We start from the raw sequence: 57,671 nt of genomic DNA on the forward strand, positions 1-57,671 counted from the left end.
CGCAAGTCGCCGAACTAATTTTTGGCTTAGTTAACAAAATTTAAACAAGTGTTTGAGTGTTTCGTGCTCAAGCGCTTTGGCTGTGCTGTAATAGCGCACATAAAAATATCGCCGTAGAGCAGCCGCCAATAACGAGGAGTATTACCGTGGAGAAACCTTGGCTTTCACGCTATCCAACTGACGTACCTGAATTCATCAACCCTGATCAGTACCTCTCTTTGGTCGAAATGTTTGAGCAATCGGTTCATAAATATGCCGATCAACCAGCCTTTATGAATATGGGTTCGGTCATGACTTTTCGTAAACTGGAAGAGCGCAGCCGAGCATTTGCCGCCTATTTGCAAAATGAGCTAAAGCTGAAAAAAGGTGATCGTGTCGCCTTAATGATGCCTAACCTATTGCAGTATCCGGTCGCGTTATTTGGCGTATTACGAGCCGGGTTGATTGCGGTGAATGTTAACCCGTTGTACACCCCGCGAGAGCTTGAACATCAACTGAATGACGCCGATGCAAAGGCGATCGTCATCGTCTCGAATTTTGCCAATACCTTAGAGCAAATTGTTGAAAATACCTCGGTAAAACATGTGGTATTGACCAGCCTTGGACAGATGTTACCTAGAGCAAAAGGGACGTTGGTTGATTTCGTTGTGAAATATGTGAAAGGGATGGTGCCAAAATATGACTTACCAGGTGCCATTTCCATGCGTAAGGCGTTGCACAAAGGTCGCCGTTTACAGTATGTGAAGCCTTTTATGTCTGGCGACGACATTGCATTTTTGCAATATACCGGTGGTACAACCGGTGTGGCAAAAGGGGCAATTCTGACCCACCGCAACATGATTGCGAATGTGCTCCAAGCAAAAGGGGCATATGGCCCAGTATTGGCCGAAGGCCGCGAACTGGTTGTGACGGCATTACCGCTTTATCACGTATTTGCACTGACCGTAAACTGTTTACTGTTCGTCGAAATGGGTGGGCGTAACCTATTGATTACTAATCCACGCGATATTCCAGGCTTTGTCAAAGAGCTGCAAAAGTACCCATTTACTGCCATTACGGGGGTGAATACGCTGTTTAATGCGTTGGTCAACAACGAAGATTTCCATGAACTTGATTTCAAAAATCTTAAGCTTTCTGTTGGTGGTGGCATGGCGGTACAGCGCGCGGTGGCCGATCAGTGGAAAAAAGTGACGGGTATCCACCTGCTTGAAGGTTACGGTTTGACTGAATGTGCACCACTGGTGACAGGTAATCCTTATGATTTAAGTGATTATTCGGGAGCCATTGGTTTACCCGTTCCTTCAACCGAAGTGCGTATCGTTGATGATGAAGGCAAAGTGTTGGCTTATGATCAAGTCGGTGAGTTGCAAGTGCGTGGCCCACAAGTGATGCAAGGTTATTGGCAAAGACCGGAAGCGACGAAAGAAGTGATTGATGCCGATGGTTGGCTCTCTACAGGCGATATCGTCAAGTTTGATGAGCAAGGAATGGTCTATATTGTCGATCGCAAGAAAGACATGATTTTAGTCTCTGGATTCAACGTTTATCCTAATGAGATTGAAGATGTGGTTGCACTGCATGGCAAAGTATTAGAAGTGGCCGCTATCGGCCAGCCTCATGAAGTGTCTGGTGAAATCGTCAAGATTTATGTGGTTAAGCGTGATCCGAGCTTAACCAAAGATGAAATCATTGCCCATTGCCGTAAACATTTGACTGGCTATAAAGTGCCTAAGTTGATTGAGTTTAGGGAAGATTTACCAAAGAGTAATGTGGGTAAAATTTTACGCCGCGTACTTCGTGAAGAAAATGATGCGGCAATTGAACAAACAAAACGTGCCTAAGCATCAAGTCAGTATGAAAAAATAGTGCTAGAATGCCGACTCAAACCGTCGGCATTTTTATGTCCCCTCTAGTAGGGTTGCCCAAAGTGAGCCATTAGTGAACTACCAAATAATTACCCAGCCTAACGACCTACAACGTGTATGCCTTGCCGCGCGAGATGCCGATGTGGTGATGCTCGATACCGAGTTTGTCCGAGTGCGTACCTTTTACCCACAGCTCGGATTGATCCAGCTTTATGATGGTGAAAACCTCTCTTTAATCGACCCACTTGCCTTTGATGACATGGCCCCTTTTGTCGAGCTACTGCAAGACACCTCCGTGCTCAAAGTGCTGCATGCGTGTGGTGAAGATCTCGAAGTGTTTCATAATGCATTTGGCTGCACACCGTTTCCAATGGTCGATACACAAATAATGGCAGCCTTTCTCGGCCATGGACTGTCTACCGGATTTGCCGCATTGGTTAATGAATTCTTAGGGATTGAAATTGATAAAAGTGAATCGCGTACTGATTGGTTAGCAAGGCCTTTATCGCAAAAGCAGTTGGATTACGCTGCCGCCGATGTGTTTTATTTGCTGCCGATTTACGAGAAATTACTTGATAAAGTGACGCAGGCGGGCTGGTGGCAAGCGGCGCAGCAAGAATCTGAACTATTGAGCGTCAAACGCATTAAACAGACTAATCCCGATTTGGCCTATTTAGATATCAAAGGGGCATGGCAACTAACACCGCAAGAATTAGCGATTCTCAAACCCTTAGCTACTTGGCGCTACGAAGAGGCGGTACGCCGTGATTTGGCGCTCAATTTTGTGGTCAAAGAAACAGACTTGCTGACTATCGCTCGTTTGGGATTGACGAGTGCAAGCCGTATGATTGATGAAGGGGCCGATCCGAGATCGATTCAACGTCACAGTGCCAAAATCATTGCATTGGTGAAAGCGGGCCAGCAGACTCCGGCTGATCAATACCCACCTAAAATCGACCCTTTGATGGACTATCCCGGCTATAAACAGTTGTTTAAACGGTTGAAAGATGAAGTTAAATCAGTGTCTCAAACCACGGGTTTAGCGACTGAATTTTTAGCCTCTAAAAAACAGCTCAACCAGCTATTGAGTTGGGTGTGGAAGAAAGAGAGAGATCCCGCGCAATTGCCGGATGTGATGCAGAGTTGGCGCTTACCTATTCTCGGTGAACGGCTCAACAAATTGGTTGAGTAAAATTGGTTAGTAAAGAGAAAGAGCCTGCAATTTTGCAGGCTCTTTTATCATAAGGATTACTTTTCTTCGTCTGGCAGTTTCACGTTCAATTCCAGCACAGAGATATCATCATCTTTGTGCTCAAAAGAGACTTCAACCATCGAAGGGTCAACCGCGACGTATTTGGCGATCACCTTGAGAATGTCTTCTTTCAATTGAGGCAAATAGGTCGGTGCAGGGTCATTTTCACTACGACGTTCGGCGACGATAATTTGCAAACGCTCTTTGGCAAGGCTTGCTGAGGTCGTTTTCTTTTGTGGTCGGAAAAACTCAAGTAGAGACATAATATTAACCCCCGAAAAGTCGTTTAAAGATGCCCTTTTTCTGCTCCGTTAGAAAACGAAACTCGACTTCTTGCCCTAATAAGCGCTCGACAGCGTCAGTATAAGCTTGGCCTGCGTCTGATTGATCGTCAAAAATAACCGGAACACCTTTGTTGGAGGCATTAAGCACCGCTTGGCTTTCTGGGATCACGCCAAGTAAAGAGATATGTAAAATCTCTTCAACATCTTCCACGCTCAACATTTCACCTTGTGTCACGCGAGTAGGGTTATAACGGGTCAATAAAAGGTGCTGTTTAACGGGCTCTAACCCTTGCTCTGAGCGCATTGATTTGGAATCCAAAATCCCTAAAATGCGGTCCGAGTCGCGCACGGAAGAGACTTCAGGGTTCGTCGTTACAATCGCTTCATCAGCAAAGTACAAAGCCATCAACGCGCCTTGCTCAATACCTGCTGGTGAGTCGCAAATGACGAAATCAAAGCCCATTGTATCGAGTTCATCCAAAACGCGCTTTACGCCCTCTTTGGTGAGCGCATCTTTATCACGGGTTTGTGAGGCAGGCAGGATAAACAAGTTTTCGGTGCGTTTATCTTTGATCATCGCTTGGTTAAGTGTCGCCTCACCGTTGATGACGTTGACAAAGTCGTACACCACGCGGCGCTCACAACCCATGATTAAGTCAAGGTTACGCAGACCGATATCAAAATCGATGACCGCTGTCTTTTTACCTTTTAAAGCCAAGCCAGAAGCAATTGCTGCGCTTGAGGTTGTTTTACCAACGCCGCCTTTTCCTGACGTTACAACAATAATGCGTGCCATTATGTTTTCCTTGTTAATTTTAAATCGTGAGCGTTTCAAAATGCAGTGAATCATCAACCATGCTGAGCATCACTTTCTTCTGCCAAAACTCACTTTCAATTTGATCGCTAAGCCAATAATTTCCAGCAATGGAGACCAGCTCTGCTTGTAAATCGTGACAAATAATTTTTGCTTCCGTTTGGCCGCTGGCACCGGCAATGGCCCTTCCGCGCAGTGAACCATGAATGTGAATTGAACCATCGGCGATCACTTCGGCCCCCGCGCTGACGTGATTGAGGATCACTAAATCGCTATCTTTGGCATACACTTGCTGGCCAGAGCGAATGGGCGTGCGAATCACCTTGGTTGGCGCGATTTGAGCGGGAGCTTGAGAAGGCGACTTGCTTGCTGCCATCACGGCAAAGCCAGCTTCTGAGGCTAAGTTTTGGCTGCGTTTATCACGGCAACCTGTCACACCGACCGGGATCATTCCCGCTTCAGTGATGCCTTGTTTAAGTATCGCAAAATCAATATCGCCAATCACTTTAGCAATATTGATCACTACAGGTGCAGAGGCAAAAAAAGCAGGAGCTTGGGCGACTTTTTCCTTGAGAAACTCAACGGTATTGGCAACTTCACTGTCGCAAAGGTGTAACACTGACAAAGTAAAACTGCTACCTTTTAGGTCAGGAGTATTCGACATCTTATATTGACCTCAATAACTAATGGCTTCACTAGAAAGGGCGTTGCCTGAAACTAGGGTTGTCATGTTATATTCCCTGACTTAGCTCAGCAAGTTATCTTGCGGTCAAATGTTTGTTTTAATCTCAAATTTGGTAAAAGTTTAACGTTTCTAACTTAATTGGCTCGAAAAGCCAGTTTATTACAATAAAAGGTTTGTCATGCTTTGCTCTATCTACAAAAGCTCTAAAAAAGAAGGTACCTATCTCTATATCCCCAAAAAGGATGACTTTTCACAGGTTCCTGACACATTAATGGCGATGTTCGGTAAACCTACTTTAGTCATGGTAGTGAAACTGGAAGGGCGTACACTTGCCCAAGTGAACATTGAAAAAGTAAAAGAGTCTCTAGAAAATGAGGGCTTTTTCCTACAGTTACCGCCACCGCCACAAAATTTATTAGAACAATATAAGCAGCAAAAGGCTCAGCAAAAAGATAGCTAAGTTTTCAGCTCAAGGAGGACGATTTGAGAAAGTTATTGTCAGTCGTATTGGGATTAAGCCTCTCCACGCCATTGATGGCGAATGAGGTTAGTTTTGAACACTATGTCGAAGGCTTGAAGCAGCAAGCACGAAATGAAGGCATTTCAGAGCAAATTTTAATCGATGCGTTTAAAAATGTGGAGTACAAGCCACGTGCTGTGACGGCCGATCGCAATCAACCAGAAAAGAAACTGACGCTGGATGAATATATCCCACGCGCGGTTCCAGAATGGAAAGTGAACCAAGCAAAGGCGCTGTATGAAAAGCACTATGCAGAGCTTAGCCGCATTGGCGAACAATATGGCGTACAGCCGCGCTTTATCGTGGCTTTGTGGGGCGTAGAAAGTAATTTTGGTGCGTTGACCGGTGGTTTTAGTGTTATTGATGCGCTGACGACTATGGCTTATGACGGTCGTCGAGAAGAATTTTTCCGCAAGGAGACGATGGCCGCGTTGCAAATTCTACAGCAAGGTCATATCCAAGCCGATGAGATGAAAGGCTCATGGGCTGGCGCGATGGGACAATGCCAGTTTATGCCGAGTTCGTTTTTGGCGTTCGCTTCCGATGGTAATGGCGATGGCAAAAAAGACATTTGGCGCTCAAAGGAAGATGTATTCGCGTCGACGGCCAATTATCTCAGCCAATCGGGATGGGATGATAAATACACTTGGGGCCGTCAAGTTAAAGTTCCGCATGGCTTTGACCGCACTTTAGAAGGGCGACAACCCGAAAAAGGGAAGTCACTGAGAGAGTGGAACAAGCTCGGTATTACCCGTTACGAAGGTAAACCACTGCCTAATTTAGACAACGTTCAAGCTTGGCTTATCATGCCAGATGATGAAAATGGCCGCGTTTACTTGGTATACAACAACTATAATGTGTTGATGAAGTGGAACCGTTCATATTATTTCGCCCTCGCGGTGAGCCATTTGGCGGATAGAATTACCTATTGATTTGAACCTTAATTGAACGCAAAGGGCTCATCATGAGCCCTTTGCTATTTCTGGAGAGTGTGTGCTAGTTGAACGTGCAGGGCAAATGGTGATATTTGCTGCGTTAATCAAACATCAAGGCTTTACCGCTGCGGCCAAAAGCTTAGGCGTATCAGTATCGCATGTTAGTAAGCAGTTGGCCTTACTGGAAGCCTCGCTCGGGGTGAAGCTCGTTCAGCGAACCACTCGCAGCTTCACCACAACCGAGGCTGGAGAGGCTTTTTATCGCCATTGTATTGCGGTCGTTGGGTTGATGGATGCTGCGCAGTCTGAAATGGAAAGCCAGCGTGATGAGGTGTCTGGGCTGATTAAGCTTGGTCTTTCACAGTCGTTTGGTTCTTTGCACATTTTGCCAGCACTGGAGGCGCTTCGTCAGCGTTATCCAAAACTGCAAGTGGAAGTGCATTTGTTCGATTATCGAGTCGATATGCTCGAAGAAGGGCTTGATTTGTGGGTGACCAACAACGAGCATCTACCCGAAGGTTACGTGGCGCAACGTCTCGCCGATTGCCAGTTTGTGGTTGCCGCGTCACCGGAATACTTATTAAACCATTCAACCCCTCAGACACCCGGTGATCTGTTAGGTCACAACTGTCTTATCTACCGTAGTTGGGAGCGAGATTACACCAGTTGGTCGTTTGCCAATCCAGAGCAAAAGGTCAACATCAATGTGTCGGGTAACTATTCGGTGGATTTAGCCGAAGCCGTCCGTGACGCCGCCGTGGCAGGGTGGGGTGTTGCTTACTTGGCGACTTATTTAATTCGAGATGAATTTCGAACTGGTAAACTGATCCAGTTGTTGCCAGATTGGCACGCAAATCAAAGTATGCCTTTTTATGCGGTTTACCCGAGCCGACAACATATGCCGAAGAAAACCTCAGCCGTGATTGAATTTATCAAGGCTTTAATCGGTACACCTTGCTACTGGGATACTCAGTTAGAGCCTTACATCCGTTTGACAAAAGTGTAATGAGTACGAATTATTATTTCCAAACTCAGAAACATCTTTTCTATATGGAAAATATAAGCCTAGGCAATCGTTTAGCTTGTTACAAATCAACAGCTTGAAACAAGAGGCTTAAGGCTGCTATTTTTAAGCACACCTCTGTAACATTTGCGACTTGCGCATTCGTTTTCGCACGATAGAATGCGCGCCTTTCCTATCCCCGTTATCTGGATTGACAGCAAATGAACTCATTACTTGGCGTCGTCGCCATCTTATTTACGGCTTGGCTACTTTCTACCAATAGAAAAAACATCCAACTTAGAACCGTGTCGCTCGCTTTTTTATTGCAAGTAGGCTTTGCACTATTGGTTCTGTATGTCCCTATGGGGAAAGAAGTGCTCAACAGTGTCACGGGTGCGGTGTCGAATTTGATCAATTATGGGCAAGAGGGAATTGGCTTTCTCTTTGGCGGTTTAGCCAATGGTAGCGTTGGTTTTGTGTTTGCGATTAATGTGCTTGGCATCATCATTTTCTTCTCCGCTTTGATCTCCGGTTTGTACCACATTGGTTTGATGCCTAAAGTGATTAATTTGATTGGCGGTGGTTTGCAAAAATTATTGGGTACGGGGCGTGCAGAGTCACTGTCGGCCACGGCGAACATTTTTGTCGGCATGATTGAAGCGCCGTTAGTGGTTAAGCCCTATTTAAAGCACATGAGTGATTCGCAATTTTTTGCGGTGATGACGTGTGGCTTAGCCTCGGTTGCGGGCGGTACGTTAGTCGGCTATGCCTCACTGGGCGTTAACCTTAACTATCTTATTGCGGCGGCATTTATGTCAGCTCCAGCTGGTTTGTTGATGGCGAAAATTTTGCTGCCGGAAACCGAAGCGCAAAGTCAGCAGGTGGCCAACGAAGAGGTTGAGATACCAAAAGCAACCAATGTGGTTGAAGCCGTAGCTGATGGTGCAATGTCTGGGCTTCGTATCGCGGTTGCGGTTGGGGCAACATTACTGGCCTTTATCAGTGTGATTGCGCTACTCAACGGCCTATTGGGCTGGGTGGGCGGTTTGTTTGGCTTAACTCTTAGTTTTGAGTTGATTTTAGGCTACCTATTTGCTCCAGTTGCGTGGCTGGTGGGTATTCCATGGAGCGAAGCGATGACGGCAGGCTCACTGATTGGTAATAAAATTGTCGTGAACGAGTTTGTCGCTTTTATCCAATTGATGGACGTAAAAGATTCGCTCAGTGAACATTCTCAAGCGATTGTGACTTTTGCTCTGTGCGGCTTTGCCAATGTTTCGACTATGGCAGTATTGATCGGTGGTTTGGGCAGTTTGGTGCCAGAGCGTCGCAGCTTCATCTCTCAATATGGTTTTCGAGCGATCAGCGCTGGCGTGCTGGCTAACTTGATGAGTGCTGCGCTTGCTGGGGTTATTTTGTCGCTATAAACGTAGCGTTTCTATTGGTTACGAAAACCCACCATACATTTTGTATATTCGATGCCGGCTAATAGAGCCGGCATTTTTATCCATCCACCTCACCAAAATAATATTGGCCATATCAATTTCTCAACGACGTGTGATTAGGTGAGTTCGTGAAGTCCGCCGAAAAAGATTTGCAAGCGGTGTTGATGTTAAAATCATGCCGTGATTTTGAGCTGAGATAATTAAAATTATCAGTTATTTAGAGTGCAATTCTCGTCCTCTAGCTTATTAGTTATATACCCTGCCTACTTGATGTTGCTTTGTCTCGCGTATTGCAGGCCACCACGTCAAGTTACTTGGGAACGGGTTAATTATTCATAAGCAAAGGAGAGAACAATGAGTTCTTATCTACTCAGAGCCGCCATCATTACAACGTTAGGGATAAGCTACCAAGCTCAAGCCTATAACTGTGATGGCTTGGGCTCTTGGGATACGGCCGCCATTTATACGTCCGGTGATAAAGTGACGCAATCTAACGCAGCCTATCAAGCTAACTATTGGACGCAGGGAAATGATCCTGCAAGCAATAACGGCCCTTGGGCATTTTGGCTATCACTCGGGCAGTGTGACAGCGGTGGTGGCAATGTTCCACCCACGCTAAATCTCGTTTCTCCTGCCAATAATGCACAAATCCCACAAGGCAGCTTAATCACGCTGCAAGCCACGGCGTCTGATAGCGATGGTAGCGTGGCACAGGTTGAATTTTTGATTGATGGCGTGTCGATCGCCGTCATCACACAAGCGCCTTTCCAAACCGATTGGACTGCCGCTTTAGGCGCAACCCAAGTGACTGCAATTGCCACTGATAATCAGGGTGCGACTACATCAACAGCGTCAACCATCTCGGTTACGCCTGTTGGTGGTTTAGTACCTCCTTCCATCTCCTTAACCAGCCCAACAGGTGCTGAGCAGCTAGCGGCTGGTGACTCATTGACGCTAAGCGCTAATGCCACCGATTCGGATGGAACCGTCACGCAAGTTGATTTTTATGTGGATGGACAACTCGTCGCTTCAGATACTTCAGAACCTTATGCCCACGATTGGACTGCTGTCTCAGGCTCTCACACCTTTAAAGCCAAAGCGACGGATAATGATAACCAAACGACTCATAGCCAAGAGGTCGCCTTAGTTGTATCTGGAGGCTCAAGTGGTGGTTGTGCAGGTTTAGCAACCTATATGGCGGGTAGCAGTTACGCTGCGGGCGAATTAGTGCAAAACAATAATCAAAAGTTCCGTTGTGATATCGCAGGTTGGTGCTCTTCCAGCTCAGCGTGGGCCTATGAGCCGGGCAAAGGAGGTTATTGGCAAGAAGCGTGGACAGGAATGGGCGCGTGCGCCACGCCACCTACCGTTTCATTGACAAGCCCTGCTGATAATGAAGTGATTCTGGCTGGTTCTACCATCCTGCTCAGTGCACAAGCTAATGATGCCGATGGCAGTGTAGTACAAGTGGAATTTCTTGCTGATGGCACGAGCCTTGGCGTAGTAAACCAATCGCCTTATTCGGTTGAGTGGGTTGCGAGCAAGGTCGGAAGTACCACACTCAAAGCCATCGCAACCGATAATGACAATAATAGCGCTGAAAGTCAGATTAACGTTTCAGTGAGCGATCAAGCGTTAGTGGTGTCGTTAACATCGCCAACGTCAGGGCAAACCGTCGGTTTAGGTAAACCAGTCAATATTGCTGCCAATGCGACGTCACTCACTGGTGCTGTTTCTAAAGTCGATTTCTTAGTGAATGGAGCGGTGGTCGCAACTGATACTAGTGCGCCTTATGCCTACACTTGGACACCTACGGCTATCGGCGAATACACAGTGGCTGCGCAAGCTTATGATGCAGGCAGTAGTGTATTGTCAGACGCAGCTGCCGTGAAGGTGGTTGAACAGACACAGAAAAAGCACAAATTGATCGGTTACTGGCATAATTTTGTCAATGCTGCTGGCTGCCCAATGCGTCTCGCTGATATGTCTGATGCGTGGGATGTGATCGATATTGCATTTGCCGATAATGACCGCAACAGTAATGGAACCGTGCATTTCAATCTTTTCGCAGGCGATGCGCATAGTAGCTGTCCCGCCTTAGATGCTACCCAGTTCAAGCAAGATATGGCGGCCTTGCAAGCCAAAGGCAAAGTTTTTGTTTTGTCACTTGGTGGCGCTGAAGGCAACATTACGCTCAATACTGACAGTGATGAAGCGCACTTTGTTGATAGTTTGACGGCGTTGATCAAAGAGTGGGGTTTTGATGGCTTGGATGTTGATTTAGAAAGTGGTTCTAACTTAATGCATGGCTCGCAAATTCAAGCGCGCTTGGGCCGGGCATTAAAGCAAATTGAAGCCAACATCGGCGGTGATATGTACCTGACCATGGCACCAGAACACCCTTATGTTCAAGGAGGAATGGTGGCTTATAGCGGCATTTGGGGAGCGTATATTCCTATCATCAATGAGGTTCGTGACACACTCGATCTACTTCATGTCCAGCTCTATAACAACGGTGGGTTACCAAACCCTTATCTACCGGGTGCAGCACCTGAAGGTTCGGTGGATATGATGGTCGCTCAATCAAAAATGCTGTTAGAAGGGTTTGATTTGGCCGATGGTTCACGCTTTGAACCACTGCGTGACGATCAAGTTGCAATCGGTTTGCCTTCTGGCCCGAGCTCTGCCAACTCTGGGCAAGCGCCCACGCAAAACATTCTTGATGCGTTGGACTGCTTAACCAAGGGAACCTCTTGCGCGACGGTGAAACCGAGTTTCAACTACCCTAACTACGGTGGTGTGATGACATGGTCTATTAACTGGGACGAACACGACGGCTACAATTTCTCTACGCCAATAGGCAACAAACTGACGCAAATGAATAATGCCCAATAAAGGCTAAGTTGGTTTATAACGCAAGAACCCCAGCGCAGTGCTGGGGTTCTTTTTGGCTCGCTGATCATAGCTATCAATAACCACTAGCAATAATCAATAACAAGATCAGTTGTTGGGGTGAAATTGCTCGCACGCCAACAGGGTGTTTTCAATCAAACTGGCCACCGTCATTGGCCCGACACCACCCGGAACAGGGGTGATCAAGCTTGCTTTGGTGCGCGCTACATCGTACTCGACATCGCCAATCAGCTTGCCTGACTCCAAGCGGTTGATGCCCACATCAATCACCACGGCACCTTCTTTAATCCATGCACCGGGAATGAAATTGGGTTTACCAACGGCCACCACCAACAAATCAGCTTGGCGAACATGGTGCTCTAAATCTTTAGTGAAGCGGTGGCATGTGGTTGTGGTACAACCAGCCAGTAGCAGCTCTAACGTCATTGGTCGGCCGACAATATTGGATGCGCCCACAATCACCGCATGTTTACCACGCAGTTGAACGTTATAGCGCTCAAGCAAAGTGATGATCCCTTTGGGCGTGCAAGAGCGCAGTTTAGGAATGCGTTGGGCTAAACGGCCCACATTGTAAGGGTGAAAACCATCGACATCTTTTTCAGGAACAATGCGTTCAAGCACATGGGTTGTGTCAATCCCAGCAGGTAAGGGCAGTTGCACTAAAATGCCGTCAATTTCAGGGTCGGCATTGAGCTCATCGATTAACGCCAGTAGCTCCTCTTCACCTGCAGTGGCTGGAAGATCATAGGATTTAGAAACAAAACCTACTTCTTCACAAGCACGACGTTTGCTGCCGACATACACTTGTGACGCAGGATCTTCTCCCACCAGCACCACCGCTAGCCCCGGAGCTCGAAGACCCACTTGAGTGCGAGCTTTTACCCGCGCCGCTACTTCAGAGCGAACCGTCTGGGAGATGAGTGTCCCATCAATATTTTGAGCAGTCATGGCTTTCCTTACACATTGGTCGCAAATATTTTTGGGCGCATTGTCGCAGATATTTAAAGTAACATCTATAAGCAAACGTTTGCTTTGTTCTGTTTTTCGTCACATGGTTAGCGAATGGCAGTTTTTTAGGCATTTGAAACAGAATGTTAGAGAAAGCGATTGATTTACGGAGTTCAACTCGTATAATCCTGTCCCTGTAGCGCGCCCTTAGCTCAGCTGGATAGAGCACGTCCCTTCTAAGGATGTGGTCGTAGGTTCGAATCCTACAGGGCGCGCCATTTATTCAAGAAAGCCCCGATAACTCAAAAAGTTGTCGGGGCTTTTGTTTTTCATGTTCATCCGTTCGGTTTTTTACTCCGATGGTACTTTTGTGCAGAGTGTTGATAATTTCATCGCTTTCATCTTATTACATCTTGCTCCCACTGGCTTCGCAAAACGCACCTTCTTAGCTATCCCACGAATATTTTGTGCCACACTCTGTATGAAATTTAATTCATATGGAGGGCGCGTAATGAATCTAACCAAATCTTCTTTAGTGACATGGTTTATCTGTTTTAGCCCAATAGTGGTAAGCCATCAGTTGTATCCTGATGTCGATACTCCACGACTTAACGAAGAGCAGCTTGCAGAGAGCCAACTGCCATTTTCTCTGATTAGCGATGATGAGTTTGTTTTTCGACCTCATCAACGTCCTTTCAATATTGAAGATTTTATTGGTATCCATCAGCCACATTGGCTTGAGCTTGTCGAGTCGATTAGCCATTGGGCTGGGGCAACGGGGGTTGATCCTCGAGTGTTATTGACCACTTTAGCGTTATTAGAACAAGAGAGTGCTTTGGATCAAAGCTTGGACGATAGACAGCGGCAGATCAAAGATATTGCGAATCAACTGTCTCAGCGTTTCTATCACTATCAAGAAAGTTCATCGGCTCTTCAATACAATGCTGCGACGTTAGCGGTCATGCAGCAATTGAATCGGGTGGATGATTGGGCGTTATGGAAATCGCAATATGAGCTTTGGTTTGGTGCTTTCAGCGAGCCACAAAACACACCAGCTCCTATGCGTATGGGAAACCTCATTGCTTCGCCTAGCGAGGGGTTTATGCAGTGGCCATGGCGCAAAGGGTATCAGTGGATACCTAACGGTACGCATGCGCACAGTGGCTCAGGTTTTCCGCTTTCTTCGATCGACGTTTCTTACGATTGGCCAGCTTGGGGCGCGCCAACTTACAGTGTAACGGCCGCGCATGATGGCTACGTGTCGGTGATGTCTCGGTGCCAACTGCGCGTGACGCATCCAAACGGTTGGGCGACGAACTATTACCATATGGACGGAATCCAAGTCGCGAATAATCAGTGGGTGACGAAAGACAGTAAGTTGGGTGTTTATGCTAATCAGCGTTCCATTGCTTTGTGTGAAGGTGGATCGTCCACCGGCCCTCACTTGCACTTCTCATTGCTTTATCAAGGGCGTTTTCAATCTTTACAAGGTGTGAGTTTTGGGCCATATAAGGTTCAGACTGGGCGATATAGTTACGATAATCATTGCCAATATACATGGCTGTATGACCAACGTAAGCAACAGAAAGTCTGCTTATGGCAACCTATTTATAATTAAGGTTCACGCTGAAATGTTGTGATGGAAAATGTTGGTGCAAGGTTCTCTTACACCAACATTCATTTTGTGCTCAACCGATTTGTTGTGTCGTGAGCCGATCACTGACTTATCGTTCTTTAACGACGAAACGAACGGTTACGTGCGGAACGCTCTTTATGGGCAGAAGCCGCTTTAGCCTGTGAGTTTAAAATGGAATCAACCGTCAGCTCCATTGGCTCTTTAGGTTTGAGGCCATGTGGGAAAGTGCGCGCGCGCGGTGGCAGATCATATTCTTCAGCTGAAGCGCGTGGCATACGTTTAAAGCGATAGAGGTAGAAGTTTTCTACTTTCTCTCTCGCCCAATCGGTTTTATTGAGATATTTCACGCTGCTGGCAACCGATGGGTTGGTATGGAAGCAGTTAAAACGCATTGCCGTATCGAGAATATCCCAACCGTAAAAATCCACTAGTTCTTGCAGTAATGTTTCTAACTTAAGACCGTGTAATGGGTTATTTCTTTGTAATTCAATTCTTTCTTCTTCAGTCATCATAACGAGTTCCTAAGTAGTTCACTAACCGAGGCCAGCAGGGGTGTATGGTTTTCGTTGGTTTTTTATTCAAACAACGTGGCATCACGAATGATCATCTCTTAACACGCTAGTTTAAGGGGCCGCATTCTAACAGAATTCAGTGGCCCTCCCTAAGATTATCGTGCGGAAGATCAGCGTTGTTTGATTGGTCAGATTTTTCTGCGTTCAATAAAAAGGACATAGCGCTTAAAGAGCTTGGATTGTCGTCTTTACACAGATTTACTTGTTACTTCATCTACTTTACGTTGTGATTGTTACTCTTAGATAACCTTTATATTTAAGTGGTTATTGTGATGAGCAGAGTAAGCAAAACGGTATTGATTGTGATGGTGGTTGTCTCGGTATTATGGATGCAAGCCGAGCCAACGCTTTTGGTGTCTGAAAACCTCTTCAAGTGGCGATCGGCTTTTATCCAGTGGTCAGGCATTTTGGCCATTGTGGCGATGTCATTGGCTATGGTGCTGGCGCTTCGTTTGCCCCTTGTTGAACAGTGGACACAAGGAATCGATAAAGGTTATCGGATACACAAATGGCTGGGCATTTCGGCCACGTTGCTTGGTTTATTTCACTGGCTTTGTTACCAGATACCGAAATGGATGATCGCACTTGAGCTCCTGACTAAACCTAATCGGCTCAATGGCTCTGGCCCACAGGGGAACTTGTCGGGTTTTGCGCTTTGGGTAAAAGAGATGCGCCCGATGGGGTTAGCCATTGGCGAATGGGGGTTCTACTCATTATTGCTGCTGGTGGGTGTATCACTGTGGCTAACCATTAAATACAAACCGTTTCGCTTATCGCACCGTTTGATGGCGGTGGTGTACCTTTTGCTGGCTGGGCATTCGGTATTATTGTTGAAAAAGGCGTATTGGGGCTGGCCGATTTATTGGTTAGTGTTGATGTTTATTGCGCTTGGCTCCGCGGCAGCAGTCTACAGTTTGCTTGGATTTGTGGGCCGAAATGCACGTTATTCAGCGAAGATTAGCGCATGCCACTACTGCGCAGCGAGCCAAACGTTAGATTTAAGAATTAAGATGGAGAAACCTTGGCCCGGACACAAAGCAGGGCAGTTTGCCTATTTGAGTTTTGTTGGCGAAGAGCCACATCCGTTTACTATTGCTTCGTACAATGAGGCTAATGAGCTGCGATTTTTGATCAAAGAGCTCGGCGATTTTACCACAGGCCTTTATAAGAGAATTACCGTGGGTGAGCCGATTGAGGTCGAAGGTCCATATGGACGATTTGAGTTTTATAGTGATAGGCCACAAGTCTGGATTGGTGGCGGTGTCGGCATCGCTCCATTTATGGCTGGGTTAGATTATTTACACACGGTAAAAGCGCATCCGGCTACTTATCTGTTCTTCTGCTGCCATCATGCAGAGCAAGCCCTGTGTGATGAGCTTAAGCAGAAAGCATTGCGTGCAGGTGTCTCCCTCACAGTGATTGATTCAAGCATTGCTCCGCATTTGTCTGCCGAGACTATTGCTCGCCAGTGTGGTGATTTAAGCGGTTTTGAGTTTTTCTTTTGTGGCCCTGTTGCGTTTTCACGGACTTTAAAACAGGCGTTGAAGCCTTACCATGTAGACGTTGAAGCTCAGTTCCATGAAGAGTTGTTTATGATGCGTTGAGCATTTGTTGTGAAATGACCAAGCCCCATGTTTTCTAAGAATTACAGCACGAATAACAGCCTGAACAACAGATAGTGGCCTTGCGAAAAAGAATAGATAAATCAAGTCACTTACTTGAATAAAATTCATATTGCAGTTCAATGTTATTCACTATGATCTTGCTCACGGTATGCTTCAATGGCACTGACCAATAAAGCATTATGGATACGATATTATGAGCAAATTAACCCTTCTTGATGGTGGCATGGGGCGCGAATTAAAAAGAATTGGTGCTCCTTTTTCTCAGCCACTTTGGAGCGCGCAAGCGCTGATTGAATCTCCACAACATGTCCGTTTAGCTCACCAAGGATTTATTGATAGCGGTGCCGACATTATCACGGTGAATAGCTATGCGTGTGTCCCTTTTCACTTGGGCGAGTCACTATATCAAACCGATGGTGCAAGGTTAGCGAACTTAGCCGCGCAGATTGCTGCGGAAGTAGCACAACAGTCAGAACGTCCGATTTTAGTGGCGGGTTCTATGCCACCGGCTATGGGAAGCTATCGGCCTGATCTCTTTCAAGCCGAAGTCGCACGAGCGATTTCACTCACTTTGTATCAAGCACAAGATCCTTATGTGGACGTCTGGTTAGCGGAGACGATTGCCAGTTTAGAAGAGTTGAGCATGGTTCAATCGGTGTTTGCCTCATCAACGAAGCCTTGCTATTACGCACTGACTCTGAAAGATGACTCTAATATCGCACAATTGCGTTCTGGGCAGTCGGTCTCTGAAGCGGCAGAACAAATCTGCTCTGCGGGTGGGGCGGGCATTTTCTTTAACTGCTCAATACCTGAGGTGATGGCTGATGCCATTCAACAGGCGAAAACCGTGTTGGAAGGCCGAGCGCAAAAGATTGAAATCGGCGTTTATGCAAACAGTTTTACGCCGATTAAATCGGATCACGCTGCCAACGAAACCGTACAAGCCATGCGTGAGTTTAGTGCAGAAGATTATCTCGCATTTGCCAAGCAGTGGTATGCCCTTGGTGCAACCGTGATCGGCGGATGTTGCGGCATCACCCCTCGCCATATTCAAGCACTTTATGAATGGAGGCGCAGTTTTGAAAAATCTTAATTATGGATTGGCTTTTCCTGCGATTGCGTTAGTGCTTGTTTTGTTAACGGTATCTGCGCTTTATCCAGCCACCTCTCAAGCGATGGCGGCGCAAGCTATGGGCTGGGTGAGCCACTGGTTTGGCTGGTTAGTACAGATGGCAAGTTTGGTGTTAGTGGTTTTTTTACTGTGGCTGGCGTGTTCGAAATACGGCCGCATTCGTTTAGGTGAAGAAAAGACCGAATACAGTAATTTTTCTTATGGCGGGATGATTTTTACCGCTGGCGTTGGAGCGTCACTCATTTACTGGGCGATAGGTGAACCGATGTATTACTTACAATCGCCGCCGTTATTTGCTGAGCCCAATAGTTATCCTGCTGCGGCATGGGCCGTTACCTACTCTATTTTTCATTGGGGCATTACAGGCTGGGCGATTTACTGCTTTCCAGCGATTCCGTTTGCTTACGCATTTTATGTACAAAAAAAGCGCACGTTAAAAGTTTCCAGTTTGTGTTCTTCGGTAGTGGGTGACCATCCTTTGGTGGCAAAAAGTATCGATCTATTGTCGATTTTTGGTACGTTGGCCGCGTTTGCTAGCTCGCTGGCCTTAACTGTGACCTTGGTCAGCACCGGTGTGGCAGAGCTGTTACAGATTGAGAATAGCCTTGGCTTACAAGGCGCAATCATTGTGCTTTTTGTGGCTGCGTTAGTGGCTGTGATGGGGGTTGGTTTTAACCAAGGCATCAACGCGATTTCTAACTGGACAGTCAGCATGGCGGTGTTGTTTGCCCTGTTTGTATTATTGGCGACTCAACCTTCTTTCATTCTTAATAGTTTCACTGACTCGCTGGGCGTGATGTTGGATAATTTCTTTCGAATGTCATTGTGGACAGACCCTGTTCAGCAAAGTGGTTTTGCACAAGGCTGGACTCAGTACTATTGGTTTTGGTATTACGCGTACTTGATTATGATGGGCCTATTCATCACGCGAATTTCTCGTGGACGAACGATTCGTGAAGTAGTTTTGTACACCATCTCGATGGGCGCTTTGGGCTGCGCATTTTTTATCTCCATTTTTGGTGGCTATGCGGTGTGGGCTCAAATGTTGGGCGGTTTACCCGTTCAGGGCTGGATGGCGGAAGGTGGCTTAACCTACGCAGTGGTTTCATTGATAAAAACCTTGCCTGGGGGAAATGGGGTGCTTGGGCTATTTCTGCTCATTCAGTTTTTATTGATGCTGACCACTATGTCCAGTGCGAGTGTTGCGACGGCGATGCTCACCACCAATGAATTGGCTTTGAATGGTGATCCCGATAACCGAGTAAAATTGCTTTGGGCCTGTGCGATTGGGCTGATCAGTTTAAGTGTATTTTTGGCTGGGGGAGGGATTGAAACCATTAAGTCGCTTTGTGTGGTCGCAGGCCTTCCTATGATGTTCATTTACGCCATCATGCTCAAAACCTTTTTACATACTTTAGGCATTTTGCCCAATCAGCATGAGCGGGAATCTGATCAAGAGCCCGTGTTAATGAAAGTCACTTAAAGCAAGCCTTAACCTTATAGCGTTTAGAGCGTTTAGAGCGCTTAGCTTTATAGCGTTTAGCTCTATAGCGTTTAGCTCTATAGCGTTTAGCAAAACAAGCCAGCACGATGAAGATGCTGGCTTGTTGTATTGAAAGAAGACCAATGACTCTCTTTGAGGCTTAAATATTATTGAGAACCATGAAATGGGTCGAAAGTGGGGTGAAGTCGATCATCACATAGCTCTCTTGTTCGTTGACGAAGAGCGTCAGCGTTTGTTGATTTAGCGGGTCGAATAGAGTGTGCTCACCACAGGTTAACTGCCAATAAGTGGTCAATGCTTTAGGTAAATGCAGTTTTACGGTTTTGCCACTTGTGGCACTGAAGTTCGCGGCGATGATCAGCTTTTGTGACGGGTTAGAGCGAGCAAAGGCAAATAAGTAATCTTGCTGGTCGGAGAAGTGTTCAACATTGGCGGCGTACAGATCATGATATTCACCGGTCAGTGCGGGGCTCTGTTGGACTAAATTCAGTAATGTTGAGTAGAAATCGCGCAGCTGTTTCCCGCTCTCGCTTAATTGGCCACCATCAAATGCACCGTTATTCATCCATTTTTGGTGTTGTGGAACACCGATATAGTCAAAAATAGAGGTGCGCGAAGGCTGGCCAAAGCCGGCATATTCCGCTCCTGGTTCGCCCACTTCTTGCCCAAAATAAAGCAAGGTTGGTGAGCTGGATAAACAGGCTGAAATCAACATGGCTGGGCGTGCTTTATGTGCTTCCCCTGCAAATTCAGGCGAGGCAATTCTCTGCTCGTCATGGTTTTCCAAGAAATGCAGCATGTGATGCTCAATGTCGCGCAGTTGATATTCAATACGACCAATCTCTTTGGTAGAGCCGTGTCCTTGCATGATGGCTTTGAGACTATCGTAAAAGTCGACTTTGTCGTACAGATAGTCCATTTTCCCAAGCTGGATGTAATCGCGGTATAAATTTGGCTGATACACCTCTGCCATTAAAAAAGCATCGGGGTTGTGTAGTTTAATTGCCGAGTTGAGATAGCTCCAAAATTCAATCGGTACCATTTCGGCCATATCATAACGAAAGCCATCGACGCCTTTATCGATCCAATAAAGAGCGATATCCCGAAATTTACGCCATGAATCCGGGACACTTTTGTCTTGCCAGAAAACGGCGTGTTCAAGGTGAGATAGGAAACGGTATTGCTGCGGAAGCTCGGCAAAATCTTTGCTTCCATCAGGTTTGATGCCGTAGTTTATTTTGACGGTTTCATACCAATCATCGATGTTCGGCTTGGCTAAACGAGATCCATTGCCTGTCCATTTTGCGGGGTGTTCGTAAAACGGGGTGGCTAAATCTGGGTGGCATTCACCGCCCAACGGTAGCAATGAGGTGGGAATATCTGGCAGTTTAAAGGGGGTGTCGGGTAGGTAATAGAAGTTATTGTCCCTGGCGTATTGCACACTGGTATCATCATTTTCACCGAAATCATTGACTCCGACAGGGTTATTGAGCCCTTGATATTGGCGCGCCACGTGGTTAGGGACAATGTCGATGATGACTTTCATGCCCGCTTGGTGTGTACGCTTAATCAAGGCTTCAAATTCGTGATTACGCTGAGCTGGGTCGGCGGCTAAATCAGGGTTTATCGAATAGTAGTCTTTAATGGCGTAAGGCGAGCCCGCTCTACCTTTGACAACACTTGGGTGATCATTCTCTATTCCCCATGCACTGTAATCACCCACCAGTGCGTGATGTAAAACACCGGTATACCAAATATGAGTGATCCCAAGTTGATGAATGGCATTGAGTGCATCGTCAGTGAAGTCACTTAATTTACCGACACCATTTTGTTCTTTCGTTGCCCAAGGTGTGTTGCAACGGTTTGTATTACCGAATAAGCGCGTGAAAACTTGATAGATAGTGTATTTGTTGTAAGCCATAACGTGTCAACCTAAGCGATGATGGGATGCGAGAAATAGGAGATGAGTTGCAGGCTAATAGAAGTTGATGAAGACAGAATCATCCTTGAGTAGTGATTTTGGGGCGTAGAGAGAAAGAAGGCGTAAAAGTGTGATGCGGGAATGGTTTAGTCAACAAAATCCCACCGGGCGGTGGGATTTGTAAAAAAGCATTATGCTTATGAGCGTTTTTCTTGTTTAGGGCGAGGGCTACGACGCGGTGCACTTGAGTGCTCGTTATCACGCTTTTTCAAGTGGTAATTTAAAATGGAAATAGGCACGTCTTTTTTCGGTGTGAAACCTTCAATTTCTTTACGCACAAGCAAATGTCCTAAGCGGCTTTCAATCATGCACAAGTTTTTAAAATCATCGCGTGATACGAGCGAAATTGCTTCACCGGTTGCACCAGCACGACCGGTTCGTCCAATACGGTGAATGTAGTTCTCCGCAGGATAAGGCAAGTCGTAATTCACCACTCTTTCTAAGTTATCAATATCAATACCGCGCGCGGCAACGCCCGTTGCAATCAAAAATTGCAGTTTACCTGCTTTGAAATCGGCTAATAATTTTTCACGAACTTCTTGGCTACGGCCACTGTGAAACGCCTCTGCCGCAATGCCACGCTTTTCCAGTTGGCTCGCCAGCTTTGCCGCACCGTGTTTGGTTTCGATGAAAATCATCGCCTGTTGCCATTGGTTTTCAGTAATCAAATGGCTCAGTAGTGCGGATTTTTGATCTTTATCGACAGTGATAATCCACTGTTCAATTTGATTTGGCGTGCGGTTGTAACCAGCGACATCAATTTCAATCGGATCATTAATGGCTGATTTGGCCAACTCGCGCACTGGGCGAGAAAGGGTCGCCGAAAACAGCAAGTTCTGACGGTTTAGTGGTAGGCGATCAACAATTTTATTGATGTCTTCAATGAAACCCATGTCGAGCATGCGGTCAGCTTCATCCATCACCAACACTTCAAGCTCATCAAAATGAACGGCGCGTTGGCCATACATATCAAGCAAGCGCCCCGGCGTGGCGATCAAAATATCCACCCCTTCAATCAAGCGTTGTTTTTGTTTTTGCGAATCGACACCGCCGTACATCGCAAGGCAGGTTAAGGGCAGATACTTGGCGTATTGAGTGACGTTCTCTTCCACTTGCAGAGCCAGTTCGCGCGTGGGCGCTAAAATTAATGCACGAACACGTTTGGCGCGCTGAGTTGTTCCTTGACTAAGCATCTGCAAAATGGGCAGTACAAAGCTAGCGGTTTTACCCGTGCCGGTTTGCGCTGCCGCAATGACATTTTTACCCGTCAAAATGGCAGGGATTGCCTGTTCTTGAATCGGTGTTGGGGCAGAATAGCCGAGTTCGTGAACGGCTTTTAAGATTGGATCGCTCAATCCTAGGTTGGAAAATGGCATGCGGGCTCTCAGAGTTAAAAAGTCAAAACAGTTAGCAAGCGATGGCTTTCTCATCGTAAGGCGCTACGCCCTAATACTTTGAGTGCAACTCATCGCAAATTCGGCGCATTCTAGCATGAACTTTTCAAATGCGGTGAGATACCTCAGTGTCAGCGATTGTCTCTTTATTCAGAATAGCGCCTCGTTGCCGAGTCGCTATTCTGAGATACCAATAAGATTGTTATCAATGAGTGCGGTTAGTTGAATTGGCATCACGGAGCTTTTAGAACAAGTGGGATCTATTTTCGATATATTAACCCTACTTATTTGTCAGGGAATAGATTCATGGAATATCAGCAGCTACCGATTCAGTATACTGTGGTGAGTGCGTTAAAATTAGTCCAAAAAAATTGGCTGACTCTCATGCTGCAATCTTCACCTTTTTTGGTGGTGAATCTCTATTTCACGATTGGTGTTGTTGACTTTGATGATCCACAACAGTTGTTCACATTAACGAATGTGATTGTTTATGTGCTTTATACGGTAACGGCGGCGATGGCGACAGTGCGCTTGCATCGTTTGGTGCTGCTGGGTGAAAAATCTTGCCGTTTGAGCACAATTTTCTACTTAAGTTCGCGTGAATTACGCTTTATTGGATGGTGGGCTGCGTTAGGCGCTATGCTGTTTGCCATTCTAATCATGCCCATGTTTATCATTGGCTCGCTGGCAAATATAGTGACGATGCCAATGTGGTTAATTCAGCTTTGTATCTATGTCGTAATACTGCCTATTGGCTGGCTTATCTCTCGCTGGTCATTGGTTTTACCAGCCACAGCACTAGATCATCAACCTAGAGGTTTGAGTGTCGCGTGGCAAATGTCAAAGCCCCACGCCAAAGCACTATTTGTGTTGATAGGTGTGATCCCCATGCTCATCAATGCACTACTACAGCCCTTGTTTAATCTGCATTTTCTGCCATTGACCTTGGTACTGTCATTTGTCTGGTTAGCGGTTTGTGCGGTTGAGATTTGTGTGTTGTCGCTCAGCTTTCAGTGGATTGTGCAGCGAGAAGCGATTACCCAGAACCAAGAGTTACGCATTCCTGAATTTACCGCTTAAACAAGCCCTGTATTCACACAGGGCTTGATGAGGATTGAACGGTATTACTATTCACAAGGTGGTGATAGGTGGATTAACGCTAAGCCACCTAACGAGGTTTCACGATATTTCCGATTCATATCTTTCCCCGTCTGGTACATGGTCTCAATCACTTTATCTAGAGAAATTAAGCATTTGCTGGTCCGTTTTAGGGCCATGCGTGAAGCGTTAATCGCTTTCACGGCTCCCATTGCATTGCGTTCGATGCAAGGGACTTGAACTAAGCCACCCATTGGGTCGCATGTCATACCCAATGAATGCTCCATGGCAATTTCAGCCGCCATGCAAATTTGTTCGTTGCTGCCACCTCTTAGCGCGGTCAACCCTGCCGCTGCCATTGAGGAAGAGACTCCAATCTCCCCTTGACAGCCTACTTCGGCCCCCGAAATAGAAGCGTTGGTTTTGTACAAAATACCAATAGCGCCAGCCACGGCGAGAAAATCTTTCAACTGCTTAGTGTCAAGCTCTCGGATAAAGCGGTGGTAATACATTAATACGGCGGGTATCACTCCTGCCGCGCCATTGGTTGGCGAGGTAACCACTTGCCCTCCCGCTGCATTTTCTTCACTGACCGCGAAAGCAAACAGGTTAATCCAGTCCATGATCTCCATTGGGTCACTTTCAATCGCCGCGTTAGCTTCCAGCTTTTTGAGCAGTGCTGGTGCGCGGCGCGTGACATGCAATCCACCTTCGAGAATGCCTTCCGTTTCAAAGCCGCGCTGCATGCAGAGTGACATCACTTTCCAAATTTGATCGGCTTTGTGGTTAATCGTTTCAAGATCATGAAACGCTATTTCATTGCGCAAAACGAGACTGCCTAAACTTAAGCCATGTTTTTCGGCTTTAAAGAGTAATTCATCAGCAGAAGTAAAAGGAAATTCGACCTCCACGGGTGCATTTGCACTACCGTGTTCCAACTCTTTGGCGGTAGCAACAAAACCGCCTCCCACCGAGTAGTAAGTTTCAAAGGCTAGCGTTTCTCCTTGCGCTCCAAAAGCGGTAATCGTCATACCATTTTCATGTAAGGGAAGATTAGTATTTTGGAAGAGGAGGTCAGTTTTTAGCTGGAATGGAATGAGCTTTTTTCCCGCTAAATTAAGCTCACCGTGTTCAATAGCATGCGCTAGCGCTTGATTGGCGCTGGTGATTTTGATGGTGTCAGGCTTATTGCCCAGCAGACCTAATATTACGGCGCGATCAGTGTGGTGGCCACGTCCTGTAAGTGATAGTGAACCGTAAAGGTCAATCTGCACTCTTGCCACTTGCGTTAAATCAGCAATGATTTGGCTAAATTGATAGCCTGCAATCATTGGCCCATTGGTGTGTGAGCTAGAAGGGCCCACACCAATTTTAAAAATATCAAAAATGGATAACATCGACTTCACCTTGAATGTGACCTGTAATAGGTGACAACTTTGCCTAATAATACCCTAGTCTAGAGCTCAAGTATTTGCTAACGTGCAAAAGTCTAACCAAAAACCATATTATGAGGACTTCGCATGTCGATTTGGGATGAAGTAACACTGCACACTCGCTATGGTGAATTACCCTCGGCTTTTTATTCTCAAGTGAACCCAGCGCCTTTAGACAATGTGCGTTGGGTTGCTTGGAATGCCTCACTGGCTGGCGATTTGTCTTTACCAGCACAACCTAATGATGAGCTACTGCACGGCCTGTCTGGCCAAGTTATTCCCGCGCAATTTAAGCCATTAGCGATGAAATACGCGGGCCATCAATTTGGTATTTATAACCCTGATTTAGGTGATGGCCGTGGGTTACTGTTGGCCGAAATCGAGAGTAAAACGGGTGAAGTGTATGATCTGCATTTGAAAGGTGCAGGGCTTACGCCTTATTCGCGTATGGGGGATGGCCGCGCCGTACTGCGCTCCACTATTCGCGAATACTTGTGTAGTGAGGCGATGACGGGTCTTGGGATTGCGACCACAAGAGCATTAGCGATGATGAGCAGTGACACGCCTGTTTATCGAGAAAAACAAGAGCGAGGTGCGCTGCTAGTACGTGTAGCGCAGAGCCATATTCGCTTTGGCCATTTTGAACATTTTTTCTATACCAACCAATTAGCAGAACAAAAACAGCTGGCTGATAAAGTGATTGAGTGGCATTACCCTGATTGCCTTACACAAGAAAAACCTTATGCGGCCATGTTTAGTCACATTGTTGATCGCACCGCTAAGATGATTGCCGATTGGCAAGCGGTTGGATTTGCTCATGGCGTAATGAATACCGACAACATGTCTATCCTCGGTCAAACCTTTGACTACGGTCCTTTTGCTTTTCTCGACGATTATGAACCGACTTATATTGGCAATCACTCCGATTATCAAGGCCGCTACGCGTTTGATCAGCAGCCGCGCGTGGCGTTGTGGAACCTGTCCGCTTTAGCACATGCATTGTCACCGTTAGTGGAAAGAAGCGATCTGGAAGCGGCACTCGCTCAGTTTGAAGCGCAGCTCGGCCGTTATTTTAGCCAGCAAATGCGTTGTAAATTGGGGTTGTTGGCCTCTCTGCCCGGTGATTCTGTGTTGTTTGAGCAAATGTTTGAGTTATTAACCAAAAATCACACCGACTACACTCGCTTTTTCCGGCAACTATCCAGCTTGGATCGAGAAGGGGAGCGACTGGTATTGGATCTCTTTATTGACCGCGCTGCCGCTCAGTCTTGGCTTGAACAGTATCTGGCTCGTTGTGAGCGAGAAATCGACAGTTCGGGGAACGCGATTTCGATTGAGCAGCGCTGCGCAGAGATGAGAAAAGTGAATCCGAAATATATTTTGCGTAATTATTTGGCTCAACAAGCGATCGATAAAGCAGAACAGGGTGATTACCAACAAGTGCACCAATTAGTACAATTGTTAGCCAACCCTTATGCCGAGCAGCCGGAAAAGAGTCATTTTGCCCAGCTTCCTCCTGAATGGGGGAAAAAAATGGAAATCAGTTGTTCCTCATAAGTAACGCATTTTGTGATCTCTATCTAGACAGAATTCAAACTTTACATAAATATCAATAATCAAAAAAATGACCTATAGCTACACTAGGCCGATCAGTTGAAAATATGGATAGTGGACATGCAGGCAAGAACGCGCATTCTAGTCGTGGATGATGACGAAGAGATTCGGCAATTATTAGATGAGTACTTGACGAAGTCTGGTTTTGATATCGTCACCACCGCGGATGGCATCGAGCTATTAGCCTATTTGGAACGTAACAGTTATCCCGATCTTATTTTGTTGGATGTGATGATGCCCGGAGACGATGGTTTTACTTTATGCCAAAAAATCCGTCGTCATTCGAACGTTCCTATCATTATGTTGACCGCGGTTTCTGATGAAACTGACCAAATCATTGGTTTAGAAATTGGCGCGGATGATTATGTGGCGAAACCTTTTAACCCGCGTCAGTTAATGGCGCGCATCAAGGCTTTGCTGCGCCGGGTACAAGTCAATGATGAAAAAACAACCGATGCGCTGCCCAAACAAATTACGTTTGGTGATTGGCAACTCGATACCTTGTCACACCGAATTACACATCTAGAGCGTGCCGATGAGCATGACTTGTCAGGCAGTGATTTTGCATTACTGATGCTGTTTTTAACCCGGCCTAAGGAAGTGCTTGATCGCGATACCATCTCATTTGCTACTCGTGGACGTGAAGCGCTCCCTTTTGAGCGAGGTATCGACGTGCAACTTAGCCGTTTACGTCAGCGATTGGGTGATAGTGCAAAATACCCTCACTATATTAAAACCATGCGTGGCAACGGTTATATTCTGGCCGTTCCGGTCAGTTACGGCCATTAAAAATGACGCTAAGACGTCTCTTTTCACGCTTAAAACCCAACTCTCTTGTCTCACGAACACTGCTGCTGACTTTGTTGGCGGTGGTGATAGCACAGGGCATTGCAACGGCGATTTGGTACAGCCAATCTAAACAAAAAGAGTTGGAAGGGATCAGTTCCGTTTCTTCTAGCATGGCAGGTATGTTTGCTTCCACCGTGACCTTTTTTCAATCACTGCCCGTCAAATATCGGCATATCGTGCTGGATCAAATTCGCAATATGGGGGGAACCCGTTTTTTTGTCTCATTCAATAAAGAGCCATTGACTGTGGAGCCGATTATCGATACGCCGCTCAAGCGAGCTTCAGTCGATGCAGTGAGGGAAGTGTTGCAACAAAAGCTCAATAACGTTGAGAGTATTCAAGTTGAATTTACCAAACCAGAACATTTGCGGTTACTAAAAAACGATATTTTTCTCAGCGACTTACCTAAGTCGTGGGCCTACCATACACTCACACTTGAACCGCTAAACCCGCCAGTGCTGGTGGTACAAATCGAACTATCAAGCCATGAATGGGTTTACGTGGCGGCGCTACTTCCCGCCCCATACGTGAAACTGGATGACACTCTATTAAGAAAAGAGCAGATCTTATTTCTCTTTTTTTCCACCACTATTTTGTTAGCGTTGACCTACTTGCTTATGCGCCGCCAAGTTCGGCCACTGAGAAATTTAGCCAAAGCGGCGAATGAGATGAGTATGGATATTGCCCAGCGTCCCTTGCGTGAAGAGGGGGCGACAGAATTGATCACGGCGACCCGCGCATTCAATCGTATGCAGCAACGAATTCGACGTTACGTGGCCGATAGAGAGCATCTGTTTTCTGCCATCTCTCATGATTTAAAAACACCCATCACCCGCTTACGCCTAAGGGCTGAATTGCTCGAAAGCGATGTTAAGCGCGAAAAATTTAACCGCGATCTCGATGAGCTAGAGATGATGGTTAAAGGGGCATTGCAGTGCGTGCGAGATACCGATTTACACGAAAATAACAGCAGTATTGATCTCAATGAGATGATTCAGATGATTGCTGAAGGGTACAACTTAACTCGCCAAGTGGTCCATTTTTCGCCTACACAGCTTGAACCGATAATCGCTAAGCCTCTAGCTATTCAACGAGTATTGACAAACTTGATTGGCAATGGCGTGAAGTATGGTCAGCAAGTGTGGGTGAAGTTGGAAGAAAATCCAGAGTGGGTGGTTATCACCATTCAAGACCAAGGCCCGGGGATCCCGATAGATAAATTAGAAGCGGTCTTTGAGCCCTATTTTCGCCTTGCCGATGATGACCAAGGCCACGGTCTTGGCCTTGGAATATGCCGAAGTATTTTACATGGACACGGCGGAGATCTCATTTTACGCAATCCAGCTCATGGTGGTCTGGAAGCACAAGTCTTTATCCCACCTACGTTAGCGGTGTAGTGTAACGCTTTCGTTACGTTAAAATTACGGTTTGTTTCAACGAAAAAAATTTTCTTTGATTAGACTAGTAGGTAAACGATCAGCACTTTAATGGTTAATAAAAGTTTGCGAATCAGGTTTGCCGAATCAAAACCAAGGAAGATGATGATGAAATTCCATAACACTCTGCTTGCTTTATCTTTCCTCTCTGCCTCTTTCATTCCTTCGACTCACGCTGGTGAAGTGGAAGTACTCCATTGGTGGACTTCCGGTGGTGAAGCCAAGTCGATAGCTGTGCTCACCGAAATGTTGGAGCAGCAAGGCCATAGTTGGAAAGATTTCGCTGTCGCAGGTGGTGGTGGTGAAAGTGCCATGACGGTATTGAAAACGCGCGCGGTGTCGGGTAACCCACCGTCGGCGGCTCAAATTAAAGGGCACGATATTCAAGAATGGGCGGGGCTTGGTTTTCTCACGAATCTTAATGATGTAGCCAAACAGGGTGGTTGGGATGAAGTCGTACCACCGATGATCACCAATGTCATGAAGTGGAATGGCCAGTATGTGGCCGTGCCAGTTAACGTGCATCGCGTCAACTGGTTGTGGGTTAACCCTGCGGTACTGGCTAAAGTGGGTGCTAAAGTGCCAACTACGTTAGACGAGTTTTTTGTTGCGGGCGATAAGATCAAAGCCGCGGGTTATGTGCCACTGGCGCACGGTGGCCAACCTTGGCAAGACGCGACGGTTTTTGAAACGGTGGCGTTGAGCGTTCTTGGCTCACAAGATTACGTGAAAGCGTTTGTTGAGCTCGATATGGCTGTGCTCGCGGGCGACAAAATGGTTGATGTGTTCAGCCAGTTTAAAAAAGTTCATGACTACATTGATGTTAACTCTCCGGGTCGTGATTGGAACGTTGCGACTTCAATGGTGATAAATGGTGAAGCGGCGATGCAGATCATGGGCGACTGGGCAAAAGGTGAGTTTACCGCAGCGGGTAAAGTTGCGGGTAAAGATTACCTGTGCGTGGCCGCGCCAGGTACGGCCGATCAATTTATCCATAATGTCGATAGTTTTGTCTTTTTTGAGCTAACTGATGCGGACAATAAGCAGGCGCAAAAAGCGCTAGCCGCCACGATCCTAGATCCTAAATTCCAAGAGGTATTTAACCTCAACAAAGGCTCGATTCCGGTACGCACAGATATGAATATGTCAAAATTTGACCAGTGCGCGTTGGACTCAATGGCGGCCTTTAAAGCGACGGCTAAGTCCAACAACCTTGTGCCCAGTATTGCCCATGGTATGTCGACAACCAGCTATGCCCAAGGCGCGATTTTTGATGTCGTAACGAACTTCTTCAATGATCCAAAAGCGGATCCAAAACAAGCAGCACAAAAACTAGCGAAAGCGGTGAAAGCTGCGATGTAGCCCTAACCCCCAGAGTGGGTAGGTTTTTTAGCCTGCCTGCTCACCCTCTTCTTTTTTGTAGCACACCACTTTCAGTGTGCTACTAACATAATCTGTCGGTTCTAACCAATTAGCGCGCTCTCCGATAAAGAGCTCGGGGGGAGTGCCCAAACTAGGCTTGCTGTTTGGGCGGAGGGTGCGCTTCCTTCCTGTTTCACATTTTTTTGTCATTCTCATCGCCGCCCTTTGATGGATTTAGCTGGGTGTCATTTCCCACCCAAAATTCATATTCCTTGGGTCATTTTCTACCCATTTTTGCTTTCTATCATAAGATTCTATGGGTTGTTGTTAACTGAATAGCTGGTGACACCTTATGGTTACTGGCTTGTTAATGGAATGTGTCATGTTGGCTTGTTAATTGCCTTATAGAAAACAACCAGCACCCATTGATGGGGCTGATATGTTCAATCAAGGAGAATAATAATGTTAAAGCCACTGACTTTGCTGACCGCTTCCATTCTTGCTGTAACCAGTTTTAATGCGGCCGCAAATTGCGACCCCGGCGAAATCGTCATTAAGTTTAGCCACGTCACGAATACAGATAAGCACCCTAAAGGCATTGCGGCTTCGCTGCTTGAAGAGCGTGTTAATAAGGAGATGAATGGTAAGGCTTGCCTACAAGTTTTCCCTAATTCAACCTTATACGATGACGACAAAGTATTGGAAGCCATGCTAAACGGCGATGTGCAGCTAGCGGCGCCTTCATTATCAAAATTTGAAAAATTCACCAAAAAATTCCGTATTTTTGACCTGCCATTCCTATTTGAGGATGTGGACGCAGTTGACCGTTTCCAAAACTCAGCTGACGGTGAAAAACTGAAAAATTCAATGACACGTCGTGGTGTGAAAGGGTTGGAGTTTTGGCATAACGGTATGAAACAGATGTCAGCCAATAAACCTCTACTCGTTCCGGCGGATGCAAAAGGATTAAAGTTCCGCGTGCAAGCATCTGATGTACTGGTGGCTCAGTTTGAGCAGCTTGGTGCAAACCCGCAAAAAATGTCTTTTGCAGAAGTGTATGGCGGTTTGCAAACCAAAGTTATTGATGGTCAAGAAAATACATGGTCCAACATTTACGGTAAGAAATTCTTTGAAGTGCAAGATGGCATTACCGAAACCGATCACGGCATTTTGGACTACCTAGTGGTGACATCGAGCAAGTGGTGGGACAGCCTACCAGTCGACGTGCGTGACCAGTTCGCGACCATTTTAAAAGAAGTCACGGAAGCGCGTAATGCGGAATCAAATAAAGTCGAGCTCCAAAATAGACAATACGTGTTGGAAGCCGGAGGCGTGATCCGCACTCTCACACCTGAACAGCGCCAGCAATGGGTTACAACGCTGAAGCCTGTGTGGCAGAAATTTGAAAAAGACATCGGTTCAGATTTGATTGAGGCAGCGCTGGCTTCAAACAAATAATCAGCCTCCAACCCCACCTTGCGTGGTGGGGTTGGACTCAACGCGTTTATTGCTCGTCTCATTGATAACTAACCTGAAGCCGTGCGGTGACCTTGAGCCAATTCCGATAATTACTATGAGAGCGATGTATCACATGGAACACTCTTTTTTCTCTAAAGTCGGCCGATTTACCGATGCGATTGAAGAAATGCTGATTGCATTCTTCTTGGGCTCGATGACCTTATTAACGTTCGTTAACGTTGTTTATCGCTATGTTTTTAACGGCAACATTTTATGGGCATTGGAATTAACCGTGTTCATGTTTGCATGGATGGTACTGGTTGGTGCGTCCTATGGGGTAAAGAAACACTTTCACATCGGAGTTGATGTGGTCATTAACATGGTGCCTGCAACCATGCGAAAAGTGTCTGCACTGGTCGCGGTGGCTTGTTGTTTAACCTTTTCTATTTTACTGCTCATCGGTTCGTGGAATTACTGGTATCCGTTTGCGACTGAGCGTGCTTGGTATGAAACCGACGATATTCCTATGCCGGAAATGCTGCAATTTCTCTCCGATTGGCTCAATGAAGGGGAGCGCTATGAAAAAATGCCGCGCTTTATTCCATACATGGCATTGCCTATCGGGATGGGATTACTCACTTTTCGCTTTTTACAAATCGCCTATCAAATTCTCAGCGGTAAGTTAGACAGAATGATTTCTGGCCATGAAGCCGAGGAAGATCTTGAAGCGCTGAAAGCGGAAATGGCACAAGTGAGCGAGACCATATTAGAGCCGAACCGCGAAGCGACCCCGCCTATTGATTCTCGCAAGGAGCGTTAATTCATGGATATTTTACTGCTGTTTGTTATGGTCATCGGCTTTATGTTAGTCGGTGTACCCATTGCTATCTCGCTCGGATTATCCAGCGTTCTGTTCCTACTTTGGCACTCCGATACTTCTTTAGCGTCAGTGGCTCAAACCTTGTTTAACGCTTTTGAAGGCCATTACACTTTGCTTGCAATTCCATTTTTTATTTTGGCTTCCAGCTTTATGTCAACCGGAGGTGTGGCAAAACGGATTATCCGTTTCGCTATCGCTATGGTGGGTTGGTTTCGGGGAGGGCTGGCGATTGCTTCGGTAGTGGCCTGTATGATGTTTGCGGCGCTGTCAGGTTCTTCACCGGCGACAGTGGTGGCGATCGGCAGTATTGTTATTGCCGGAATGGTTAAAAATGGCTACAGCAAAGAGTTTGCTGCGGGGGTTATTTGTAATGCTGGCACATTGGGCATCTTGATCCCACCTTCGATTGTAATGGTCGTGTACGCAGCCGCGACCGATGTATCGGTAGGGCGCATGTTTTTAGGCGGTGTGATCCCAGGTTTATTAGCGGGTTTGATGCTGATTGTTGCTATCTATATTTTTGCACGAATTAAAAACCTGCCGAAACAACCTTTTGTGGGTTGGAAAGAAGCGATCTTCGCCGCCAAAGATGCCAGCTGGGGTTTGTTGCTGGTGGTGATCATTCTCGGCGGGATTTACGGTGGTATCTTTACGCCAACCGAAGCGGCTGCGGTGGCAGCGGTATACGCTTTCTTGATTGCCAATTTTGTTTACAAAGATATGGGGCCGTTCGCCGACAAAGAAAATACCAAACCTGCCTTGGTCAAAATCGTGCAAGCCTTTTTCCATAAAGATACGCAAGCGACTTTGTTTGATGCAGGTAAACTGACCATCATGCTGCTGTTTATTATCGCCAATGCATTGATATTGAAACATGTTCTGACCGAAGAGCGCATTCCGCAAATTATTGCTGAATCGATGCTTTCCGCCGGTCTCGGGCCTATAACATTTTTGATTGTAGTCAACATATTACTGCTACTTGGTGGTCAGTTTATGGAGCCATCAGGGCTGCTGATCATTGTTGCTCCATTGGTCTTCCCCATCGCCATCGCACTCGGTATTGACCCCATTCACCTTGGGATCATGATGGTGGTGAACATGGAAATAGGGATGATCACACCGCCCGTCGGGTTAAACTTGTTTGTCACCGCAGGGGTAGCCAAAATGTCGATGATGAATGTGGTGAAAGCGGCGCTACCGTGGGTGGCGATTATGTTCCTATTTTTGATGATTGTGACCTACGTGCCTTGGATTTCCACTTGGTTACCAACCACCTTAATGGGGCCGGAAATCATCACTAAGTAACCAAAATGCTGACCTGAAATTTCTATGGCTGCGGCATGTTATTAGAGCTCTATATTTTATAGAGCTCTTTGTCTAATCCGTAACGCTGCATTTTGTCGTACAACGTTTTACGCGGTACGTTGAGCCTTTCCATTGTTTCATTGATACGCCCACCACACTCAATCAATGCTTGTTCGATCACGGATTTTTCAAATTCGGCCACTTGTTCGACTAAATGGGTGGGTAATTTTTGTGATGGCTCGCTGTCGCCTAACTGAGCCAGTTTCCCCAATAGCACATAGCGCTCTGCGGCGTTGCGTAGTTCGCGCACGTTTCCCGGCCAGTCATGGCTGATTAAGCGCTGCATTTCAGGTTGAGAGAGTGCGGTTGCCGCTTTACCGTAACGAGCCGCGGCCACTAACAAAAAGTGATGGAAAAGTGCAGGAATATCCTCTTTACGTTGGCGAAGTGGTGGAATATCTAATGTGACAATGTTTAAGCGATAGTAGAGATCTTGACGAAAGGTTCCTGCTTGAGCTGCTTGCTTTAAATCGACTTTTGTTGCGGCGATGACTCGAATATCCAGAGGAATCAAGGTATTGGACCCAACTCGTTCAATGACTCTTTCTTGCAATACGCGTAATAAACGAATTTGCGCCTGCATCGGCATTGATTCAATCTCGTCCAGAAATAAGGTGCCGCCTTGTGCATGTTCAAATTTGCCAATGCGTTTGGTTTCAGCGCCAGTAAAGGCGCCTTTTTCATGGCCGTAAAGTTCACTTTCTATCAAATTTTCAGGCACTGCGCCGCAGTTCAGTGCGACGAAATTGAGCTCGCGGCGAGAACTCTGCTCATGTAACGAGCGAGCAACCAGCTCCTTTCCTGTGCCAGTTTCGCCAAACAGTAGAATGTCAGCCTGAGTGTCGGCGACATGAGTGATGGTGTCCCTTAACGCTTGGATGTTGCCAGTATTACCGATAATGCGTGGTCCAAGAGTTTGGCTCGCTTTTAAGCTGCGTTTTAGCTGCTGATTTTCTAACGTTAAGTGGCGTTTTTCTATCGCGCGGTGGATGGTTTCTATCAAGCGTTCAGTAGCAAAAGGTTTTTCGATAAAATCGTATGCGCCATCGTGCATCGCTTGTACGGCCATCGAAATATCGCCATGTCCTGTGATCAAAATAACAGGGACCTCAGCATCTTGATGATGAATCGAGTTGAGTAAGCTCTGGCCGCTGAGGCCAGGTAAGCAAATATCACTCACCACCACAAGAGGCAGCCCGTCGGCTTTGGCCGCCAGTAAGGCTTCTTCCGCACTGGAAAATAACCGCGCTGTGAGGTCGGCGAGCTCGAAACTTTGCGCAATGGCGATACGGATATCCGCCTCATCATCGATAAAAAATACATCACACATTGGTTGTCCTTAACTGCTTTTTATCTTTAAACCATACTTTGTCTGTAAATCACGCGCTTGGCGTAACGATCGGTAGAGAGACTGAAAATCGCGCCCCACACTGCGGTGAACTGGCCATCGTTAACTCACCGTCCATGCTTTGTATTATCTGCTGTGAAATCGACAAGCCTAAGCCTAAGCCATTTTTTTTCGTGGTGAAAAACGGTTCGAAAAGATGGGCTATTTTTTCTTGTGTAATTCCCGGGCCGTTATCATCAATATGGATCAACACTTGAGAGGCCTTGCACTCAGTGCTCAAATGAACGCATTTTTGATGTTGTTCCTCAAGGGCCTGCATCGCGTTGGTTAGCAAGTTAATCAAGACTTGTTCTAGTTGGATTGGATTGACACGCACCCAAAGATCCATCGCGGGTAATTCCATCTCAAACTGAATCAAATTCGATTTAAATTGCGGTTGCATCAACTCTTTTGTCGACAAAATAATCGGTAATAATTGCGCGTTCACTTTCTCATCGGTGTTACTTTTTCGCGCAAACGATTTGAGCTGTTCACTGATTTTAGCCATGCGTTCGGTGAGCGCTGAAATGCGAGTCAAGTTGTCATCGGTCCGTTCCGGCTTACCATTGGCTAAAAAACGCCGCCCATTGTCGGCAAAACTGCGGATAGCGGCCAGTGGATTATTCAGCTCGTGACTAATACTGGCGGACATTTGCCCAAGCACAGCCAGTTTCGCAGCTTGGATCAATTCATCTTGAGTTTGGCGTAACATGCTCTCTGTTTTACTTCGCTCCGCAATTTCCGCGTGCAGTGCAGAGGTTCGCTCCATCACCAGAAACTCTAATTTTTGTTTTGCTTCAGACTGTAACTGTTCGATTTGGCGCTGTTTGAGTTGGCGGTGATGAACCAGTAATAGCCCTAGGTAGACGATGGCAAACAGCATGCTGTTGATCAGAGTAAATCCAAAGCTATCCCAGAAAATGTTTATTTTGGGCGATAAAACCCGAATGTTGAGCCCGATACTGGGCAGCGGTTTGGTTGAAACGATGAAATCGCCTTTAATCCAAGTTTGATAAGGATTTTCCCATTCGGCAACGGATGCGTTGAAATCGCCGATCAATCCGAGTGAGCGAATGGAGGTATCAAGATATTGGCGGCTATTTTGAACCGCAATTCGATCGCTTTCGCTCAGCATGGTAACACTTTTAAACAGCCACTCCGGTTGGCTGGACATGAAAATAATGTTGTTGTTGTCGGTGGCGACAAAATAGCTTTGTTTGCTCTGCCAGTTTTCCTCAATCGCGGAAAGATCCATCTTCACTACCACTACGCCAATGACATCCGCGGCATAAACGATAGGGTAGGAGTAGTAATATCCTCGTTGCCCCGATGTTGATCCTAACGCAAAATATTGGCTCTCTTGCCCAGTTATGGCCATTTTAAAGTAAGGCCGCCAAGCGAAGTTTCGGCCAATAAATGAATGAGTGAGGTGCCAGTTACTTGCTGCGATCGTGTTGCCATATTGGTCGATGAGGTAGGTGTCAGCGGCTTGAATCACTTCATTGACCTGCTCTAAATAGCGATTAGTGATTTCAATTTGGGCGCTATTGCTGGGGCTGTGTAAAGCGTCAATGAGTTCTTTATCTTTGGCTAGCAATCTTGGGATATGTGCATATTTATCAAGTTTTGTGGTGATGTGGCTAGAGAATCGCTCTAGCTGAGCTTGATGTTCAATCAATAAACTTTGGTAGTTGTGTCGCCAAACAAAATGCGCCCCAGCCGCTGTAGACAAAAGGAATAACGTTACAAAAATAAGGTTTACTCGGCGAATATGTAGCATCCTTTCTCCATGTTCAGCGGCGCGACAAGGGCAGTTCTTTTGCGAGAGATATTCATTTTTGCAAGTTTCTGATAATGCTCCCAGCATTGACTCATAATTCTACTGGTTTTCCTTTGGGTGATGTTTAAAAAGAGCGCAATTGTGGGGTGCAAAACAGGAGCAAGATCTCTTTTTACGCTTTTGGGGTAAAAAAAGCCTCGATTCCCTTGAAAAAGCCTTTATTGTCCCCATTTCAAAACTGTGCTTTTTCACGTTGGTGGAATTTTTAGCACTTAGAAAGCAATTTAGGGTACGGAATCATCTCTCTGCGGTGATTGGCTCGACAGCACTGATTCTGGTCGGTAGAATGTCGCGTCTAAATTTTCTGTCCTGAGACTAATCAGAGATACCTTTTGTGATGCATTAGAGTCTCTAAAGATATCGCTTATTAGTCCAATATTGGCTCTTTTGGCCAATGTTGATGCTGGTTTTAATATAAGTGTTCGGATAGAGCACAACACAAGGATGCAGCCAAGCACAAGGCATCGCCTAAGTTGCGGCTCATATTGCTCAGAAATACTGGGCCAGTTTTGAGGTTTATAAATAATGCAAGTTACTGTTGAAACGCTAGAAGGCCTAGAGCGCCGTCTGAATATTACTGTTCCTGCTGCTAACATCGAAGATGCAGTTACAAAAGAGCTACGCAATATCGCTAAGAATCGTCGTTTCGATGGTTTCCGCAAAGGCAAAGTGCCTTTGAAAATGGTTGCGCAAATGTACGGTAAAGCGGTACGTCAAGACGTCATGGGCGAAGTGATGCAACGCCACTTCATTGAAGCTATCGTAAAAGAGAAAATCAACCCAGCAGGCGCACCAACATTTGCACCAGTTTCTATCGAAGAAGGCCAAGACCTTGTTTTCAATGCAACTTTTGAAGTATATCCAGAAGTTGAGTTAAAAGGTCTAGAAAACATCACTGTTGAAAAACCAGCGGTTGAAGTGAAGGAAGAAGACGTTGCTGAGATGCTAGAAACGTTACGCAAGCAACAAGCAACGTGGAAAGAAGTAGACGCAGCTGCGGAAGCGGGTTCGCGCGCGACGATCGATTTTGTTGGTTCTATTGATGGCGTTGAGTTTGAAGGCGGTAAAGCTGAAAACTTCCCTCTAGAAATGGGTGCAGGTCGCATGATCCCTGGTTTTGAAGACGGTATCGTTGGCAAAACCAAAGGTATGGAATTTGAAATCGACGTTAACTTCCCTGAAGATTACCACGCGGAAAATCTAAAAGGTAAAGCGGCGAAATTCGCAATTAAAATCAACAAAGTTGAAGTGCGTGAATTACCAGAGTTAAACGACGAGTTCGTTGCCAAATTTGGTGTCGCTGAAGGTGGCGTTGAAGCGCTGAAAGCTGAAGTTCGCAAGAATATGGAACGTGAACTTAAGCAAGCAGTAAAAAACCGCATTAAAGAGCAAGCGATTGAAGGTCTAGTAAAAGAGAACGATATCAATGTTCCTTCTGCACTGATCGATCAAGAGATCGACGTACTGCGTCAACAAGCTGCGCAACGCTTTGGCGGTAACCCAGAAGCGGCCGCTCAACTACCACGTGAATTGTTTGAAGAACAAGCAAAACGTCGCGTAGTGGTTGGCCTACTTCTTGGTGAAGTGATCAAGTCTGAAGAGCTAAAAGCTGACGAAGATAAAGTGAAAGCATTGATCGAAGAGATGGCAACAGCGTACGAAGATCCAGCTGAAGTAATGGCATACTATTCTCAAAATCAGCAAATGATGAACAACATGCGTAACCTTGCTCTAGAAGAGCAAGCAATCGACGCGATCATTGCTAAAGCACAGGTTTCTGAAAAGGCTGTTAGCTTCAATGAGCTAATGAACCAGCAACCTGCTTAATAAGCAATATGTAGCATATGTGGTTGACTACAGGTTAACTATTCTGCTAACAATGGTCCGTGTGATACCCATCATTCGGGCCATTTATTTTAGGGACATAACAATATGAGCTACCAAGAAAAAAACGCAATGTCGCCAATTTTTGACGCGCTAGTACCCATGGTGGTTGAGCAGACTTCCCGCGGTGAGCGCTCATACGATATTTATTCTCGCCTACTCAAAGAACGAGTGATTTTCTTAACGGGTCAAGTTGAAGATCACATGGCTAACCTTGTTGTAGCGCAGCTGTTGTTTTTAGAATCGGAAAACCCTGATAAAGATATTTTCCTCTACATCAACTCGCCAGGAGGTAGTGTGACTGCTGGTATGTCAATTTATGACACCATGCAGTTCATCAAGCCGAATGTTAGCACTGTTTGTATGGGCCAAGCTTGTTCAATGGGAGCATTCCTATTGGCTGGTGGCGCTCCGGGGAAACGTTATGTGTTGCCTAACTCACGCGTGATGATTCATCAGCCGTTAGGTGGTTTCCAAGGCCAAGCTTCGGATATCCAGATCCATGCTCAAGAGATCCTTACCATCAAGCAAAAACTCAACAAATTGCTTGCTGAGCATACAGGCCAACCGCTTGAAGTTATCGAGCGTGATACCGACCGTGATAACTTTATGTCTGCTGACCAAGCTGTGGAATACGGTTTAGTCGATGCAGTCTTGCGTCACCGCGGCGAATAACAGTTCTCAGAATTGTTTAACGCATTTTGGCGTAATTTGAGTTACACTCAGACGATTAAAAGTAAAGGCTAAGAGGTTAGCGAATGACAGACAAAAGCAAAGAGAGCGGTAGTAGTAAACTGTTGTATTGCTCTTTCTGTGGCAAAAGCCAGCACGAAGTTCGCAAGCTGATCGCCGGTCCTTCTGTTTACATCTGTGATGAATGCGTTGATTTATGTAACGACATCATTCGTGAAGAGATTAAGGATGTTCTGCCAAAAAAGGAATCTGAGGCGTTACCTACGCCGCATAAGATCCGTGAACATCTTGATGACTATGTGATTGGCCAGGAACATGCAAAAAAAGTGCTCGCAGTGGCCGTATATAATCACTACAAGCGTTTACGAAACGGTGATAAAACGAGCGATGGGGTTGAGTTAGGTAAGAGTAATATTCTTCTTATTGGCCCAACAGGTAGTGGTAAAACACTGCTTGCAGAAACATTAGCTCGTTTCCTAGACGTACCTTTCACAATGGCAGACGCCACCACATTAACTGAAGCAGGTTATGTCGGCGAAGATGTTGAAAACATCATCCAAAAGCTGCTGCAAAAATGTGATTATGACGTTGCAAAAGCGGAACGTGGTATCGTCTACATCGATGAAATTGATAAGATTTCTCGTAAAGCAGAAAATCCTTCAATTACCCGAGATGTCTCAGGTGAAGGGGTTCAGCAAGCGCTGTTGAAATTGGTGGAAGGCACTATCGCTTCGGTTCCGCCGCAAGGTGGCCGTAAGCATCCACAACAAGAGTTTTTACAGGTAGACACATCCAAAATCCTCTTTATCTGTGGTGGTGCATTTGCGGGCCTAGATAAAGTGATTGAACAACGTGTTGCGACAGGTTCAGGTATTGGCTTTGGTGCGGAAGTTCGCTCTAAAGATGAAACCAAAACTATCGGTGAGTTGTTCAATCAAGTAGAGCCTGAAGATTTGGTAAAATATGGGTTGATCCCTGAATTTATCGGTCGTCTTCCCGTAACGGCTACCTTGACAGAGCTGGATGAAGAAGCACTGATTCAAATCCTGTGTGAGCCGAAAAACGCGCTGACGAAACAGTACGCAGCCTTGTTTGAGTTAGAGAACGTTGACCTAGAGTTTCGTGAAGACGCATTGCGCGCCATTGCAAAAAAAGCAATGAACCGCAAAACGGGCGCACGTGGTTTACGCTCAATATTGGAAGGTGTACTACTCGAAACCATGTATGAACTGCCATCGGTAAACGATGTCAGCAAAGTGGTTATCGATGAATCAGTTATTAATGGTGAATCACAACCGCTACTAATTTACAGCGGAAATGAGAGCCAAGCGGCTGGCGCAGAGTAAATCTCAATCAGAAATATTTAAAGGAGGTAGCAAATACCTCCTTTTTTTTATTCTGTTATTGAATCCAGTGAGTTAGCCCCCATATACTCGGTAATCAGTTGAAGCGGAAGAGAGAATAATATGAACTTGGAACGTTCCGAGCGTATCGAGATCCCCGTACTACCTCTACGTGACGTGGTGGTTTATCCTCACATGGTCATTCCTTTGTTTGTTGGCAGAGAAAAATCCATCCAATGCCTTGAAGCGGCGATGGATAACAACAAGCAAGTGTTACTTGTGGCACAAAAGCAAGCGGAAACCGACGAACCGAAAATTGAAGATCTTTTTGAAGTCGGGACAGTTGCAACGATTTTACAACTTCTGAAATTACCTGACGGTACCGTGAAAGTGTTGGTTGAAGGCCAACAGCGAGCGAAAATTGATCGCTTCATCGAGCGTGAATTTTTCTCCGCAGAAGCGCAGTATCTTGTCACTCCTGAGTTGGATGATAAAGAGCAGGAAGTCGTCGTTCGCAGCGCAATCAACCAATTTGATGGTTTTATCAAACTCAACAAGAAAATCCCGCCTGAAGTATTAACGTCGTTAAATGGGATTGATGAAGCAGCGCGTTTGGCTGATACCATCGCCGCTCACATGCCATTGAAATTGATTGAAAAACAAAAAGTTCTCGAAATTGTTGATGTCAGTGAACGTTTGGAATTTTTAATGGGACAAATGGAAGCGGAGATCGACCTATTACAGGTTGAAAAACGAATTCGTGGTCGCGTTAAAAAGCAGATGGAAAAATCTCAGCGTGAGTATTACCTCAACGAGCAGATGAAAGCGATTCAGAAAGAATTAGGTGAGATGGATGATGCACCTGATGAATTTGAAATGCTGAAGAAGAAGATTGACGATTCCAAAATGCCGCAGGAAGCGCGCCAAAAAACGGAACAAGAGCTACAGAAATTAAAGATGATGTCTCCAATGTCTGCAGAAGCAACCGTTGTGCGTAGCTATATTGATTGGATGGTCAATGTTCCTTGGGCAAAACGTTCAAAAGTTAAGAAAGATTTGGCAAAAGCTGAAGAGATTTTAAATGCCGATCACTACGGTTTAGATCGTGTCAAAGAGCGTATTTTAGAATATCTCGCGGTACAAAGTCGTATCAACAAGCTGAAAGGGCCAATTTTGTGTCTTGTTGGTCCCCCGGGCGTTGGTAAAACGTCTCTTGGCCGCTCGATAGCGGCGGCAACAGGTCGACAATATACCCGTATGGCGTTAGGTGGAGTGCGTGATGAAGCAGAAATTCGTGGTCACCGCCGTACTTACATTGGTTCTCTGCCGGGTAAATTGATTCAAAAAATGGCAAAGGTTGGCGTGAAAAACCCACTTTTCCTGCTTGATGAAATCGACAAAATGTCTTCAGATATGCGTGGTGACCCATCTTCCGCATTGTTGGAAGTTCTTGATCCTGAACAAAATAGCACCTTTAACGATCACTATTTAGAGGTGGATTATGATTTGTCTGATGTCATGTTTGTTGCGACATCAAACTCAATGAACATCCCAGGCCCGCTGCTTGACCGTATGGAAGTTATCCGCCTTTCTGGATACACAGAAGACGAAAAGCTGAATATTGCGAAACGCCATCTAGTGACTAAGCAAGTTGAGCGGAACGGTTTGAAGCCTCATGAAATTGTTATCGAAGATTCAGCCATCATAGGTATTATCCGTTATTACACGCGTGAGGCGGGCGTACGAAGCTTAGAGCGAGAGATTTCAAAAATTTGCCGTAAAGCGGTTAAGAAAATCTTGTTGAATAAAGATGTAAAAACCGTGGTAGCCAACCAAGAGAATTTAAAAGAGTTTCTAGGTGTGCAACGTTGCGATTTTGGCAAAGCCGACGACAGTAACCAAATTGGCCAAGTTACGGGTTTAGCATGGACAGAAGTAGGCGGTGATTTGCTGACTATTGAAACCGAATCAATGCCTGGCAAAGGCAAGTTGACGCAAACTGGTTCTCTGGGCGAGGTGATGCAAGAATCCATTCAAGCTGCGATGACGGTGGTTCGCGCACGCGCCGAGAAATTAGGGATTAACGCTGATTTCTATGAAAAACGCGACATTCACGTTCACGTGCCAGAAGGCGCAACACCAAAAGATGGCCCAAGCGCGGGTATTGCTATGTGTACGGCGCTTGTCTCTAGCTTGACGGGTAATCCTGTGAAAGCGGAAGTCGCGATGACGGGTGAGATAACGTTGCGTGGTGAAGTATTACCTATCGGTGGTTTGAAAGAAAAACTGCTCGCAGCACATCGTGGTGGTATCACTACCGTATTGATCCCAAAAGAGAATGAGCGTGATTTGGAAGAGATCCCTGCAAATGTGATTGCTGATCTAAAAGTCATTCCCGTTCAATGGATTGATGAAGTTTTGAAGATCGCACTTGAACGAGACCCTTCTGGGGTTGAATTTGAAGCTAAAAAATAGTGATGTGCAGCAAAAATAAGTAAAAGATCACGCTGATAGGCTTAAAAAGGCTTGTCAGCGTTTTTTTTGGGCGCTAACGTAAGCCCCTATAGCTTGCAGCCCAGATGTAATAAGGCTTCAAGCTAGTTTGGGAACTTAATGGAACGAAAAGTCACCGTTAAAAAATAATAATGGGTGACGCAAAGGGGAATCACAGTGAATAAAACACAATTAGTAGAAAAAATCGCAGAAAACGCTGACATCTCTAAAGCATCGGCAGGCCGTGCTCTTGATGCATTCATCGAAGCCGTTAGTGGCACTCTTCAATCTGGCGATCAAGTAGCGCTTGTTGGCTTTGGTACATTTAGCGTTCGCACTCGTGCAGCGCGCACGGGTCGTAACCCTAAAACGGGTGAAGAGATCCAAATCGCAGAAGCAAAAGTACCTGCTTTCAAAGCAGGCAAAGCGCTTAAAGACGCTTGCAACTAATCAAAATCGTTATTTTTTGCGGCTTAAGCGCAAAATTAATTCGAACCTTTTGAAATTATGCGCATCCTACTGATGCGCATTTCTTTTTCTGATATTATCGCGCTATTCAATTTTTAGGCTGAAGTGTGAAGCTTCTTATCCGGAGAGCAGTTAGATTATGATGGATCGATTACGCGAAGGCGTGAACAGCATCGCGGTGAAAATTATTCTAGGAATGATTATCTTATCATTCGTATTCGCAGGTGTCGGTAGCTACTTGGTCAGCGGTGGCAGTAATGCTGCGGCTAAAGTTGGCAATAGTGAGATTGGCCGTGGTGAATTTGAACAAGCGTACCAGAACGAGCGCAATCGCATGCAATCCCAATTAGGGGATTATTTTGCTAACTTGCTCGCTGATCCTCAGTATGTCGAGTCATTTCGTAAGTCAGTGCTTGATCGTATGGTTAACGATTTATTGTTGGAGCAGCATGCACAATCACTAGGTTTACGAGTGAGCGATGATCAGGTTCGTAAAATGATTTTAGACATGCCTCAATTCCAGACTGGCGGTAAGTTTGACCAAGAAATCTATCAAGCGGCTCTTCGCCGTGCAGGTTTCTCTGCTGAAAGCTTTGCAGAATATCTACGTCGCGATCTTATCCGTAACCAGTTACTTAGTGCTATCCAAGGTAGTGAATTTACGTTGCAGGGTGAGGTTAATCAGCAAAGTGAACTGATCTCTCAAACCCGTGATATCCGTGCGCTCACATTGTCACTCAGCGACTTTGCTAAAAATGTTGAGTTGAGTGATGAAGAAATTACTCAATATTATCAACAAAATGCAGAGCGCTATACCCGTCCAGAGCAGGTTAAAGTGGCTTATATCGAGCTTTCTGCCCAACAATTGAAAGACCAAATTGTAGTGTCTGATGAACAGGCCGAGCAGTACTACCAAGAGCATTTAGACAAATACTCCACTCAAGCACAGCGTAAAGTAAGCCATATTTTGGTTCAAGGTGATGATAAAACTAAAGCGCAGGCGATTCTCGATGAACTGAATGCTGGCGCTGATTTCGCGACTTTAGCGAAAGAAAAATCAGAAGACGTAGGAAGTGCAGAAGAGGGTGGTTCGCTAGGTTGGATTGAACATGATGTGATGGACCCAGCTTTTGAACAAGCAGCCTTTGCTATCGAACAGATAGGGGATATCACAGGGTTGGTTAAATCTGAATTTGGCTATCACATTATCCGTCTTGATGATGTTAAAGCTCCTATCGCACAGCCCTACGCACAGGTTGCCTCTGAAATCAAAGCTGAAATGGTAGACCAAAAGGCCGCTGATCAGTTTTATGAGTTGCAGACTAAGCTAGAAAAAGTGGCATTTGAATCACCTGACTCTCTGGATGAAGCAGCAAAAGCTATCTCAGCTAAGATTCAGAAAACCGATTTTATTTCTCAGCAAGATGCGCCTGAAATTCTTAAAAATCCAGCTGTTCTTCAAGCTATTCTAAGCCCAGAGGTAAAAGAAGATAGGCTCAATTCTGAGGTATTAGAAGTTGCCCCAGAACACGTTATCGTTGTTCGTGTTGATGATGCTCGGGAACAAATAGTTCTTCCTTTGGCTGAAGTGAAAGAGCAAGTGGTTGCTCAGCTTTCTAAAGTCAAAGGCGAACAACAAGCGATTGAGTTAGCCACAAAATTGATTGATACCCTAAAGCAAGGTGACCAATCCTTATTGGAACAGCGTGGGTTAAAATTTGCTGACTTGGAAATGATGGATCGTAGCTCTCCATTGGCGAGTACGGTGTTTTCTCTCCCTAAACCCGCTACAGATAGTGTGGTTTACGGTCAAGCGAAAGCAATGAACGGTGATATTGTTCTTGTTGAACTACATAAGGTTGAGGCTAAAGTCACACCTCAGTACAACGATCAAATTACGGCTCAGTTAGAGCGCATCGGTAGCCAACGTGATTTGGCTGCGATACTTACAACTTTGCGTAAAAATACAGACATTGAATATTATGTTGTGAGCCAATAAAGGCTAGTAATGTAATTGATATGAAACTCAAAATGGGCTGCTTATGCAGCCCATTTCAATTTCTACCTTTTTGATTCCCTCTCATTTCCAAGCTCAATTAATATTGGTACCCATTAATAAACAAGGAAATGTTCATATGAAATTGAAAACAAAACTCGGGTTGTTACTTCTAAGTATCGTATTGCCTCTTTCACCGACATTAGCAGAAGAAAAGGTGGTAGAAACGCACCAAGGCATTGAAATTACGGTTAATATAAATCAGGCTTCCGCTGAGGAAATTGCTACTTTGTTAAAAGGTATTGGACTTAAAAAAGCACAAGCGATTGTTGAATATCGTCAACAAAATGGCGATTTTAAAACCAAAGAAGATCTGAGCTTGGTGAAAGGCATTGGTGCCGCTACTGTCAGGCAAAACGCTGAGCGTATCATTTTATAAAAGTCTCTATCAAAAGCGTCGCCCCCTAAAAGCGACGCTTGTATCACTGTGAAATTTCAGTCATATCACCATTCCTTCCTAGCGCCTGTAACGGATAAGCACTATAATTTGTCGCCGACAAAAGCGAGCAAGCAAGCCGCATAAAAACTAAGTGGAGTAAATCATGTCCTCTCACACTCCGGTAATTACCGTAGATGGACCAAGTGGTGCAGGTAAAGGCACTCTTTGTATGTTGTTGGCTAAGAAATTAGGCTTTCATTTGCTCGATTCTGGAGCTATTTACCGCGTTCTTGCATTGGCGGCGATTCACCACGGTGTGGATACGGAGTCGGAAGAAGCGCTTGTTCCTCTGGCGACACATTTAGATGTCCAATTTATCGCAGAAGGCGACTTGGTTAGAGTGATTCTTGAAGGTGAGGACGTATCGAAAGAATTGCGCAAAGAAGAGACAGGAATGGCGGCATCAAAAGTAGCGGCATTGCCTAGAGTTCGTGAGGCATTATTACGTCGCCAACGAGCCTTTGCGAAAGGGCAGGGGCTGGTTGCTGATGGACGTGATATGGGCACCGTTGTGTTTCCTCAAGCAGAAGTGAAAATATTCCTCGATGCCAGTGCGCAAGAGCGAGCCCAACGTCGCTTTAAGCAGTTGCAACTCAAAGGGCTAGATGTTAAATTTGACGCCCTTTTAAGCGAGATCCAAGAGCGTGACGACCGAGATCGTAACCGCCCAGTGGCCCCATTACGCCCTGCAGAGGATGCGCTATTGCTTGACTCAACCTCAATGTCTATCGACGAAGTTGTAGAAGAAGCATTACAATACGTAGAATCTAAGCTGGCAGAGTAGTTCTGCTAGGTAAGAGCGTCGGTCGCAAGGATGATGACTGGCGAATTTAATAACCCCATGCGGTAGGATACCCATGGAAGTTTAATTATTGAAGATTAAATAAATGACTGAATCTTTTGCTCAACTCTTTGAAGAGTTTTTAAACGAAACACAATTTCAACAAGGTACAATCGTTAAAGGTACTGTAGTCGCTATCGAGAATGGTTTCGTTCTTGTTGACGCTGGTCTTAAGTCTGAGTCTGCTATCCCTGCTGAACAGTTCAAGAACGCTGCTGGCGAACTTGAAGTTGAAGTTGGTTCTGAAGTAGACGTTGCTCTAGACGCTGTTGAAGATGGTTTCGGTGAAACTCAACTTTCTCGTGAGAAAGCTAAGCGTCATGAAGCTTGGATCGTTCTTGAGAAAGCTTACGAAGAAGCTGAAACTGTTATTGGTATTATCAATGGTAAAGTTAAAGGTGGCTTCACTGTTGAACTAAACGGTATCCGTGCTTTCCTTCCAGGCTCTCTTGTTGACGTGCGTCCTATCCGTGACACTACTCACCTAGAAAACAAAGAGCTAGAGTTCAAAGTTATCAAACTAGACCAGAAACGTAACAACGTTGTTGTTTCTCGTCGTGCTGTTATCGAATCAGAAAGCAGCGTTGAACGTGACGAACTTCTTGAAACTCTACAAGAAGGCACTGAAGTTAAAGGTATCGTTAAGAACCTTACTGACTACGGCGCATTCGTTGACCTTGGTGGTGTTGATGGTCTTCTACATATCACAGATATGGCTTGGAAACGCGTTAAACACCCATCAGAAATCGTTAACGTTGGTGACGAAATCCTAGTTAAAGTTCTTAAGTTTGATCGTGATCGTACTCGCGTATCACTAGGTCTTAAGCAACTTGGCGAAGATCCATGGGTAGCTATCGCTAAGCGTTACCCAGAAGGTCATAAACTATCTGGCCGTGTAACAAATCTAACTGACTACGGCTGCTTCGTTGAAATCGAAGAAGGCGTTGAAGGTCTAGTACACGTTTCTGAAATGGATTGGACTAACAAGAACATCCACCCATCTAAAGTTGTTAATGTTGGCGACGAAGTTGAGGTTATGGTTCTTGATATCGACGAAGAGCGTCGTCGTATCTCTCTAGGTCTTAAACAGTGTAAAGCTAACCCATGGCAGTCATTCGCTGAAGCGCAAGCTAAAGGCGACAAAGTTACTGGTAAGATCAAGTCTATCACTGACTTCGGTATCTTCATCGGTCTAGACGGCGGCATCGACGGTCTAGTTCACCTATCTGACATCTCTTGGAACGTTCCTGGAGAAGAAGCGGTACGTGATTACAAGAAAGGCGATGAAATCTCTGCAGTTGTTCTAGCAGTAGATGCAGAGCGTGAGCGTATTTCTCTTGGCGTTAAGCAAATGGAAAACGACCCGTTCAACGCATATGTTGCTGATAACAAAAAAGGTACTCTAGTTAACGGTACTGTTACTGCAGTTGACGCGAAAGGTGCTACAATTGAACTTGTAGACGGCGTTGAAGGTTACATCCGTGCTTCTGAAGCATCTCGTGACCGTATTGAAGATGCGTCTCTAGTCCTAAGCGTTGGTGACAGCGTTGAAGCGAAATTTACTGGTGTAGACCGTAAAAACCGCGTAATCAACCTATCTATCAAAGCTAAAGATGAAGCTGATGAGCAAGAAGCAATGGCTACTCTGAACAAAGCTGATGAAGGTGCGTTTGGTAATGCTATGGCTGATGCATTCAAGGCTGCTAAAGGCGAATAATCTAACTCGCTAAAAGGGGCCGTAAGGCTCCTTTTTTTTCAGTTAGTGCCTACTTTGATAAGTAATGAGGGAAACTATGACTAAGTCTGAATTGATAGAAAGACTCTGTGCTGAGAAAACGCACCTATCTGCTAAAGAAATTGAAGACGCTGTGAAAGATATTCTTGAACATATGGCATCAACTTTAGAAAGCGGAGAGCGAATCGAAATTCGCGGATTTGGTAGTTTCTCTTTGCACTATCGTGAGCCTAGAGTAGGTCGTAATCCTAAAACCGGTGATAAAGTGGTGTTGGATGGCAAATTCGTCCCTCATTTCAAGCCAGGTAAAGAGTTACGTGAGCGAGTTAATGAGAATATCTAAAGCGATTTAGAGAGTATTCTAAAAAACGGCATACAGTTTAAGTATGCCGTTTTTTTAAGAAAGGAATCCATAATAGACATGGTTTGTAAGGCCATTTTCCTGCATAATCAGACCAGATCAATACTGGATAGGTAGTGGCATATGAAAATTATAAAAATCGTTCTAATTCTTGCACTTTTTTTGATTGCTTTAGCATTAGGGGCTCAAAATCAAGCAGTTGTGACGTTTAACTATTTGATCGCTCAAGGCGAATTTCACCTGTCTACTTTACTTGGCACTGTCTTTGTCTCTGGTTTTTTACTTGCTTGTTTGCTTGGCAGTAGCTTCTACTTCAAGTCTCAGTTGCAAGTTAGAAAGTTGAATAAGCAACTGAAAAAGCAAACAGCAGAGAACAGCTCTGTAACAAGTAAAGCGTAGTGAAATAAAGGCTGACTTGATGTTAGAAATTCTCTTCTTGCTATTACCGATTGCCGCCGCCTACGGCTGGTATATGGGAAATCGTAGTGCTCAGCAAGACAAGCAGAAACACTCTCACCAAATTTCTCGTCAGTATGTGACGGGTCTTAACTTACTGCTTTCTGATCAATCAGATAAGGCCGTTGACCATTTTATCGAGCTACTCCAAGTAGACAATGAAACGATTGACACCCACTTAGCGCTGGGCAACTTATTCCGTTCAAGAGGAGAGGTTGATCGTGCTATCCGCATCCATCAAAATCTCATATCTCGTTCAAGTCTTACTATTGACCAAAAAAATCTCGCCTTACAACAATTGGCAAAAGATTATATGGTGGCAGGTTTTCTCGACCGCGCTGAAAAAATATTTGAACAACTGATTGAAGAGCCCGAACACAAAGAAGCGGCGTTGCAACAATTGGTTTCTATTTACCAACAGACTCGAGAGTGGCATAAAGCTATCGATTACGCTTATGCGTTGGTAAAATTAGGCAGAAAAAGGATGCACAGTGTTATAGCCCATTTTTGGTGTGAACTTGCAATGCAAGAGAAGGCTGAAGGACGCGATAGCAAAGCGATTCAATATCTTAAAAAAGCGCTGTCTGAAGATCCGAAATGTGTACGCGCAACGATCTCTTTAGGTAAGCTGTATCTTGAAAATGATGACTACCGTCATACAATCCAGTATATGCAAATGGTCTTGGAGCAGGACATTGATTTTATCGGCGAGGTATTGCCTACGCTTGCTGAGTGCTATCACCATATTGGGAAAGAGGGTGAACTTGTTGAGTTTTTACGCGAGTGCATTATCAATGAAGCTGGAGTGTCAGCTGAACTGATGCTCGCACAGTTGGTGGCACAACATGATGGTGCTGGAGCAGCACAGGAACTTTTGACACGGCAATTGGTTAAAAATCCGACCATGAAGGGCTTCTACCGTTTAATTGACTACCATCTCATCGAAGCAGAGGAAGGTCGAGCGAAAGAGAGCTTGTCGACCTTGCAAAAATTGGTAGGTGAGCAACTAAAAGTAAAACCTCACTACCGATGCAGAAAGTGTGGTTTCTCAACTCATTCTCTCTACTGGCACTGCCCATCATGTAAGAATTGGGGTTCAATTAAACCTATCCGTGGTTTGGATGGTGAATAGAGTTCATGTACTGGAGTTACTGATCGACTCGAAAACTGCAGCTTATGAAAGCTGCATTTTTTTAGCTTAATTATTTTAGGAGTGAAAATGAAAGACCAGAGAGTAATTGTCGCGTTGGATTATGAGCAACAAGCGGAAGCGTTAGCTTTTGTTGATAAAATTGACCCCAGCAGCTGTCGATTAAAAGTGGGTAAGGAGATGTTTACCCTGTTTGGTCCCGATTTTGTGCGTGAGCTACACAAAAGAGGTTTTTCGGTATTCTTAGACCTAAAGTTTCATGATATTCCCAACACGTGCTCTAAAGCCGTGCGTGCGGCGGCTGAGCTTGGCGTATGGATGGTGAATGTTCATGCCAGTGGTGGGGAGAGAATGATGTTGGCGTCTCGCCAGATTCTTGAACCTTATGGCAACGATAGACCACTACTTATTGCTGTCACAGTACTAACCAGTATGGAACAACCTGATCTTCGTGGTATTGGCATCGATGTTGCGCCTAAAGAGCATGTAATGCGTCTGGCTAGCCTAACTCAAAATGCAGGGTTAGATGGAGTGGTATGCTCAGCTCAAGAAGCGCACATGCTTAAGAGCCATCTTGGTCAAGAGTTTAAATTAGTTACGCCAGGGATTCGTCCTGTTGGTTCTGCAACAGGAGACCAAAGACGTATTATGACTCCGAGTGAGGCCATAAAAGCTGGTTCAGATTATCTAGTCATCGGTCGCCCAATTACTCAGGCAACAAGACCGGATGAAGTCCTAAAAGCGATAAATGATACGTTAATTTAAATTAATGTTTTCTTTACGTTGTTGTATGAAAAAGGTCGCTTATGCGACCTTAAAAATACTTCCTAATCAAAAATAATGGGCTACCATTTTTTCTTTTCACCAAACAGTGCTTCCATATCACTATTTCTCTCGTTATCTTCAATTTGTTGAAGATCCGTTGCACTTTTTGTTTGGCGTCGTTTTTCTAAGTCATCATACATTGACTGAAGTTTTTCACGAGCTTGATTGGAATAAGCATCATTTTTTGAGCTCAGAACATCGATCCCTTTACGCAATAGCTGAATCGCAGTTCCGGGTTGCCCACGAACGATCGAATCATTTGCCCGCTTAACAACATTTTCAATGTTGATTCGAATTTGTATTGTTTCTAGACGCGCATTTTCAGCGACGTAAGATTGTGTTTCAAAACGTCCTTTATTGTGCTCACTACGAATCGTGTCTCTTAAACGTTTCACTAGTTTAAGCATAATCAAAGCTTGTTTATCGCTGGTGGGTACTTTAAACGTTGTACTGTCACCACCTGGGTGGTTTTCTTGTAAATGCTTAATTTGCCCTTTCATATGCTCAATGCGTTGTGCTAACTGCTTATTTTTCGGGTCAAGCTCATACATACTAAGTAGGGCATCAAGGATACGGGTATTTAAACACACTAAGAGTTCTTTACTAAACGGCATGTGGTGTGCGTTGCCGATAAGGTCTTCTGTCGCATCAATAATGGCGATATATCGAGTCGACTCCTGCTTTTTAGCTGACTCGACCTTTACTTTGTATTGAAGCATGATGTTATAGCCAAGGACTAACACCAGCAAAACTGCTACAAGAGCAATGATTAAACCTATATTCATATAATCCGTATCTTTATTAGAATTCAGTGGCTAGCAATTAAGAATACACGATCCTTAGTTATCACTACACCTTCAAATTGACTATTTTTATTATTCCTGTTTTAACCCCTAAAAACTGCCTTTTATTGCTTAGATTGGGCGATAGTTGGCAAAAATTTAGTCAGCTACGCAAAATACTTACTTTTTTCTTCGCTCTTGAATCATCAAGCTTTGAATTGAGAGTGTTAAGCGTTATAACTAATAATTATAAACTATGATTGAAAGATCTGGATCTTTGATAATGGATTACGGGGCCAATAATGAAGTTACAGCAGTTAAAATATATTGTTGAAGTGGTTAATCACAACCTGAATGTCTCAGCAACTGCGGAAAGCCTTTATACCTCTCAGCCAGGCATTAGTAAACAGGTTCGTTTACTCGAAGATGAATTGGGTATTCAAATTTTTGAGCGTAGCGGTAAGCACCTGACACAAGTCACGGGTGCAGGTGAAGATATTATTCGTATCTCACAAGAGATCCTTTCACGTGTGGAAAGCATTAAGGCCGTGGCAGGGGAGCATACGCACCCTGAGATGGGTACGCTGAATATTTCAACGACTCATACACAAGCTCGCTACGCGTTACCTGATGTAATCAAAGGATTCACTGCGCGTTATCCGAAAGTGTCGTTACACATGCACCAAGGTACTCCAAGTCAGATGTCGGAAGCGGTTGCAAAAGGCACCGCTAATTTTGCGATAGCAACAGAAGCGCTTCATCTGTACCAAGATGCCATCATGCTACCTTGTTATCATTGGAATCGTTCTATTGTTGTGCCTAAAGATCATGCTCTTGCAAAAAAAGAACGGGTAACGATTGAGGATTTAGCCGCGTATCCATTGGTCACTTACGTGTTTGGTTTTACTGGTCGTTCAGAGTTAGACACTGCATTTAATCGCGTAGGGTTAACGCCGCGAGTTGTCTTCACCGCCACCGATGCGGATGTGATAAAAACTTATGTCCGAATGGGAATTGGGGTGGGTGTTATCGCAAGTATGGCGATAGATAAATCACGCGACACCGATCTTATCGCGATTGATGCCAGCCATCTTTTTGGTGCGAGCACGACTAGCATTGGGTTTCGCCGAGGCACATTCCTGCGCTCTTATATGTTTGACTTTATGGAACGTTTCGCGCCTCATCTTACTCGCCCTGTCGTCGAACGGGCTACCTCGTTAAAATCGAATATCGAAATAGAAGAGATGTTTAAAGACATTGAATTGCCAGTTCGTTAAGCAAATTTCGATCATTTAAAACGAAACACTTTCTAATTAAACCATCACCTCCTAGAATTGGCCTTTCTAGGGGGATGTATGCGCGCGCTTTTCAAACATATCGATGCTTTTTTAATTGAAAACCAACGTTTTTGGCGATTTGAGCCCTTTCATCATAGTGGCTTAGACAGTTCACCTTGGAAACATTCAGATCATAGGCTGGATCAGTGGTTGCAAACGCTATCTTTGGACAGTATCGATAGCTTAAAGTCATCGCCGCAAGCGCTCATTGAGCAACTTCATCCGTATATCGAGGGGTTAAAAGAAGCGGATATCATGATTAGGCTTCAAGATGCCCCTCGTAATATTCAGCAAGCACTAAGCCCTTACTTAGAGCAGGGGATCCCTGGCAGAAAGCTAGAACAAATTCGTTTAATGAGCGAATCACTCCTCTCTAGGCATTCAGGAACGGAATGGCTAGAGTGGTGCGCGGGTAAAGGCTTTTTAGGTCGAATTATCGCAGCACAGTCAAAACAAAAAGTCACTAGTTTTGAATATCAGTCGCAGCTCTGTCATGCAGGACAAGCTTGCGCCGATGAACATGATCTTCCGATGCAATTTATTCAAGGGGACGCTTTTGAGCCGCAAGCGTTTGGCGTTTTCAATACCAATCAGCATGCCGTCGCTTTACATGCCTGTGGTGATCTCCATGTTCGCCTACTCGAATATTCCGTTGCTCATCGCTTGCCTGCGATTACGTTTTCACCATGTTGCTACCATTTAATCAAAGCCGATAGCTACCAACCCATGTCCAGCTACGGTCGTACTTCTTCTCTTGCCTTGTCCAAAGAAGAGCTGCGTATTCCGCTGCAAGAAACCGTTACAGGGGGAGAGCGGGTTCGCCGTCATCGTTTGCAAGAAATGACGTTTCGTTTGGGTTTTGATTTGTTGCTAAGATCTGAGCTTGGGCATCATCAATATTGCCCAATTCCGAGCCTCAAAAAATCACAACTAGCCGAAGGATTTTTAGCTTTTTGTTATTGGGCGGCGGCACAAAAAGGCATCGCATTACCAGAAGTGGATTGGCCTGCTTATGAACGTAAAGGCGAGCAGCGTTTTTGGCAGATGGAAAGGATAGGCTTAGTACAACAGGCATTTCGCCGCATGATTGAGCTTTGGTTGGTATTGGATAAGGCACTTTATCTTCAAGAGCAAGGCTATGAGGTGCAGATTGAGCAGTTTTGCGCTAGGAAAGTAACGCCACGCAATATATTGGTTCACGCTTATAAAAAATGAAAGCCAAGCGCATGACGCACTTGGCTAAGAATTGAGAGCTTTACCGCAAATTGTTATCGTTAGTTAAACAGAGCGATAGCTTCAGATGGCTCAAGATATTCAAGGTTGAAACTCTCGGCGACCTCTTTACAGGTGACTTTACCGTGTATCACGTTTAAACCTTCTAGGAATCCTTTATCCTCTAATAATGCACGTTGATAACCTTTATTGGCCAGTTTAACAATGTAAGGCAACGTAGCGTTATTCAAGGCGAAAGTTGATGTGCGAGCCACTGCGCCTGGCATGTTTGCGACGCAGTAATGAACGACGTCATCAACGATATAGGTCGGGTCATCATGAGTGGTAGCATGTGAGGTTTCAAAGCAGCCGCCTTGGTCAATTGCCACATCAACGACCGCAGAGCCAGGTTTCATTCTAGAAATCAGATCTTTAGTTACGAGTTTAGGAGCTGCTGCTCCGGGGATCAGTACTGCGCCTATTACTAAATCGGCTTCGAGGACGTATTTTTCAATCGCATCCTTTGTCGAATATACGACTTTAGCGTGGCCTTGGAATTCTTCATCGAGTTTACGCAGCATATCAACACTTCGGTCGAGAATCGTCACATCTGCACGCATTCCGACGGCAATTCTGGCTGCGTTAGCACCGACTACACCACCACCAATCACCACCACTTTTGCTGGTGCGACTCCGGGTACACCACCCAGTAACAAACCACAGCCCGCGTGTGATTTTTCTAAACACTGCGCACCTGATTGAATAGACATTCGACCAGCGACTTCAGACATTGGTGCTAATAGTGGCAAGCGACCCATATTATCTGTTACAGTCTCGTAGGCTATACAGACAGCTTTGCTCTTGATTAGCTCCTCAGTTTGTGGAAAATCTGGAGCTAGATGTAAATAGGTAAATAAAATTTGGCCTTCGCGGAGCATTGCTCGTTCAGCGGCCTGAGGTTCTTTGACCTTAACAATCATTTCTGCTTTCGCAAAAATGTTAGAAGCAGTAGGAAGAATGGATGCGCCTACAGCGATGTAATCATCGTCTGAAAAGCCGATGCCGGAACCGGCATTTGTTTCAACATAAACTTGGTGACCGTGTGAGACAAGTTCGCGCACGCTTGCGGGAATCATGCCCACACGATATTCGTGGTTTTTGATTTCTTTAGGAACTCCAATGATCATCCTGACTCCTTAGGTTTTTTTGGTTGTTATAACTATATGTAGGGTTGTTGTTTCGAATTTGTGACTAGTATAGATGTGAATGTGTAAAATTTGATACTGAATATTAAAAAGTTGTAGTATATATTTTTGCAAGGAAGTAATAAGGTGGAATAAAAAATGGCAGACAACTATAAAAGGCCGTCCAAGGATTTAGACCGTATCGATCGCAATATTTTGAATGAATTGCAGAAAGATGGTCGTATTTCGAATGTAGAATTATCAAAACGAGTGGGTTTATCTCCAACCCCCTGTTTAGAGCGTGTACGTCGTTTAGAGCGTCAAGGTTTCATTACCGGTTATACCGCGTTGTTGAATCCACAATATCTTGATGCTTCGCTGTTGGTATTTGTGGAAATTACATTGAATCGCGGTGCACCTGATGTGTTTGAACAGTTTAATACTGCGGTTCAAAAACTGGATGACATTCAAGAATGCCATCTTGTTTCGGGTGATTTTGACTATCTTCTCAAAACTCGAGTCTCTGACATGGGGGCGTATCGTAAATTGTTGGGTGATACGCTATTGCGTTTGCCCGGAGTCAATGACACTCGCACTTATGTTGTGATGGAAGAAGTGAAGCAAAGTAACCAGTTGGTGATCAAAACTCGATAACGCCAGATTGTCTGAATAGTGGTACTTCTTTCCACATTCTGACGTTCGCCAATTGGGTTTTTAACCTTGATGTGGTTAAATCACACAACAAACCGAGCGGCTTTTGCCGCTCGGACTGTTTTCACCCAAACCAACGCATCAAGCCGCAATAAACCTTGAGTGTTGGCGTTAATCAGAATCTAGGTTTATGTTCAAAGAGAACCAAAATAAAGTTGAGACCATTATTAAGACCAGCGAAGAGCCTCAGTCTTCACGCCTCAATGGATCGCAGCGTCTGAAAGAGTGCGGGCTTATTGTTGCTGTGCTTGCCTCTGTGCTTCTTTCCATCGCTTTATTAACATTTAGTCCCGCCGATCCTTCATGGTCGCAAACCGCGTGGGGAGGCGATATTGAAAATGCAGGCGGTATTATTGGCGCATGGATTGCCGATACCTTGTTCTTTATTTTTGGATCGCTGGCCTACCCAATACCGCTCATGATTACCGTACTAGCATGGGTTTTTCTGCGTAAAAGAGAAGAGAATGAACC

General features: G+C 45.3%; 49 protein-coding genes and 1 tRNA gene (2 of these 50 cut by a window edge). 38 read left to right on the forward strand and 12 right to left on the reverse strand.

Annotated elements, in window-relative coordinates:
* The 3 genes from EXZ60_RS02145 to rnd all read left to right on the forward strand — a co-directional run.
* Window positions 1-44: the end of an alpha/beta hydrolase gene (locus tag EXZ60_RS02145; RefSeq protein WP_277435213.1), read on the forward strand. 811 nt of this gene lie to the left of the window's left edge; 44 of the gene's 855 nt are visible here — the last part of the coding sequence; its start codon lies beyond the left edge, outside the window; the stop codon is at window positions 42-44.
* Between the two features lie 102 nt (window positions 45-146).
* Window positions 147-1,841 carry a long-chain-fatty-acid--CoA ligase FadD gene (gene fadD / locus EXZ60_RS02150; RefSeq protein ID WP_026028639.1) on the forward strand — a complete coding sequence of 565 codons (1,695 nt, stop codon included), beginning with the start codon at window positions 147-149 and terminating at the stop codon, window positions 1,839-1,841.
* 97 nt (window positions 1,842-1,938) lie between these two features.
* Window positions 1,939-3,057, forward strand: coding sequence for a ribonuclease D (gene rnd / locus EXZ60_RS02155; protein WP_277435214.1), 1,119 nt, complete (start codon window positions 1,939-1,941; stop codon window positions 3,055-3,057).
* Window positions 3,058-3,113: 56 nt separating this feature from the next.
* Here rnd and minE read toward each other — a convergent pair whose 3' ends face one another.
* The 3 genes from minE to minC are packed head-to-tail and all read right to left on the reverse strand — an operon-like array spanning window position 3,114 to window position 4,879.
* The gene (minE, locus tag EXZ60_RS02160) at window positions 3,114-3,380 is read right to left on the reverse strand and encodes a cell division topological specificity factor MinE (protein ID WP_010317176.1); all 267 of its coding nucleotides are present in this window, start codon (window positions 3,378-3,380) and stop codon (window positions 3,114-3,116) included.
* Window positions 3,381-3,384: 4 nt separating this feature from the next.
* Window positions 3,385-4,197, reverse strand: a complete 813-nt coding sequence (gene minD, locus EXZ60_RS02165; RefSeq protein ID WP_277435215.1) for a septum site-determining protein MinD — start codon at window positions 4,195-4,197, stop codon at window positions 3,385-3,387.
* Window positions 4,198-4,216: 19 nt separating this feature from the next.
* Window positions 4,217-4,879, reverse strand: coding sequence for a septum site-determining protein MinC (gene minC, locus EXZ60_RS02170; RefSeq protein WP_013857213.1), 663 nt, complete (start codon window positions 4,877-4,879; stop codon window positions 4,217-4,219).
* A 199-nt stretch (window positions 4,880-5,078) separates the two neighbouring features.
* Between minC and EXZ60_RS02175 the strand changes: the two genes are divergently transcribed.
* From EXZ60_RS02175 to EXZ60_RS02195, 5 genes are all read left to right on the forward strand, one after another.
* Window positions 5,079-5,360, forward strand: a complete 282-nt coding sequence (locus EXZ60_RS02175; protein ID WP_017044579.1) for a YcgL domain-containing protein — start codon at window positions 5,079-5,081, stop codon at window positions 5,358-5,360.
* A 23-nt stretch (window positions 5,361-5,383) separates the two neighbouring features.
* Window positions 5,384-6,352, forward strand: coding sequence for a lytic murein transglycosylase (locus EXZ60_RS02180; protein WP_013857211.1), 969 nt, complete (start codon window positions 5,384-5,386; stop codon window positions 6,350-6,352).
* A 61-nt stretch (window positions 6,353-6,413) separates the two neighbouring features.
* Entirely contained in the window at window positions 6,414-7,361 is a 948-nt protein-coding gene (locus tag EXZ60_RS02185; RefSeq protein WP_277435216.1) for a LysR family transcriptional regulator, read from the forward strand.
* Between the two features lie 218 nt (window positions 7,362-7,579).
* A complete protein-coding gene (locus EXZ60_RS02190) occupies window positions 7,580-8,785 on the forward strand; it encodes a NupC/NupG family nucleoside CNT transporter (RefSeq protein WP_277435217.1) in 1,206 nt (401 codons plus the stop codon).
* Window positions 8,786-9,157: 372 nt separating this feature from the next.
* Window positions 9,158-11,698, forward strand: coding sequence for an Ig-like domain-containing protein (locus tag EXZ60_RS02195; protein WP_277435218.1), 2,541 nt, complete (start codon window positions 9,158-9,160; stop codon window positions 11,696-11,698).
* 105 nt (window positions 11,699-11,803) lie between these two features.
* Here EXZ60_RS02195 and folD read toward each other — a convergent pair whose 3' ends face one another.
* Complete coding sequence (gene folD / locus EXZ60_RS02200) at window positions 11,804-12,664, reverse strand: bifunctional methylenetetrahydrofolate dehydrogenase/methenyltetrahydrofolate cyclohydrolase FolD (protein WP_194566058.1); 861 nt, start codon at window positions 12,662-12,664, stop codon at window positions 11,804-11,806.
* A gap of 201 nt (window positions 12,665-12,865) precedes the next feature.
* Between folD and EXZ60_RS02205 the strand changes: the two genes are divergently transcribed.
* A tRNA-Arg gene (locus tag EXZ60_RS02205) sits at window positions 12,866-12,942 on the forward strand.
* A gap of 233 nt (window positions 12,943-13,175) precedes the next feature.
* Window positions 13,176-14,282: a M23 family metallopeptidase gene (locus EXZ60_RS02210; RefSeq protein WP_194566056.1), complete on the forward strand. Its 1,107-nt coding sequence runs from the start codon at window positions 13,176-13,178 to the stop codon at window positions 14,280-14,282.
* 116 nt (window positions 14,283-14,398) lie between these two features.
* Here the strand turns inward: EXZ60_RS02210 and EXZ60_RS02215 are convergent, their stop codons facing one another.
* A complete protein-coding gene (locus tag EXZ60_RS02215) occupies window positions 14,399-14,812 on the reverse strand; it encodes a VF530 family DNA-binding protein (protein WP_013857204.1) in 414 nt (137 codons plus the stop codon).
* A gap of 332 nt (window positions 14,813-15,144) precedes the next feature.
* On the opposite strand from EXZ60_RS02215, the gene EXZ60_RS02220 reads away from it, so the two are divergent.
* The 3 genes from EXZ60_RS02220 (at window position 15,145) to EXZ60_RS02230 (ending at window position 19,112) form a co-directional block, all read left to right on the forward strand.
* The gene (locus tag EXZ60_RS02220) at window positions 15,145-16,476 is read left to right on the forward strand and encodes a ferric reductase-like transmembrane domain-containing protein (protein WP_179217577.1); all 1,332 of its coding nucleotides are present in this window, start codon (window positions 15,145-15,147) and stop codon (window positions 16,474-16,476) included.
* Between the two features lie 214 nt (window positions 16,477-16,690).
* Window positions 16,691-17,590: a homocysteine S-methyltransferase family protein gene (locus EXZ60_RS02225; RefSeq protein WP_277435219.1), complete on the forward strand. Its 900-nt coding sequence runs from the start codon at window positions 16,691-16,693 to the stop codon at window positions 17,588-17,590.
* Window positions 17,577-19,112, forward strand: coding sequence for a BCCT family transporter (locus EXZ60_RS02230; RefSeq protein ID WP_277435220.1), 1,536 nt, complete (start codon window positions 17,577-17,579; stop codon window positions 19,110-19,112). Before EXZ60_RS02225 ends, EXZ60_RS02230 begins: the two co-directional genes overlap by 14 nt.
* A gap of 160 nt (window positions 19,113-19,272) precedes the next feature.
* Here the strand turns inward: EXZ60_RS02230 and EXZ60_RS02235 are convergent, their stop codons facing one another.
* Together EXZ60_RS02235 and EXZ60_RS02240 are read right to left on the reverse strand one after the other, a co-directional pair.
* A complete protein-coding gene (locus EXZ60_RS02235; RefSeq protein ID WP_277435221.1) occupies window positions 19,273-21,054 on the reverse strand; it encodes an alpha-amylase family protein in 1,782 nt (593 codons plus the stop codon).
* A 197-nt stretch (window positions 21,055-21,251) separates the two neighbouring features.
* Window positions 21,252-22,490, reverse strand: a complete 1,239-nt coding sequence (locus EXZ60_RS02240) for a DEAD/DEAH box helicase (protein WP_026028635.1) — start codon at window positions 22,488-22,490, stop codon at window positions 21,252-21,254.
* Window positions 22,491-22,814: 324 nt separating this feature from the next.
* Here EXZ60_RS02240 and EXZ60_RS02245 point away from each other — a divergent pair, with 324 nt between their 5' ends.
* Complete coding sequence (locus EXZ60_RS02245) at window positions 22,815-23,588, forward strand: hypothetical protein (protein ID WP_199871351.1); 774 nt, start codon at window positions 22,815-22,817, stop codon at window positions 23,586-23,588.
* A 47-nt stretch (window positions 23,589-23,635) separates the two neighbouring features.
* On the opposite strand, the gene EXZ60_RS02250 is transcribed toward EXZ60_RS02245, so the two are convergent.
* The gene (locus EXZ60_RS02250) at window positions 23,636-25,003 is read right to left on the reverse strand and encodes an L-serine ammonia-lyase (protein ID WP_029189727.1); all 1,368 of its coding nucleotides are present in this window, start codon (window positions 25,001-25,003) and stop codon (window positions 23,636-23,638) included.
* A 123-nt stretch (window positions 25,004-25,126) separates the two neighbouring features.
* Here EXZ60_RS02250 and EXZ60_RS02255 point away from each other — a divergent pair, with 123 nt between their 5' ends.
* The 7 genes from EXZ60_RS02255 (at window position 25,127) to EXZ60_RS02285 (ending at window position 33,943) form a co-directional block, all read left to right on the forward strand.
* Window positions 25,127-26,596, forward strand: a complete 1,470-nt coding sequence (locus EXZ60_RS02255) for a protein adenylyltransferase SelO (RefSeq protein WP_277435222.1) — start codon at window positions 25,127-25,129, stop codon at window positions 26,594-26,596.
* A gap of 117 nt (window positions 26,597-26,713) precedes the next feature.
* A complete protein-coding gene (locus EXZ60_RS02260) occupies window positions 26,714-27,442 on the forward strand; it encodes a response regulator (protein WP_026028047.1) in 729 nt (242 codons plus the stop codon).
* 2 nt (window positions 27,443-27,444) lie between these two features.
* Window positions 27,445-28,899 (forward strand): ATP-binding protein, encoded by a 1,455-nt coding sequence (locus tag EXZ60_RS02265; RefSeq protein WP_170899127.1) that lies wholly within the window; start codon window positions 27,445-27,447, stop codon window positions 28,897-28,899.
* A gap of 147 nt (window positions 28,900-29,046) precedes the next feature.
* The gene (locus EXZ60_RS02270) at window positions 29,047-30,300 is read left to right on the forward strand and encodes an ABC transporter substrate-binding protein (protein WP_094149799.1); all 1,254 of its coding nucleotides are present in this window, start codon (window positions 29,047-29,049) and stop codon (window positions 30,298-30,300) included.
* Window positions 30,301-30,762: 462 nt separating this feature from the next.
* Window positions 30,763-31,758, forward strand: coding sequence for a TRAP transporter substrate-binding protein (locus EXZ60_RS02275; RefSeq protein ID WP_064624926.1), 996 nt, complete (start codon window positions 30,763-30,765; stop codon window positions 31,756-31,758).
* Window positions 31,759-31,891: 133 nt separating this feature from the next.
* Complete coding sequence (locus tag EXZ60_RS02280) at window positions 31,892-32,578, forward strand: TRAP transporter small permease (RefSeq protein ID WP_094165740.1); 687 nt, start codon at window positions 31,892-31,894, stop codon at window positions 32,576-32,578.
* Between the two features lie 3 nt (window positions 32,579-32,581).
* Window positions 32,582-33,943, forward strand: coding sequence for a TRAP transporter large permease (locus EXZ60_RS02285; RefSeq protein ID WP_013857190.1), 1,362 nt, complete (start codon window positions 32,582-32,584; stop codon window positions 33,941-33,943).
* Window positions 33,944-33,992: 49 nt separating this feature from the next.
* Here the strand turns inward: EXZ60_RS02285 and EXZ60_RS02290 are convergent, their stop codons facing one another.
* Window positions 33,993-35,333, reverse strand: a complete 1,341-nt coding sequence (locus EXZ60_RS02290) for a sigma-54 dependent transcriptional regulator (RefSeq protein ID WP_047690794.1) — start codon at window positions 35,331-35,333, stop codon at window positions 33,993-33,995.
* A gap of 49 nt (window positions 35,334-35,382) precedes the next feature.
* Entirely contained in the window at window positions 35,383-37,170 is a 1,788-nt protein-coding gene (locus tag EXZ60_RS02295) for a sensor histidine kinase (protein WP_277435223.1), read from the reverse strand.
* A gap of 585 nt (window positions 37,171-37,755) precedes the next feature.
* Here EXZ60_RS02295 and tig point away from each other — a divergent pair.
* The 13 genes from tig (at window position 37,756) to pyrF (ending at window position 51,914) form a co-directional block, all read left to right on the forward strand.
* Window positions 37,756-39,057, forward strand: a complete 1,302-nt coding sequence (tig, locus tag EXZ60_RS02300; protein WP_013857186.1) for a trigger factor — start codon at window positions 37,756-37,758, stop codon at window positions 39,055-39,057.
* Window positions 39,058-39,162: 105 nt separating this feature from the next.
* Window positions 39,163-39,789 (forward strand): ATP-dependent Clp endopeptidase proteolytic subunit ClpP, encoded by a 627-nt coding sequence (clpP, locus tag EXZ60_RS02305; protein WP_010317461.1) that lies wholly within the window; start codon window positions 39,163-39,165, stop codon window positions 39,787-39,789.
* 83 nt (window positions 39,790-39,872) lie between these two features.
* Complete coding sequence (gene clpX / locus EXZ60_RS02310; RefSeq protein WP_013857185.1) at window positions 39,873-41,153, forward strand: ATP-dependent protease ATP-binding subunit ClpX; 1,281 nt, start codon at window positions 39,873-39,875, stop codon at window positions 41,151-41,153.
* Window positions 41,154-41,273: 120 nt separating this feature from the next.
* The gene (gene lon / locus EXZ60_RS02315) at window positions 41,274-43,625 is read left to right on the forward strand and encodes an endopeptidase La (protein ID WP_088728763.1); all 2,352 of its coding nucleotides are present in this window, start codon (window positions 41,274-41,276) and stop codon (window positions 43,623-43,625) included.
* Between the two features lie 195 nt (window positions 43,626-43,820).
* The gene (locus EXZ60_RS02320) at window positions 43,821-44,093 is read left to right on the forward strand and encodes an HU family DNA-binding protein (protein ID WP_026027116.1); all 273 of its coding nucleotides are present in this window, start codon (window positions 43,821-43,823) and stop codon (window positions 44,091-44,093) included.
* Between the two features lie 157 nt (window positions 44,094-44,250).
* Entirely contained in the window at window positions 44,251-46,110 is a 1,860-nt protein-coding gene (ppiD, locus tag EXZ60_RS02325; RefSeq protein WP_277435224.1) for a peptidylprolyl isomerase, read from the forward strand.
* Window positions 46,111-46,246: 136 nt separating this feature from the next.
* Window positions 46,247-46,546 carry a ComEA family DNA-binding protein gene (locus EXZ60_RS02330; RefSeq protein ID WP_017044597.1) on the forward strand — a complete coding sequence of 100 codons (300 nt, stop codon included), beginning with the start codon at window positions 46,247-46,249 and terminating at the stop codon, window positions 46,544-46,546.
* Window positions 46,547-46,709: 163 nt separating this feature from the next.
* On the forward strand, window positions 46,710-47,390 hold the full coding sequence (cmk, locus tag EXZ60_RS02335; RefSeq protein WP_013857180.1) for a (d)CMP kinase: 681 nt from the start codon (window positions 46,710-46,712) through the stop codon (window positions 47,388-47,390).
* 103 nt (window positions 47,391-47,493) lie between these two features.
* On the forward strand, window positions 47,494-49,164 hold the full coding sequence (gene rpsA, locus EXZ60_RS02340; RefSeq protein ID WP_013857179.1) for a 30S ribosomal protein S1: 1,671 nt from the start codon (window positions 47,494-47,496) through the stop codon (window positions 49,162-49,164).
* Between the two features lie 76 nt (window positions 49,165-49,240).
* Complete coding sequence (gene ihfB / locus EXZ60_RS02345) at window positions 49,241-49,525, forward strand: integration host factor subunit beta (protein WP_010317449.1); 285 nt, start codon at window positions 49,241-49,243, stop codon at window positions 49,523-49,525.
* A 141-nt stretch (window positions 49,526-49,666) separates the two neighbouring features.
* Complete coding sequence (locus EXZ60_RS02350) at window positions 49,667-49,942, forward strand: lipopolysaccharide assembly protein LapA domain-containing protein (RefSeq protein WP_017044598.1); 276 nt, start codon at window positions 49,667-49,669, stop codon at window positions 49,940-49,942.
* Between the two features lie 19 nt (window positions 49,943-49,961).
* Window positions 49,962-51,131 carry a lipopolysaccharide assembly protein LapB gene (gene lapB / locus EXZ60_RS02355; protein ID WP_026028046.1) on the forward strand — a complete coding sequence of 390 codons (1,170 nt, stop codon included), beginning with the start codon at window positions 49,962-49,964 and terminating at the stop codon, window positions 51,129-51,131.
* 87 nt (window positions 51,132-51,218) lie between these two features.
* Window positions 51,219-51,914 carry an orotidine-5'-phosphate decarboxylase gene (pyrF, locus tag EXZ60_RS02360; protein WP_277435225.1) on the forward strand — a complete coding sequence of 232 codons (696 nt, stop codon included), beginning with the start codon at window positions 51,219-51,221 and terminating at the stop codon, window positions 51,912-51,914.
* A gap of 80 nt (window positions 51,915-51,994) precedes the next feature.
* Here pyrF and EXZ60_RS02365 read toward each other — a convergent pair whose 3' ends face one another.
* Window positions 51,995-52,759 (reverse strand): hypothetical protein, encoded by a 765-nt coding sequence (locus EXZ60_RS02365; protein ID WP_013857174.1) that lies wholly within the window; start codon window positions 52,757-52,759, stop codon window positions 51,995-51,997.
* Between the two features lie 299 nt (window positions 52,760-53,058).
* On the opposite strand from EXZ60_RS02365, the gene cysB reads away from it, so the two are divergent.
* Both cysB and EXZ60_RS02375 read left to right on the forward strand, forming a co-directional pair.
* Window positions 53,059-54,033, forward strand: a complete 975-nt coding sequence (cysB, locus tag EXZ60_RS02370; protein ID WP_010317444.1) for an HTH-type transcriptional regulator CysB — start codon at window positions 53,059-53,061, stop codon at window positions 54,031-54,033.
* A 78-nt stretch (window positions 54,034-54,111) separates the two neighbouring features.
* Window positions 54,112-55,308, forward strand: coding sequence for a methyltransferase (locus tag EXZ60_RS02375; RefSeq protein WP_277435226.1), 1,197 nt, complete (start codon window positions 54,112-54,114; stop codon window positions 55,306-55,308).
* A 59-nt stretch (window positions 55,309-55,367) separates the two neighbouring features.
* Here EXZ60_RS02375 and ald read toward each other — a convergent pair whose 3' ends face one another.
* Window positions 55,368-56,492 carry an alanine dehydrogenase gene (gene ald / locus EXZ60_RS02380; protein ID WP_013857172.1) on the reverse strand — a complete coding sequence of 375 codons (1,125 nt, stop codon included), beginning with the start codon at window positions 56,490-56,492 and terminating at the stop codon, window positions 55,368-55,370.
* A gap of 156 nt (window positions 56,493-56,648) precedes the next feature.
* Between ald and lrp the strand changes: the two genes are divergently transcribed.
* Together lrp and EXZ60_RS02390 are read left to right on the forward strand one after the other, a co-directional pair.
* Complete coding sequence (gene lrp, locus EXZ60_RS02385) at window positions 56,649-57,143, forward strand: leucine-responsive transcriptional regulator Lrp (RefSeq protein ID WP_010317439.1); 495 nt, start codon at window positions 56,649-56,651, stop codon at window positions 57,141-57,143.
* 187 nt (window positions 57,144-57,330) lie between these two features.
* On the forward strand, window positions 57,331-57,671 hold the start of the coding sequence (locus EXZ60_RS02390; RefSeq protein ID WP_277435227.1) for a DNA translocase FtsK 4TM domain-containing protein. 2,545 nt of this gene lie beyond the right edge of the window; 341 of the gene's 2,886 nt are visible here — the first part of the coding sequence; its start codon is at window positions 57,331-57,333; the stop codon falls past the right edge of the window.

The organism is Vibrio sp. 1151_11, assembly GCF_029478525.1.
Taxonomy (GTDB): Bacteria; Pseudomonadota; Gammaproteobacteria; order Enterobacterales; family Vibrionaceae; genus Vibrio; species Vibrio anguillarum.

Coding starts and splice junctions, on each gene's coding strand:
- EXZ60_RS02225 (WP_277435219.1), top strand. CDS start 16,691: ATGAGCAAATTAACCCTTCTTGATGGTGGCATGGGGCGCGAATTAAAA.
- folD (WP_194566058.1), bottom strand. CDS start 12,664: ATGACTGCTCAAAATATTGATGGGACACTCATCTCCCAGACGGTTCGC.
- EXZ60_RS02285 (WP_013857190.1), top strand. CDS start 32,582: ATGGATATTTTACTGCTGTTTGTTATGGTCATCGGCTTTATGTTAGTC.
- EXZ60_RS02235 (WP_277435221.1), bottom strand. CDS start 21,054: ATGGCTTACAACAAATACACTATCTATCAAGTTTTCACGCGCTTATTC.
- lon (WP_088728763.1), top strand. CDS start 41,274: ATGAACTTGGAACGTTCCGAGCGTATCGAGATCCCCGTACTACCTCTA.
- EXZ60_RS02260 (WP_026028047.1), top strand. CDS start 26,714: ATGCAGGCAAGAACGCGCATTCTAGTCGTGGATGATGACGAAGAGATT.
- EXZ60_RS02210 (WP_194566056.1), top strand. CDS start 13,176: ATGAATCTAACCAAATCTTCTTTAGTGACATGGTTTATCTGTTTTAGC.
- EXZ60_RS02240 (WP_026028635.1), bottom strand. CDS start 22,490: ATGCCATTTTCCAACCTAGGATTGAGCGATCCAATCTTAAAAGCCGTT.
- EXZ60_RS02250 (WP_029189727.1), bottom strand. CDS start 25,003: ATGTTATCCATTTTTGATATTTTTAAAATTGGTGTGGGCCCTTCTAGC.
- ald (WP_013857172.1), bottom strand. CDS start 56,492: ATGATCATTGGAGTTCCTAAAGAAATCAAAAACCACGAATATCGTGTG.
- EXZ60_RS02365 (WP_013857174.1), bottom strand. CDS start 52,759: ATGAATATAGGTTTAATCATTGCTCTTGTAGCAGTTTTGCTGGTGTTA.
- ppiD (WP_277435224.1), top strand. CDS start 44,251: ATGATGGATCGATTACGCGAAGGCGTGAACAGCATCGCGGTGAAAATT.
- EXZ60_RS02195 (WP_277435218.1), top strand. CDS start 9,158: ATGAGTTCTTATCTACTCAGAGCCGCCATCATTACAACGTTAGGGATA.
- EXZ60_RS02280 (WP_094165740.1), top strand. CDS start 31,892: ATGGAACACTCTTTTTTCTCTAAAGTCGGCCGATTTACCGATGCGATT.
- rpsA (WP_013857179.1), top strand. CDS start 47,494: ATGACTGAATCTTTTGCTCAACTCTTTGAAGAGTTTTTAAACGAAACA.
- minD (WP_277435215.1), bottom strand. CDS start 4,197: ATGGCACGCATTATTGTTGTAACGTCAGGAAAAGGCGGCGTTGGTAAA.
- EXZ60_RS02175 (WP_017044579.1), top strand. CDS start 5,079: ATGCTTTGCTCTATCTACAAAAGCTCTAAAAAAGAAGGTACCTATCTC.
- EXZ60_RS02350 (WP_017044598.1), top strand. CDS start 49,667: ATGAAAATTATAAAAATCGTTCTAATTCTTGCACTTTTTTTGATTGCT.
- EXZ60_RS02270 (WP_094149799.1), top strand. CDS start 29,047: ATGAAATTCCATAACACTCTGCTTGCTTTATCTTTCCTCTCTGCCTCT.
- cmk (WP_013857180.1), top strand. CDS start 46,710: ATGTCCTCTCACACTCCGGTAATTACCGTAGATGGACCAAGTGGTGCA.
- EXZ60_RS02255 (WP_277435222.1), top strand. CDS start 25,127: ATGTCGATTTGGGATGAAGTAACACTGCACACTCGCTATGGTGAATTA.
- cysB (WP_010317444.1), top strand. CDS start 53,059: ATGAAGTTACAGCAGTTAAAATATATTGTTGAAGTGGTTAATCACAAC.
- pyrF (WP_277435225.1), top strand. CDS start 51,219: ATGAAAGACCAGAGAGTAATTGTCGCGTTGGATTATGAGCAACAAGCG.
- ihfB (WP_010317449.1), top strand. CDS start 49,241: ATGACTAAGTCTGAATTGATAGAAAGACTCTGTGCTGAGAAAACGCAC.
- tig (WP_013857186.1), top strand. CDS start 37,756: ATGCAAGTTACTGTTGAAACGCTAGAAGGCCTAGAGCGCCGTCTGAAT.
- EXZ60_RS02295 (WP_277435223.1), bottom strand. CDS start 37,170: ATGCTACATATTCGCCGAGTAAACCTTATTTTTGTAACGTTATTCCTT.
- EXZ60_RS02215 (WP_013857204.1), bottom strand. CDS start 14,812: ATGATGACTGAAGAAGAAAGAATTGAATTACAAAGAAATAACCCATTA.
- EXZ60_RS02190 (WP_277435217.1), top strand. CDS start 7,580: ATGAACTCATTACTTGGCGTCGTCGCCATCTTATTTACGGCTTGGCTA.
- minE (WP_010317176.1), bottom strand. CDS start 3,380: ATGTCTCTACTTGAGTTTTTCCGACCACAAAAGAAAACGACCTCAGCA.
- lapB (WP_026028046.1), top strand. CDS start 49,962: ATGTTAGAAATTCTCTTCTTGCTATTACCGATTGCCGCCGCCTACGGC.
- clpX (WP_013857185.1), top strand. CDS start 39,873: ATGACAGACAAAAGCAAAGAGAGCGGTAGTAGTAAACTGTTGTATTGC.
- EXZ60_RS02290 (WP_047690794.1), bottom strand. CDS start 35,333: ATGTGTGATGTATTTTTTATCGATGATGAGGCGGATATCCGTATCGCC.
- EXZ60_RS02265 (WP_170899127.1), top strand. CDS start 27,445: ATGACGCTAAGACGTCTCTTTTCACGCTTAAAACCCAACTCTCTTGTC.
- lrp (WP_010317439.1), top strand. CDS start 56,649: ATGGCAGACAACTATAAAAGGCCGTCCAAGGATTTAGACCGTATCGAT.
- minC (WP_013857213.1), bottom strand. CDS start 4,879: ATGTCGAATACTCCTGACCTAAAAGGTAGCAGTTTTACTTTGTCAGTG.
- EXZ60_RS02375 (WP_277435226.1), top strand. CDS start 54,112: ATGCGCGCGCTTTTCAAACATATCGATGCTTTTTTAATTGAAAACCAA.
- EXZ60_RS02330 (WP_017044597.1), top strand. CDS start 46,247: ATGAAATTGAAAACAAAACTCGGGTTGTTACTTCTAAGTATCGTATTG.
- EXZ60_RS02275 (WP_064624926.1), top strand. CDS start 30,763: ATGTTAAAGCCACTGACTTTGCTGACCGCTTCCATTCTTGCTGTAACC.
- clpP (WP_010317461.1), top strand. CDS start 39,163: ATGAGCTACCAAGAAAAAAACGCAATGTCGCCAATTTTTGACGCGCTA.
- EXZ60_RS02245 (WP_199871351.1), top strand. CDS start 22,815: ATGGAATATCAGCAGCTACCGATTCAGTATACTGTGGTGAGTGCGTTA.
- EXZ60_RS02220 (WP_179217577.1), top strand. CDS start 15,145: ATGAGCAGAGTAAGCAAAACGGTATTGATTGTGATGGTGGTTGTCTCG.